The sequence below is a fragment of the Streptomyces sp. Edi2 genome (genome assembly GCF_040253635.1).
GTDB lineage: Bacteria > Actinomycetota > Actinomycetes > Streptomycetales > Streptomycetaceae > Streptomyces.
The window spans coordinates 7103149-7160819 of record NZ_JBEJGX010000003.1; the positions used below are offsets into that span (position 1 = coordinate 7103149).

Annotated in this window: 44 protein-coding genes and 1 pseudogene (2 of these 45 only partly in view); 22 read left to right on the forward strand and 23 right to left on the reverse strand. The window is 70.9% G+C overall.

The genetic code is table 11. The features are described from left to right. Together ABR737_RS34630 and ABR737_RS34635 are read right to left on the reverse strand one after the other, a co-directional pair. On the reverse strand, nt 1–123 hold the start of the coding sequence (locus ABR737_RS34630) for a ScbA/BarX family gamma-butyrolactone biosynthesis protein (RefSeq protein ID WP_350254938.1). It extends 852 nt beyond the left edge of the window; the window shows 123 of its 975 coding nt (coding positions 1–123); it begins with the start codon at nt 121–123; its stop codon lies off the left edge, out of view. A 146-nt stretch (nt 124–269) separates the two neighbouring features. Then, on the reverse strand, nt 270–887 hold the full coding sequence (locus ABR737_RS34635; RefSeq protein WP_350254940.1) for a ScbR family autoregulator-binding transcription factor: 618 nt from the start codon (nt 885–887) through the stop codon (nt 270–272). A gap of 204 nt (nt 888–1091) precedes the next feature. Between ABR737_RS34635 and ABR737_RS34640 the strand changes: the two genes are divergently transcribed. Further along, nucleotides 1092–2120: an MDR family NADP-dependent oxidoreductase gene (locus tag ABR737_RS34640; protein WP_350254941.1), complete on the forward strand. Its 1029-nt coding sequence runs from the start codon at nt 1092–1094 to the stop codon at nt 2118–2120. A 44-nt stretch (nt 2121–2164) separates the two neighbouring features. Here the strand turns inward: ABR737_RS34640 and ABR737_RS34645 are convergent, their stop codons facing one another. Next, nucleotides 2165–2800 (reverse strand): TetR family transcriptional regulator, encoded by a 636-nt coding sequence (locus ABR737_RS34645; RefSeq protein ID WP_350254942.1) that lies wholly within the window; start codon nt 2798–2800, stop codon nt 2165–2167. Between the two features lie 482 nt (nt 2801–3282). Between ABR737_RS34645 and ABR737_RS34650 the strand changes: the two genes are divergently transcribed. Continuing rightward, nucleotides 3283–4014, forward strand: coding sequence for an HAD family hydrolase (locus ABR737_RS34650; RefSeq protein ID WP_350254943.1), 732 nt, complete (start codon nt 3283–3285; stop codon nt 4012–4014). A gap of 25 nt (nt 4015–4039) precedes the next feature. Here ABR737_RS34650 and ABR737_RS34655 read toward each other — a convergent pair whose 3' ends face one another. Both ABR737_RS34655 and ABR737_RS34660 read right to left on the reverse strand, forming a co-directional pair. Then, a complete protein-coding gene (locus ABR737_RS34655) occupies nt 4040–4891 on the reverse strand; it encodes a PaaX family transcriptional regulator (RefSeq protein ID WP_350254944.1) in 852 nt (283 codons plus the stop codon). Nucleotides 4892–4900: 9 nt separating this feature from the next. Then, nucleotides 4901–6502, reverse strand: a complete 1602-nt coding sequence (locus ABR737_RS34660; protein ID WP_350254946.1) for an AMP-binding protein — start codon at nt 6500–6502, stop codon at nt 4901–4903. A gap of 261 nt (nt 6503–6763) precedes the next feature. Between ABR737_RS34660 and ABR737_RS34665 the strand changes: the two genes are divergently transcribed. Beyond that, on the forward strand, nt 6764–7897 hold the full coding sequence (locus tag ABR737_RS34665) for an acyl-CoA dehydrogenase family protein (protein ID WP_350254947.1): 1134 nt from the start codon (nt 6764–6766) through the stop codon (nt 7895–7897). 120 nt (nt 7898–8017) lie between these two features. Further along, a complete protein-coding gene (locus ABR737_RS34670; protein ID WP_350254948.1) occupies nt 8018–8818 on the forward strand; it encodes a VOC family protein in 801 nt (266 codons plus the stop codon). Nucleotides 8819–8980: 162 nt separating this feature from the next. On the opposite strand, the gene ABR737_RS34675 is transcribed toward ABR737_RS34670, so the two are convergent. Beyond that, on the reverse strand, nt 8981–9163 hold the full coding sequence (locus ABR737_RS34675; protein WP_350254949.1) for a hypothetical protein: 183 nt from the start codon (nt 9161–9163) through the stop codon (nt 8981–8983). 390 nt (nt 9164–9553) lie between these two features. On the opposite strand from ABR737_RS34675, the gene ABR737_RS34680 reads away from it, so the two are divergent. After that, on the forward strand, nt 9554–10735 hold the full coding sequence (locus ABR737_RS34680; protein ID WP_502964428.1) for a serine hydrolase domain-containing protein: 1182 nt from the start codon (nt 9554–9556) through the stop codon (nt 10733–10735). A gap of 283 nt (nt 10736–11018) precedes the next feature. Here ABR737_RS34680 and ABR737_RS34685 read toward each other — a convergent pair whose 3' ends face one another. Further along, a complete protein-coding gene (locus tag ABR737_RS34685) occupies nt 11019–12548 on the reverse strand; it encodes a helix-turn-helix domain-containing protein (protein WP_350254951.1) in 1530 nt (509 codons plus the stop codon). Between the two features lie 97 nt (nt 12549–12645). On the opposite strand from ABR737_RS34685, the gene ABR737_RS34690 reads away from it, so the two are divergent. Both ABR737_RS34690 and ABR737_RS34695 read left to right on the forward strand, forming a co-directional pair. Further along, complete coding sequence (locus tag ABR737_RS34690) at nt 12646–13656, forward strand: DUF1648 domain-containing protein (protein WP_350254953.1); 1011 nt, start codon at nt 12646–12648, stop codon at nt 13654–13656. Between the two features lies 1 nt (nt 13657). Further along, nucleotides 13658–14017, forward strand: coding sequence for a GntR family transcriptional regulator (locus ABR737_RS34695; RefSeq protein ID WP_350254954.1), 360 nt, complete (start codon nt 13658–13660; stop codon nt 14015–14017). 186 nt (nt 14018–14203) lie between these two features. Here ABR737_RS34695 and sigJ read toward each other — a convergent pair whose 3' ends face one another. Next, the gene (gene sigJ / locus ABR737_RS34700) at nt 14204–15088 is read right to left on the reverse strand and encodes an RNA polymerase sigma factor SigJ (protein ID WP_350254956.1); all 885 of its coding nucleotides are present in this window, start codon (nt 15086–15088) and stop codon (nt 14204–14206) included. A 290-nt stretch (nt 15089–15378) separates the two neighbouring features. Beyond that, complete coding sequence (locus tag ABR737_RS34705; RefSeq protein ID WP_350254958.1) at nt 15379–15921, reverse strand: DUF4232 domain-containing protein; 543 nt, start codon at nt 15919–15921, stop codon at nt 15379–15381. A gap of 533 nt (nt 15922–16454) precedes the next feature. Here ABR737_RS34705 and ABR737_RS34710 point away from each other — a divergent pair. Together ABR737_RS34710 and acnA are read left to right on the forward strand one after the other, a co-directional pair. Beyond that, nucleotides 16455–17177, forward strand: a complete 723-nt coding sequence (locus tag ABR737_RS34710) for a dienelactone hydrolase family protein (RefSeq protein ID WP_350254960.1) — start codon at nt 16455–16457, stop codon at nt 17175–17177. Between the two features lie 434 nt (nt 17178–17611). Next, a complete protein-coding gene (gene acnA, locus ABR737_RS34715; RefSeq protein WP_350254961.1) occupies nt 17612–20326 on the forward strand; it encodes an aconitate hydratase AcnA in 2715 nt (904 codons plus the stop codon). A gap of 114 nt (nt 20327–20440) precedes the next feature. Here acnA and ABR737_RS34720 read toward each other — a convergent pair whose 3' ends face one another. Further along, entirely contained in the window at nt 20441–23884 is a 3444-nt protein-coding gene (locus ABR737_RS34720; protein ID WP_350254962.1) for a GH92 family glycosyl hydrolase, read from the reverse strand. Nucleotides 23885–24318: 434 nt separating this feature from the next. On the opposite strand from ABR737_RS34720, the gene ngcE reads away from it, so the two are divergent. The 9 genes from ngcE to ABR737_RS34765 all read left to right on the forward strand — a co-directional run bounded on the left by ngcE (nt 24319) and on the right by ABR737_RS34765 (nt 36989). Then, entirely contained in the window at nt 24319–25758 is a 1440-nt protein-coding gene (ngcE, locus tag ABR737_RS34725; protein ID WP_350254964.1) for an N-acetylglucosamine/diacetylchitobiose ABC transporter substrate-binding protein, read from the forward strand. Nucleotides 25759–25846: 88 nt separating this feature from the next. Beyond that, complete coding sequence (locus ABR737_RS34730; protein WP_350254966.1) at nt 25847–26770, forward strand: carbohydrate ABC transporter permease; 924 nt, start codon at nt 25847–25849, stop codon at nt 26768–26770. Continuing rightward, nucleotides 26770–27735, forward strand: a complete 966-nt coding sequence (locus ABR737_RS34735) for a carbohydrate ABC transporter permease (RefSeq protein ID WP_350254967.1) — start codon at nt 26770–26772, stop codon at nt 27733–27735. The genes ABR737_RS34730 and ABR737_RS34735 overlap by 1 nt, the downstream gene beginning before the upstream one ends. A gap of 403 nt (nt 27736–28138) precedes the next feature. Then, a complete protein-coding gene (locus ABR737_RS34740; RefSeq protein WP_350254968.1) occupies nt 28139–29338 on the forward strand; it encodes an ROK family transcriptional regulator in 1200 nt (399 codons plus the stop codon). A 140-nt stretch (nt 29339–29478) separates the two neighbouring features. After that, complete coding sequence (locus ABR737_RS34745; protein ID WP_350254970.1) at nt 29479–30573, forward strand: sugar ABC transporter substrate-binding protein; 1095 nt, start codon at nt 29479–29481, stop codon at nt 30571–30573. A gap of 394 nt (nt 30574–30967) precedes the next feature. Beyond that, nucleotides 30968–31768, forward strand: a complete 801-nt coding sequence (locus tag ABR737_RS34750; protein WP_350254971.1) for an ATP-binding cassette domain-containing protein — start codon at nt 30968–30970, stop codon at nt 31766–31768. After that, on the forward strand, nt 31765–33090 hold the full coding sequence (locus tag ABR737_RS34755) for a sugar ABC transporter permease (protein WP_350254972.1): 1326 nt from the start codon (nt 31765–31767) through the stop codon (nt 33088–33090). The genes ABR737_RS34750 and ABR737_RS34755 overlap by 4 nt, the downstream gene beginning before the upstream one ends. Nucleotides 33091–33305: 215 nt before the next feature. Next, nucleotides 33306–35267: a 1-deoxy-D-xylulose-5-phosphate synthase gene (gene dxs, locus ABR737_RS34760; RefSeq protein WP_350254974.1), complete on the forward strand. Its 1962-nt coding sequence runs from the start codon at nt 33306–33308 to the stop codon at nt 35265–35267. A 243-nt stretch (nt 35268–35510) separates the two neighbouring features. Further along, on the forward strand, nt 35511–36989 hold the full coding sequence (locus ABR737_RS34765; RefSeq protein WP_502964429.1) for an amino acid permease: 1479 nt from the start codon (nt 35511–35513) through the stop codon (nt 36987–36989). 204 nt (nt 36990–37193) lie between these two features. Here ABR737_RS34765 and ABR737_RS34770 read toward each other — a convergent pair whose 3' ends face one another. The 3 genes from ABR737_RS34770 to ABR737_RS34780 all read right to left on the reverse strand — a co-directional run bounded on the left by ABR737_RS34770 (nt 37194) and on the right by ABR737_RS34780 (nt 41084). Further along, complete coding sequence (locus ABR737_RS34770; RefSeq protein ID WP_350254976.1) at nt 37194–37586, reverse strand: NYN domain-containing protein; 393 nt, start codon at nt 37584–37586, stop codon at nt 37194–37196. A 139-nt stretch (nt 37587–37725) separates the two neighbouring features. Next, nucleotides 37726–39861: a 3-hydroxyacyl-CoA dehydrogenase NAD-binding domain-containing protein gene (locus ABR737_RS34775; RefSeq protein WP_350254978.1), complete on the reverse strand. Its 2136-nt coding sequence runs from the start codon at nt 39859–39861 to the stop codon at nt 37726–37728. Next, on the reverse strand, nt 39858–41084 hold the full coding sequence (locus ABR737_RS34780; RefSeq protein WP_350254979.1) for a thiolase family protein: 1227 nt from the start codon (nt 41082–41084) through the stop codon (nt 39858–39860). The genes ABR737_RS34775 and ABR737_RS34780 overlap by 4 nt, the downstream gene beginning before the upstream one ends. A gap of 247 nt (nt 41085–41331) precedes the next feature. Here ABR737_RS34780 and ABR737_RS34785 point away from each other — a divergent pair, with 247 nt between their 5' ends. Next, nucleotides 41332–42015, forward strand: a complete 684-nt coding sequence (locus ABR737_RS34785) for a PepSY domain-containing protein (RefSeq protein WP_350254980.1) — start codon at nt 41332–41334, stop codon at nt 42013–42015. A gap of 80 nt (nt 42016–42095) precedes the next feature. On the opposite strand, the gene ABR737_RS34790 is transcribed toward ABR737_RS34785, so the two are convergent. From ABR737_RS34790 to ABR737_RS34800, 3 genes are all read right to left on the reverse strand, one after another. Next, nucleotides 42096–43370 carry a ribonuclease D gene (locus ABR737_RS34790; RefSeq protein WP_350254981.1) on the reverse strand — a complete coding sequence of 425 codons (1275 nt, stop codon included), beginning with the start codon at nt 43368–43370 and terminating at the stop codon, nt 42096–42098. Nucleotides 43371–43447: 77 nt separating this feature from the next. Then, nucleotides 43448–44110: a response regulator transcription factor gene (locus ABR737_RS34795; RefSeq protein WP_088800537.1), complete on the reverse strand. Its 663-nt coding sequence runs from the start codon at nt 44108–44110 to the stop codon at nt 43448–43450. A 338-nt stretch (nt 44111–44448) separates the two neighbouring features. Next, entirely contained in the window at nt 44449–45105 is a 657-nt protein-coding gene (locus ABR737_RS34800) for a DUF3000 domain-containing protein (RefSeq protein WP_350254983.1), read from the reverse strand. 147 nt (nt 45106–45252) lie between these two features. Between ABR737_RS34800 and hemE the strand changes: the two genes are divergently transcribed. Further along, a complete protein-coding gene (gene hemE / locus ABR737_RS34805; RefSeq protein WP_350254984.1) occupies nt 45253–46320 on the forward strand; it encodes a uroporphyrinogen decarboxylase in 1068 nt (355 codons plus the stop codon). Between the two features lie 56 nt (nt 46321–46376). Here hemE and ABR737_RS34810 read toward each other — a convergent pair whose 3' ends face one another. Both ABR737_RS34810 and ABR737_RS34815 read right to left on the reverse strand, forming a co-directional pair. Beyond that, the gene (locus ABR737_RS34810) at nt 46377–47774 is read right to left on the reverse strand and encodes an FAD-dependent oxidoreductase (protein ID WP_350254985.1); all 1398 of its coding nucleotides are present in this window, start codon (nt 47772–47774) and stop codon (nt 46377–46379) included. Nucleotides 47775–47875: 101 nt separating this feature from the next. Then, the gene (locus tag ABR737_RS34815; RefSeq protein ID WP_350254987.1) at nt 47876–49072 is read right to left on the reverse strand and encodes a thiolase family protein; all 1197 of its coding nucleotides are present in this window, start codon (nt 49070–49072) and stop codon (nt 47876–47878) included. A 193-nt stretch (nt 49073–49265) separates the two neighbouring features. On the opposite strand from ABR737_RS34815, the gene hemG reads away from it, so the two are divergent. Both hemG and hemQ read left to right on the forward strand, forming a co-directional pair. Then, nucleotides 49266–50729, forward strand: a complete 1464-nt coding sequence (gene hemG / locus ABR737_RS34820; protein WP_350254988.1) for a protoporphyrinogen oxidase — start codon at nt 49266–49268, stop codon at nt 50727–50729. A gap of 11 nt (nt 50730–50740) precedes the next feature. Next, nucleotides 50741–51493, forward strand: a complete 753-nt coding sequence (gene hemQ, locus ABR737_RS34825; protein ID WP_350254990.1) for a hydrogen peroxide-dependent heme synthase — start codon at nt 50741–50743, stop codon at nt 51491–51493. A 105-nt stretch (nt 51494–51598) separates the two neighbouring features. Here hemQ and ABR737_RS34830 read toward each other — a convergent pair whose 3' ends face one another. The 5 genes and pseudogenes from ABR737_RS34830 to ABR737_RS34850 all read right to left on the reverse strand — a co-directional run. Then, nucleotides 51599–53287, reverse strand: coding sequence for an alpha/beta hydrolase (locus ABR737_RS34830; protein ID WP_350254992.1), 1689 nt, complete (start codon nt 53285–53287; stop codon nt 51599–51601). An 84-nt stretch (nt 53288–53371) separates the two neighbouring features. Further along, a complete protein-coding gene (locus tag ABR737_RS34835) occupies nt 53372–54148 on the reverse strand; it encodes a TIGR04222 domain-containing membrane protein (protein ID WP_350254994.1) in 777 nt (258 codons plus the stop codon). A 167-nt stretch (nt 54149–54315) separates the two neighbouring features. Continuing rightward, nucleotides 54316–55338 (reverse strand): TIGR04222 domain-containing membrane protein, encoded by a 1023-nt coding sequence (locus ABR737_RS34840; RefSeq protein WP_350254996.1) that lies wholly within the window; start codon nt 55336–55338, stop codon nt 54316–54318. Then, a pseudogene (locus tag ABR737_RS34845) lies at nt 55335–56688 on the reverse strand (MbnB/TglH/ChrH family RiPP precursor modification enzyme). Before ABR737_RS34845 ends, ABR737_RS34840 begins: the two are co-directional and overlap by 4 nt. Before the next feature lie 385 nt (nt 56689–57073). After that, nucleotides 57074–57671: the 3' portion of a LysR family transcriptional regulator gene (locus ABR737_RS34850; RefSeq protein WP_502964430.1), read on the reverse strand. Its footprint extends 350 nt past the window's final position; 598 of the gene's 948 nt are visible here — the last part of the coding sequence; its start codon lies beyond the right edge, outside the window; its stop codon occupies nt 57074–57076.

A 57671-nucleotide genomic window follows, 5' to 3' on the forward strand; every position in this document is an offset into this window, starting at 1 on the left:
GCGGTGGACGTACTCGCGCGGCACGGTCATGGTGAGGCCGGACGGTCGGGTTCCGTCGGCGAGCCGGCCTCCGAGGTCGTGGGGCTGATCGCGCAAGTTCGGCGTGAGCGTGGCGCCGGCCATAGGTCTTCTTCCTTTCTGCGTACGGCTCTCAACGCCCTGATGCGCCGAGCCTCGGTGCTGACAGCCCGACCATAAGATACGGACCATGTGGTTTGTTTTACGGGCCTGGACGAGCCCTGCTCCGCCGGTGAGACGGGGCAGGGGTGTCAGGCCGAGATCTTCACGCTGCGCCCGTGCGGGTCCAGGTGGCCCAGTGCGCCCGGCGACGCGAGGCCCGGCAGCGTGTGCTTCCACAGGGCCGTGACGCGCTCCGGGAGGTCTGCGCGGTTGGACGCGGCCCGCGAGAACAACTGCACCCCCATGTACGCCGAGACGAAGAACTCGGCCGCCCGGTCCGGTGCCACACCCGGCAGCAGCTCGCCGTTGTCCCGGGCCTCGGTGAACATCGTGGTGATGATGTCGGTCCAGGCCTGGTACGGCACGAGCGGGTCCTCGCTGAACGTCGTCTCGACCGCGATACGGGTGCCGGCCTGCAGCAAGGGGTCACTGCGCAGGGCCAGCGCCACCTGATGGGTGAAGTCGATGGCGTCCTGCAGCCGGGACTCGCTGACTTGCGGAAGGAACGGATCGGTCTGCTCCGATATCACCGCGCGGGCCAGTGCGTCCTTGGACGTGAAGTGGAAGTACACCGCTCCCTTGGTGACCCCGGCGCGCTGGATGATCTCGGCCATCGTGGCGGCCTGGTACCCGCGGCTGCCGATGACATGAGCCGCTGCTTCGAGGACGGCACGCCGGGTGCGCACTGCGCGTTCCTGCTTGACCACCGATCATCCTCCGTATGCTCTCTTGGAGTTGTTGTGCCTGAGTGCGACCCGCTGCCCGTGGCCGCGCAGTCTATTTCCGCATCATAAAGAAGCCAACCATGCGGTATTGAATTGCGCGGAACGAGTGGGAAGTCCGAAGGGTGCGGTCCGGCGTCGCGAACCGCTGCGATGCCGTTGAGTACTACGAGCGCGAGGAGCTGTCCGATGCCCCCCACCGTCGTCCCCGCCATACCCGCCGTGCACCGCGAGGTCCGGCTCGCCGACCGGCCCGACGGCGAACTGACCACAGGTCACTTCACCCTCACCGAGGTCCCGGTGCCCGAGCCCGCGCCGGGGCAGGTGCTGGTGCGTACCCGTCTGATGGCGGTGACCGCGGCGATGGCGACGCAGATGGCCGGAATGCGGCTGCCCATGGCCTCATTTGTGCCGGGTGAGGCGCTGTGGGGCTCCGCGGTCGGTGAGGTGGTGGCGGCTCCGGACGGCGGCTTCACGCCCGGCGAACTGGTCCATCATCCGTACGGCTGGCGGGAGTTCGCGGCAGTCGAGGAGTCGCGCGTCCGGCGGCTGGCGGCGGACGAGCTGCCGACCCTCGCCGCGCATCTGTCGCAGGGCGCGACGGCCTGGGGAGCGCTGCGCCGTGCCGCGGAGGTGCGGCCGGGGGACACCGTCTTCGTCACCGGGGCGGCGGGCGGTGTGGGCAGTCTGGCCGGGCAGCTGGCGCGGCGGCTGGGCGCGGGACGGGTCGTCGGCAGCACCGGATCGGAGCGCAAGGCGGCCCGGCTGCGCGCCGAGCTGGGGTACGACGACACGATCGTGCGCGGCGCCGCGCCGATCGAACGCCAGCTGCGCCGGGCCGCGCCGGGCGGCATCGATGTGCTGCTGGACACCGTGGGCGGCGAACAGCTCACGGCGGCGCTCGCCATGGCGCGCCCCGATGCGCGGTTCGCGCTGGTCGGGGCGCTCTCCAGCCAGCTTGACGGGGGCGTCGGCGGCGGCGCCCCGGTGGAGCTGGACGCGGGGCTGATCATCACGCGGCGGGTGCTGCTGCGCGGCTTCGGCCTGCACGCGCATCCGGATCTGCCGCAGGAGTGGACCAAGGAGTTCGGCCAGGGCCTGCGGGAGGGCTCGTTGGTCTTCCCGCATGCCCTGCTGAAGGGGATCGAGCAGGCGCCGCAGGCGCTGTGCGAGCTCACGCAAGGGCGTCATATCGGGGCCGTGCTGGTCGAGTTGTGAGGCCGGGGGGCGAGGGCCGGGGCGGGCCGGGCGGCCGGTCCGGGTCAGCCGGCCGCGCTGATCTGTGTCGGTGCCGGGATGCCGACGGCGGGCACCTGTCCGGGCGCGGCCGGCAGCAGCGCCCACAGGCCGACCACGGCCTCGCGCGCCCACCACGTCCGGTCCTCGCTGCCCAGGTGGAGCAGGCCCACCACGAGTGAGGTCAACAGCTGGGCGGTGCGCCGCGGTTCGGTGTCCGACGCATGCGGTCCGACCGGCCCGCCGGTCCCGCAGGTCACCGCCTTGTCGAGGAAGAGCGCGTACCAGCGCTGCTCCAGGGCGTAGATGCCGAGCCCCGGCGCGGTCTCCGGACGCAGTCGCAGCCCGGCGCGCAGCACGGCGTCCGACTCCACCCGCCCGAACAGCTCGACGGTGAAGTCCTTTACGGCGACGGCGAGTGGTTCCGGGGAGCGGGTGAAGTCGTCCTCGATCTCCTGGAGGGTCGCGAGCGCCGCGTCCCGCACCGCGAGCGTGAGGTCGTCCTTCGAGGTGAAGTGGAAGTAGAGCGCTCCTTTGCTCAGCCGGGCCCGCCGGCTGATCTCGACCATGCCCGCGGCGGGTACCCCCTTCTCCAGGAAGGTCTCTGCGGCCGAGCGGATGAGTGCCTGGCGGCTCTGGATGGCGCGATGCTGGGTGGGCACGGTGTCCGTCCCGTCTCTAGTACGGCTGCGAGCTCAATGCAGTCTACATAGAAAACCAACCATGCGGTTCTGTATGCTTCGGGTGATTGGCCAGAACTGGCGGGCCCTGACGCGAAGTCGGCGATCGCCCGCTCGGTCGGAGACCCGGCGGCCATTTCGGCGCCACGCCCCCCAGTCTGGCCCCCGGTCAGGGTGTTGTCGACCCGTCAGGGGCAGCGGGGGTCCATTGACAAACAGCGCAGACGGTTTTTAAATCTCCGAAGGCGGTAAGCGGGAAGGTCCCTTCCGTTGCAGCCGCCTTGACGGTCGCGTACCGCCGTTGGACAGCGGTGCGCCATGGCGAGACCGCCTCTGCCTTCACCGGTCCTCGACCGCAGGCCGCCCCACCAGCCGAGCCAGCAACGTCACCCGAGCCCCTGCACCCCCATCGGAATCCGGAAAGGTCTCCAGCCATGCGCGTAGCAACGGAAGTCGAACGTCCCGTGAGAGGTGCACGGGGCGCCGGCGGCGAGACGATCAGGGCCGCCGTCTTCGACCTGGACGGCACCCTCGCCAACACCCTGCCCCCGATCAGCAAGCTGCTGGTCAAGGTGGCCTCGGAACAAGGGTGTTCGGTGACCGCGCGGCAGGCGGCCGCCGCCATCGGCAAACCGCCCGGCCCCGCCTTCGGCCGGCTGCTGGGCAAGCCCGAGGACGACGGCCGGGTGCAGGCGGCCATCTCCCGCTACCGCGAACTGTTCGCCTATGAAGTGCTGTGCCAGGGACCGCAGCTGCTCTTCCCCGGTGTGACCGCGGGGCTGTCCGCGCTGCGCGCCCACGGCGTGGAGCTGGCCGTCGCCACGTCCAAGACCACCCGCAGTGCCGAGGCGCTCCTCGACGTCATGGGCATCCGCGATCTGGTCGGCCCGGTCATCGGCCAGGACATGGTCCGGCGTGGCAAACCGCATCCGGAGATGGTGCTGCGGGCGGCCGGCCGGCTCGGTGTCGCGGCCTGGCAGAGCGCGTATGTGGGGGACACCGTGGGGGATATGAGGATGGCGGTCACCGCGCGGATGGAGCCGGTGGCGGTGACCTACGGGGTCGGCACGTTCGGCGAGCTCGCCGCGGTCGCCGGCACCCGGATGTGCGGCTCGTTCAAGGACGTGGTCTCCGTGATCGCTGCTGCCCGGCCACGGCCGGCCGTCGGGGTGGGGGCCCAGCAGCGCCGCCGCTGAGGCGGCGGGTGGCGGAGCGAGAACGCTAGGCCCCGGTCGTCACCTCGTGCGCGTAACGGGCCCCGGCGGTCTGCAGTGCGGCGTGCAGCCGGCTGAAGACTTCCGCCGCGCGGCCCCCCGGCCAGTCCTCCGGCAGGAGGGGAGAGGGCAGTCCGGGATCCGCGTAGGGCAACTGACGCCAGGCGTCCAGCGCCAGCAGATAGTCGCGGTAGGCCGCTTCGGGGGGCACCGAGCGGCGCCGCGACCACCGCCGGAGGACGGGTTCCTGCTCGTCGAGGAAGGCGCGGTGCCGCGCGGCGAGGGCGTCCAGGTCCCACCAGCGGGCCACCGCGTCGGCCGTGGGGGCGAAACCGGCGTGCTCGCCGGTGAACAGGTCGACGTACGGGGACAGCTGCAGCCGCTCCAGGGTGTGCCGGGTCTCCTCGTAGAGCTGGGCGGGGGCGATCCACACACCCGGTGCCGCGGTGCCGAAACCGAGCCGCGACAGCCGCGAGCGCAGCAGATGCCGCTTGTGGCGCTCCTCCTCGGGGATGGAGAAGACGGCCAGCACCCAGCCGTCGGAGAGCTGGGCGGCCGGGCGGCCGAAGATCCGCCGGTCGCCGTCCTCCAGCAGCTGGCGGGCCGCGTCGGACAGCCCGTACGCGGCCGCCCCGGTGGCCGTGCGCGCGGGGACCAGCAACCCGCGCCGCTTGAGCCGGGAGACCGCGGAGCGCACCGACGGCGGATCCACGCCGAGCGCGCCGAGGAGCCGGATCAGGGCGGCGACCGGCACCGGAGCGGCCGTACCGCCCGCCGACCCGGCGCCGCCGCGTCCGTAGGCGCCGTAGAACGTGACGATCAGGGACCGTGGGGTGCGCTGTGTTTGCTGGTCGTTCACCGGGTCACTCTAAAGGGGGTCCCGCAACCGGAAGCGCTGGAGCTTGCCGGTCTGGGTGCGCGGCAGAGAGGTGTGGAAGACGATCTCGCGCGGGCATTTGTAGGGCGCGATGCGGGTCTTGGTGAAGGCGCGGAGCGCGGCGACGGTGTCCTCTCCCGGGGAGACGCCGGGGCGCAGCACGACATGGGCGACGACCACCTGCCCGCGGTCCTCGTCGGCCCGTCCCACCACCGCCGCCTCGGTCACATCGGGGTGCCGCAGCAGCGCGTCCTCCACCTCGGGGCCCGCGATGTTGTAGCCGGCCGAAATGATCATGTCGTCCGCGCGGGCCACATAGCGGAAGTAGCCGTCCGGTTCGCGGACATAGGTGTCGCCGGTGAGGTTCCAGCCGTCCCGTACGTAGTCGGTCTGCCGGGTGTCCGCGAGATAGCGGCAGCCGGTGGGCCCCTGTACGGCGAGCAGCCCCGGTTCGCCGTCCGGCAGCGGTGTGCCGTCCGCGCCCACCACCCGCGCCCGGAAGCCGGGGACCGGCACTCCCGTCGTCCCCGGGCGGGCCGCGCCGTCGGCGGCCGAGAGGAAGATGTGCAGCAGCTCCGTGGCGCCGATGCCGTTGATGATCCGCAGACCGGTCGCCTCGTGCCAGGCCTGCCAGGTCGCGGCGGGCAGGTTCTCACCGGCCGATACGCACCGGCGCAGCGAGGAGACGTCGTGCCCGGAGAGCTTGGGCAGCATGGCGCGGTAGGCGGTCGGCGCGGTGAACAGCACCGAGATACGGTGCGCCGCGATATCGCCGAGCAGACGCTCCGGTCCGCCCCAGTCGGCGAGAAACGCCGAGGCGCCGGCCCGCAGCGGGAAGATCACCAGCCCGCCCAGACCGAAGGTGAAGCCGAGCGGCGGGCTGCCGGCGAACACGTCGTCCGGTTCCGGACGCAGTACCTGCGCCGAGAAGGTGTCCGCGATGGCGAGCACATCGCGGTGGAAGTGCATACAGCCCTTGGGGCGGCCGGTGGTGCCGGAGGTGAAGGCGATCAGCGCCACATCGTCGGCGGAGGTCTCCACGGCCCTGTACGGCGCGCCGCCCGGCCGGGCCAGCTGCCGCAGATCGTCCGGCCCGTCCCCGCCGAACGTGGTGATCCGCAGCCCCGGGATCTCGGCCTTGACCAGGTCGTCGACCGAGCGGACATCGCACAGCGCATGGCGCACCTGCGCGATCCCCGCGATCGTGGCCAGCTCCTTCGGACGCTGCGCGGCCAGCACGGTCACCGCGACCGCCCCCGCCTTCATCACGGCGAGCCAGCAGGCCGCCAGCCAGGGTGTGGTGGGCCCGCGCAGCAGGACGCGGTTGCCCGGCAGCACCCCCAGCCGGCCGGTGAGTGCATGGGCGATCGCGTCGACCTGCGCACGCAGCTGCCCGTACGTCCAGACCGGCCCGCTCGCGTCACGGACCGCGGGCCGCTCGGCGCCGAGCCGCGCGATGGTGCCGTCCAGCAGCTCGGCGCCGCAGTTCAGCCGGTCGGGATAGCCCAGGTCGGTGAGGTGCGGCCACTGGTCGTGGGGCGGCAGCCGGTCGCGCGCGAAGGTGTCGGTGTGGGCCGAGGACCGTAGCTCCATGGCGTATGCCCCCTAGGGCGTGTCTTACGGATCATGGCGGACTCGCGAGAAGGGGGCCGACGAGCGGCCGGGGGACGGCGGGGCGAGGGCGGGTGACGGTGCGGCAACCGGTCGGGGCGGTGCGGTGACCGACCGGGACGGCGCGGTTGCCTGCTCGTTCCGCGGGTCGGGTACTGCCGTTCGGATCCGTCGTCAGCGTAACGTGTTCGTGACGGCAGTCAACAGACCGCGATAGAGGACCAGCTACCAGGGAGCCGCCTCGTGACCGTATTCGCGCTGGGACCGGATGAGCAGGAATGGTGCGCCGAACTGCGCGCGCTGACAGCCGAACGGCTGAGTCCGCTGGCGGAGAAGGGCGAGGAGGGCCGGGTCAACCGCCCGCTGGTCGCGGCCCTGGGCGAACTGGGCCTGCTGCGGCGCCTGTTCCCCGACGGCGGCGCCCTGCGCGCCCTGGACCTGTGCCTGCTGCGGGAATCCCTCGCCCAGGAGTGCACGGAGGCGGAGACCGCACTGGCGCTCCAGGGGCTGGGGGCCTATCCGATCGTGCAGTCCGGGACCGGGGCCCAGCGCGCGCGCTGGCTGCCGGAGGTCGCCGCGGGGCGCGCGGTCGCGTCGTTCGCGCTGAGCGAGCCGGGCGCGGGCTCGGACGCCGCCGCGCTGTCCCTGGCCGCCGAGCCGGACGGCCCCGACGGCTGGCGGCTCACCGGCGAGAAGTGCTGGATCTCCAACGCCCCCGAGGCGGACTTCGCCACCGTCTTCGCCCGTACCGGAGGCGGGGCGGGCGCACGCGGTGTCACGGCCTTCCTGGTGCCCGCCGGCCGGCCGGGTCTGACCGGCGCGCACCTGGACATGCTCAGCCCGCACCCGATCGGCACGCTTCAGTTCGACGGCACGCCCGTGACCAGGGCGGATGTCCTGGGGGAGGTGGACGGCGGCTTTGCCGTCGCGATGGCCACCCTGAACCTCTTCCGGCCGAGCGTCGGCGCCTTCGCGGTCGGCATGGCGCAGGCCGCGCTGGACGCGGCGCTGACGCACGCGGGCGCGCGCACCGCGTTCGGCGGCCCGCTCAAGGATCTGCAGTCCGTCGGCCACCAGCTCGCCGAGATGGCCACCCGGGTCGAGTCCGCCCGCCTCCTGGTGTACGCGGCCGCCTCCGCGTACGACACCGGGGCCCCGGACATCGCCCGCCGCTCGGCCATGGCCAAGCTGCTGGCGACCGAGACCGCCCAGTACGTCGTCGACGCCGCCGTACAGATCCACGGCGCCCGCGCGCTGCGCCGCGGCCACCTGCTGGAACACCTCTACCGCGAGGTCCGTGCACCCCGCATCTACGAGGGCGCCACGGAGGTGCAGCGCTCGATCATCGCCAAGGAGCTGTACCGGGGGCGGCCCTGAACTCCCGTGCAGAGCGGGGTAAGCGGGCAAGCGGGCGCACGGATGCCGCCGCCCGGCCGACGGGCGGTTGTCAGTGCCGGATGGCAGGCTGAATTCAGAGGATCCGCGAAGGGAATCGTCATGATCACTACTGACTTCGTCCCGGGCTCCCCGTGCTGGCTCGATCTCGGAGCCCCCGATGTCGAGGTCGCAACGGCCTTCTACCGGGCCGTGTTCGGCTGGCGGTCCGAACCCTACGGTGACCAGGACGCGGGCGGATATACGCTCTTCCGGCTCGACGGCACGGCTGTCGGCGCGGTCGGCCCGCTCCCCGGGGAGGGCGCCCGCTCCGCCTGGACGCTCTACTTCCACACCCCCGACGCGGACGCCACGGCCGAGGCGGTGGAGCAGGCCGGCGGCTCGGTGCGCTCGGCGCCCGCCCTGGTCGGTGCGGACGACGGCAGGTTCGCCCGGTGCGCCGACCCGCAGGGCGCGGAGTTCGCCGTCTGGCAGCCGGTGCGCTACCCGGGCGTCGAAGCCGCGGACGGTGCCGGAAGCCTGTGCTGGACGGAGCTGTACACCACCGATCCGGCCGCCGCGCAGACCTTCTACTCCACGGTCTTCGGCTGGAGCACCCAGGACGTGCCGCTCCCCGGCGGGGGCGGCATCTACACCCTTCTCACCCCCGCCGGATGCGGCGAGGACCGGACGCACGGCGGCCTCATGGGCGTCCCCGCCGATCTGCTCGGACCCGGCGGAAAGCCGTACTGGCACCCGGTGTTCGGCTCCAAGGACTGCGACGCCACCGTCGGCCTGGTGACGGGCAACGGCGGCACGCTGTCCATGGGCCCGGAAACCGCCGCGGGCGTCGGCCGGCTCGCCGTCTGCAACGACTCCTCGGGCGCGGAGTTCGTGGTGCTCACGCCTGAGGGGGCCGGGTGACGGCGCTTGCCCTGACTTCCTTCCGGACCACAGGCGGCTCCGTAGGACGTCTTACGCGGCGCCGCCCGGCTACCGCAGAGGCGCGGGCGGGGGGCGGCCCGCGTGAGCCGGGGGAGTGCCGTAGCTGCCGTCGTGCGCCCGCCGGAGGCTACGGGACAGCCCTCAGCGCCGGAACCGACGCGCCGCACCGATCGCCACTCCCAGCGCGACACCGACTCCGATGCCGATGCCGAGGTTGCCGAAGACCAGCAGTCCGAGTCCGACTCCGGCCAGCAGGCCGAAGGAGATGCTGAGAGCGAGAACCGCGTCGGGAGACGGGGTGCGCTGTTCCTGGTTATTTGTCATGCGGCCTTTCTGCGGCAGGTGGCAGAACATGATCACTCAAGGTTGCCGCAGATCACGACCGGCCAACGGTGCCCTCAGCCGCGGTTCTCCCGATGCCGGGCCACCGGCCACCGTTTCCTCCGGCCCCCGTCGCATGCACGACTACGACCTCGGTGCCAAGTGCGCCTCCTGCCGGGCAACTTGGCCGACCGGGTAGTCCCCTCCTCTTCCTGATCCCCGGCCTTCAGGCAATCCTCGACCCGTCCCCCCACCGCCCGGGCGCCCTCGGACCGGCGGGGGAGAGCCCTACCTGGAGCCGGGGGCCGGCAGGATCGTCCCGGGCAGTTGCTCCGGAGATGCTGGGACCAGCGCAAACCGCTGATTTCCCCACGTATCCCTAGGAGTTGGCTCGTGCGTGTACAGGCATGGCAGAGGTCTCGTTCTTCCGGGCGGCTGCGGGGAGGTGGCCGACGCCGAGCCGTGCCTGCCGTGGCCGCGGCCACGGTGGCCGTCGGCGTCATGATGACGGGCGCCCTGGTGCCGCCCGCGGCGTCCGCCGCCGCCCGGGCCCGGCCGGACACCGTCCAGCAGGGCCTGAGCGCACTGGTGCACACCGATGGTTTGCCCGCTGCGCTGGCGAGCGTCAAGGACCGCACGGGACGCAGCCGTACCTACACCGCAGGGGTGGGCGACCTGGCGACCGGCTCGCAGGTGCCCAAGGACGGTCAGGTGCGGATCGGCAGCAATACCAAGGTGTTCACCGCGGTGGTCATGCTGCAGCTGGTCGGGGAAGGGAAGGTCGGCCTCGACGCCGCCGTCGACACCTACCTGCCGGGCCTCGTACGCGGACACGGCATCGACGGACGTCACATCACCGTCCGTCAGCTCCTGCAGCACACCAGCGGACTGCCCGACTACACGCCCTACCTCGGCGACGACGTCCGGTACTTCGAACCCCGCGACCTCCTGGATATCGCTCTCCGGCACAAGGCCGACTTCGCCCCCGGGACGCAATGGAAGTACAGCAACACGAACTATGTGCTGGCCGGCCTGATCATCCAGCGGGTCACCGGCCGGCCCCTCGCCGAGGAGATGGACCAGCGCATCATCAAGCGCATCGGACTGCGCCACACCTCCTTCCCCGCCCCCGGCGACAGGACCATCCGAGAACCCCACCCCCAGGGCTACTACAGGGATTCCGCGGGCGCGCCGCTGCGCGACGTCACGGACATGGACCCCTCCTGGGGCTGGGCGGCGGGTCAGATGATCTCCACCAACTCCGACCTCAACCGGTTCTTCACCGAGCTCCTGGCCGGCCGCCTCCTCCCGGCGGCCCAACTCGCCCAGATGCGCACCACCGTCCCCGCCGCATACTTCGGCTCCGGCGCCCGCTACGGACTGGGGCTCGTGAGCAGGCGCCTGTCGTGCGGCGGTGTCTACTGGGGCCACGGCGGCAGCCTCCCGGGGTACGAGACCCGGGGCGGCGCCACCGACGACGGCCGCGCCACCCACCTCGCGGTCACCATGCAGCCGGCCGACAAGGCAGTCATGAAGCGTGCCGAGCGAGTCGTGGACACGGCTCTCTGCCGGTGAACTGCGGCCTCCTGGAACCGCGTTGGGCTGCTTGGCTGCCCGGGCGTCCGCTGCCCGGAGAGTCAGGAGGGTCAGCAGCGGAGCCGGAGACCTGCGACAGCAACGATCAGCAGCAATGATCAACGATCGCGGCCGTGGTCGGAGGCCGCATCGGGGTGATGCCGCCCCCCGCTTGCCGATCCGCGTCTTTGCACGTCAAACCGCCAGACGCATCCGACAGGTCACGCGCATCAGACACGTCAAGCACGTCGGAGGGGGCGCGGCGGCACCCCCTCCGAAGGGGTTAGATGTCCCGGAAGATCTCGATCTGTGCCCCGATCGAGTTGAGGCGTTCGGCCAGGTCTTCGTAACCCCGGTTGATGACATAGACGTTGCGCAGAACGGAGGTGCCCTCGGCGGCCATCATGGCCAGGAGGACGACGACGGCGGGGCGCAGGGCCGGGGGGCACATCATTTCCGAGGAGCGCCAGCGGGTGGGGCCGTCCACCAGGACCCGGTGCGGGTCGAGCAGTTTGACCTGGGCGCCGAGGCGGTTGAGGTCCGTGAGGTAGATGGCGCGGTTGTCGTAGACCCAGTCGTGGATGAGGGTCTGCCCCTGGGCGCTGGCCGCGATCGCCGCGAAGAAGGGGACGTTGTCGATGTTGAGGCCCGGGAAGGGCATCGGGTGGATCTTGTCCAGCGGGGCCTGGAGCTTGGAGGGGCGGACCGTCAGATCGATCAGCCGGGTACGGCCGTTGTCGGCCGCGTACTCCGCGCTGCGCTCGTGGTCCAGGCCCATCTCCTCCAGGACCGCCAGTTCGATCTCCAGGAACTCGACCGGGACCCGGCGGATGGTCAGTTCCGACTCGGTGACCACGGCAGCCGCCAGCAGGCTCATTGCCTCGACCGGGTCCTCGGACGGCGCGAAGTCCACATCGCGCTCGATGTGCGCGACGCCGTGGACGGTGAGCGTGGTGGTGCCGATGCCGTCGACCCGGACGCCCAGCTCCTCCAGGAAGAAGCAGAGGTCCTGGACCATGTAGTTGGACGAGGCGTTGCGGATGACGGTGACGCCGTCGTGCCGGGCGGCGGCGAGCAGTGCGTTCTCGGTGACGGTGTCGCCGCGTTCGGTCAGCACGATCGCGCGCTTGGGGGAGACGGTGCGGTCCACCTCGGCGAGGTAGGTGCCGTCGGTCGCGGTGATCTCCAGGCCGAAGTGGCGCAGCGCCGTCATGTGCGGGGTCACGGTCCGGGTGCCGAGGTCGCAGCCGCCCGCGTAGGGCAGCTTGAAGCGGTCCATGCGGTGCAGCAGCGGGCCGAGGAACATGATGACGCTGCGGGTGCGGCGGGCCGCCTCGGTGTCCATCGAGTCGAGGTCGAGCTCCGCGGGCGGGACGATCTCCAGGTCGTTGCCGTCGTTGATCCACCGGGTCCGTACGCCGATGCTGCCCAGCACTTCGAGGATGCGGTAGACCTCCTCGATACGGGCCACCCGGCGCAGAGTGGTGCGGCCGGCGTTCAGCAGCGTGGCGCACAGCAGCGCCACACAGGCGTTCTTGCTCGTCTTCACATCGATGCTGCCGGACAGCCGGCGGCCGCCGACCACCCGCAGATGCATCGGCCCGGCATAGCCGAGCGAGACGATTTCACTGTCGAGTGCTTCGCCGATACGGGCGATCATCTCAAGGCTGATGTTCTGATTCCCGCGCTCGATGCGGTTGACCGCGCTCTGGCTGGTGCCGAGAGCTTCGGCGAGCTGCGCCTGTGTCCAGCCACGGTGCTGCCGGGCGTCACGGATGAGCCTGCCGATACGTACGAGGTAGTCGTCTGCCATGGAGTGACCGTATCTCAGATATGAGATGGGTATGCAATTGTCGATGGTCGAGTTGTTCTACTACTATGCGAACAACTGAGAGGTGGTCGTCACGCCCATGAAGAGTGCCCCGCGTTCTTCCCCGACCTCAAAGGCCCGTCCGTGGGCCCTGATTACCGTCCTGCCGTTCGTCGCTGCCGCCACCGCCGTCGTCATCGTCTACTTCTCGATCTCCGCCCGTTTGCCCGAACCGCTTGCCACCCATTTCGGTGATGGTGGCGCCCGGGTCAACGGCTTCACCTCCGCCCGCGGCTTCCTGACGCTCACGCTCACACTGCTGCTCGTCTTCGGTGCCGTCCTCGGCCTCCTCGCGCGGCTGCCGGAGCCTTCGGAGGGGACACCCTGGCTGATCGCCGGCGGCTATGCCCTCGCGGCCGGCATCGGCTATTTCACCTGTCTGACCCTGTTCGGCAACGCCGGCGCGACGGACACCTCGGCGGTCCGGCTGCCGCTGTGGGAGCTGGCCGCCGGACTTGCCTTTGCTCTGCTCGCCGGAGCGCTGGGACGCCTGCTGGCCGGCCCCGCGCCCCGGCCGTCCGACCGGGCAGCGGGCCGGACGGCAGGTGAGGCGCCCCGGCTCGACCTCCCGGCGGGTATGTCGGCGGGCTGGTCACGCACCATCAGCTCGCCACCGATCGTCGTGCTCGGCGTCCTGCTGCTCGGCGCGGGGCTCTTCGTGCTCGTTCTCGCCGACTGGCCGGCGAGCATCGGCCTGTTCATCGGCGCCATCGCGGTCCTGCCCTGTGCCGCCGCGCGGGTCACCGTCGACCGCCGTGGTCTGACCGTCTCGTCGACCGTGCTGCCGCCGCCCTTCCGCATCCGGCACCTCCCCCTCGACCGCATCACGGAGGCCACCAGCCGCCCGATAGGCGCCTTCCGGGAGTTCGGCGGCTGGGGCTATCGCATCCGGGCAGGCGGCAGCGGCCTCGTACTGCGCTCGGGGGAGGGCATCGTGGTACGCCTGACCAATGGCAAGGAGTTCGTGGTGACGGTCGATGATGCCGCGACCGCCGTTGCCCTGCTCAATACGTACCTGGACCGCGCGCGCTCGCGGAAGGAAGGAGCCTGACGTGCTCTTCCGGGTGGACCCCGGCTCGTCCGTCCCGCTCGGCGACCAGATCGCGGCCTCGGTCCGCGGAGCCATCGCCGACGGCACGGTGGACGCCGGGGAGCGGCTGCCGGCCGCCCGTGCCCTCGCCGTGTCGCTCGGCGTGAACGTCCATACCGTGCTGCGCGGCTATCAGCGCCTCAAGGAAGAGGGCCTGATCGAACTCCGGCGCGGCCGCGGTGCCGTGGTCACCGGCGCGGCATCGCCGGCCCGTGCCCGCCTCGGCGAAACCGCCCAGCGGCTGATCGCCGAGGCCCGCAACCTGGGGCTCTCCGATGAGGAGATCGTGACGGTGGTCCGTACGGGGTTGTCGGGATCCTGAGGCGGCCCGGGGAAGGCCGGGGGCAGGCGGGGAGGCGAGCAGGACGGGCAGAGGCCGGGGGCCGGGCAGAGGCCGGGGCCAAGGCCGGGCTCAAGCGCGATGACATGGCCGTGTCGCAGCCGCCAGCCGCCAGCCGCTAGCCGCCAGCCGTGAGCCGCCAAGCCACCAGCCGTGACCCGTCAGCCATCAGTCGTCGAGGACCGTCAGATCCAGCCGGCTCAGCCGGGCGACGTCGGCCAGGATGTTGATCTCGACGATCTTCCCGTGCGCGACCGTGAAGCCCATGACCGAGAACGGCCGCCCGCCCTGTGTCGTGACGAGCCCCGGCGCGCCGTTGACCAGCGCCGGCCGGGCGAAAGCGGCGACCCGGGAGAAGGTGAGCGCACGCTCGACCACCGCGCGCGCTCCGCGGACCAGCGTCGATACGCCCTCGGATGCGGCACCGGCGTCGGCGCGCAGTACGACGTCGGGATCGAGCACCGCGAGCAGCGCCTCGAAGTCGCCGCCGCGCGAGGCGGCGAGGAAGGCGTCGACCACCTCCCGCTGGCGGGCGAGATCGGTGTCGGGGGCCGGGGCGGTGCCCTGGACGCGGCGCCGGGCGCGGCTGGCGAGCTGCCGGGCGGCCGCGGGGGTGCGGTCGACGAGTGGCGCGATCTCGTCGAAGGGCACCGCGAACATGTCATGCAGGACGAAGGCCAGCCGCTCGGCGGGGGCGAGGGCTTCCAGCACGACGAGCAGCGCCAGCCCGACCGAGTCGGCCAGCAGCGCCTCGTGTTCCGGGTCGACGGTGTCCAGGCGGTCCACGACCGGCTCGGGGACATGGATCTCCAGCGGGTCCTCCCGCCGCGCCCTGCGCGCCCGCAGCTGGTCCAGGCACACCCGCCCGACGACCGTCGTCAGCCAGCCGCCCAGGTTCTCCACACCGTCCGCACCGGACCGGCTCAGCCGCAGCCAGGCTTCCTGGACGGCGTCGTCGGCCTCGCTCACCGAGCCGAGCATGCGGTAGGCCACGGCCCGCAGATGACTCCGGTTCTCCTCGAACCGCGCCGCCAGCCACTCGTGGTCGTTCATGGGTCTTCTTCCTCCCCCGTCGAGTTCCGTCACAGTAATGACGGATGCCACGGGCCGGATGTGACACGCGCCAGTGGGAGGACGGAGGGAAGCCCCCTGCGCCCTGCCTGCCCCCGCGGCAGGGCCCTGCCCCCGTGGCCCCCCGGCAACTGGGCAGGCCCCGGCGAGCAGGCCGGTCGTGCCGCGTGCCAGACGTGGCCACCGCACCACCCGGAGGCTTCACCTCATTCCGGGAGTCCTGCGGTGGCCACCAGCGGCGCTGCAGGGGAGCTCAGCGGCTGTCCGGTGGGTTACCGCCCGACCGGGTTGAGGTAGGTGGCCGGGTGGGTGGCGCCGTCCTGCTTGAGGATCTGGCCGCCGAACGGCCACTTCAGGGTGAAGTGCTCCGTCTCGTTCGGCGGGGTGACCAGGAACTTCGCCGGAACGAACTTCTCCTTCTGCGGCGAGGACCCGGCCACCGGGAGCAGGGTGATGCTGAAGTCCACCGTGTCCCCCTGCTCCAGGACCATCTTTTCGGGCTTCGTGGCGGAGCGCGCCAGGGACCAGGTGCCGTCGGTCTGCTGAGCGCCGATCATGTCGACACCGGCGAAGCCGGACAGGGTGCAGGTGCGCTTGCTCCGGTTGGTGAACCAGATGTACGCCTGGGTCTGCTTCTGGGTCTGCTCCATCTCCGGCCTCGCGTCTTCCCCCGTGGCGAAGCCGGCCTTCAAGTCGGCGGTGTGGCAGCGGGCCGGCTCGGCTTTGGCGGGGGCGGCCGAGGCCGGGGTGGCGGCAGCGGCAGTGCCGGCGACGACGACGGCCGCCAGGGCCACGGCGGTCAGCTTGCTCTTCATGGCGGGTTCCCCTCGAAGGCGAATCGGCGCGCGAGGTCAGCGCGCGCCTACTGCACCTGAAGATGTGCAACGCCCGGGGGAGGTTCGGTGTGCCGGGGAGACATTTCCGGACAGTTCAGGGTGCGGGCCGGTTGCGGCGTCGTGGGGAGGACACCGCAACCGGCCCGCAACCTCGGTCGGCGTCCGGTCCGGCACAGCGGGTCCGAAACAGAGGGTCCGAAACAGCGGGTCGAAAAGGAGCCCAGTACGCGGCCGGCCCCTCACAGACGCCTATGGCGGCGGCATCGTCGCCGCCGTACCCGGCCCGGGCCGGCCTGCAGGCGAGTGGCCGCGTGGCAACCGGCCACGGAGCCTCCGCAAAAACCCGTTGGCGGACCACGACGGCCCTTGCTACCTTCCCGGAGGCCGTGCGAAGGAACGAGGAGGTGGTACCCGTGAACGCAGTATCGACATGGGTGCTCCCCTCCGGGGTCACGGTCGGGCGATAGGTCGTCCGGGAGCGCCGTTCAAGAGCACTCCCGAAAGGCACGACCATGCACGTCACTTCTGAACGGCGCCTCGACGACGGCGTCCTCGAACGCGAATTCACCCTCGGCGATACCCCTGGCACCCTGTGGACGCCGGAATCCGCCGCACCGGCCCCGCTGATCCTCATGGCCCACAACAACGGCCTGCCCAAGAGGGAACCCCGGCTGGTGGCCCGGGCCCGGCACTCCGCGGCGTACGGCTATGCGGTGGCCACCATCGACGCCCCCGGGTGCGGTGACCGGCCCCGCTCCGCCGCCGACGAGCAGGCCCGCGCCGACCTCCGCCGGGCGATGCAGGCCGGCGAGCCGGTCGATGAGATCTTCGAGTCCTTCATCGGCCCGCTGGTCGAAAAGGCGGTCCCGGCATGGCGGACCACCCTGGATGCCCTCCTTGCGCTGCCCGAGATCGGCGGCCCGGTCGGGTACTCGGGGTGGACCGCCGTCGGCATTCGGCTGGCGGTGGTCGAGCCGCGCATCGCGGCCGCCGGCTTCTTCGCCGGGGGGTATGTGCCCCGCGCCCAGCGCAAGGAGGCCCGGCAGGTCACCATCCCGCTGCTGTTCCTGCTGCAGTGGGACGACGAGGGGAACCCCCGCCGGCGGGCCCTGGACCTCTTCGACGCCTTCGGCACCAAGGAGAAAACACTGCACGCCAATCTGGGCGGGCACACCGGCACCCCGTGGTTCGAGGTGGAGGACGGGAACCGGTTCTTCGGCCGGCACCTGAAGTGAGGCCGGGCCGCCGGGCCGGCGGCGGCCGGTAGGCGCTGTCGGCCAGGGTGCCGCTCATCGAGGGAGGGTCATCGGCCCTCCTCGATGAGCGGGGCCGGCGGCTGCACCACCGCCCCGATCGCGCCGGTACCGGCCATCGGCGGTACCGGCCGGCCGGGGCGGCGCGAGGGCGTGGACGCCTGGGTTCGGTGTCGAACGCCTCGGTGGAATGACAGGGCGACCGGCAGCACTGTCCGAGGACGACACCGGTCAGGGCATGACCAGGCCGCGACGATGTATTAGAGTTATCTCGACATCGAGATATCTACCGAGAGGCGTACCGCTGCCGCGCCAGTAAGGCGTGCCTAACTTAGGCATACCTTAGCGGATGGTCAAGGAGCTGTGACGGCAGCATTGCGGTGGTACGCGCGAATTCATGCATGAAGGAGACTGTCGTGTCGGCGAACAGCTTCGACGCCCGCAGCACGCTGCAGGTGGGCGACGAGTCGTACGAGATCTTCCGGCTGGACAAGGTCGAAGGCGCCGCGCGTCTTCCCTACAGCCTGAAGGTGCTGCTGGAGAACCTGCTCCGTACCGAGGACGGCGCGAACATCACCGCCGACCACATCCGAGCGCTCAGCGGCTGGGACTCGCAGGCCCAGCCCAGCCAGGAGATCCAGTTCACGCCGGCCCGCGTGATCATGCAGGACTTCACCGGCGTGCCCTGTGTCGTGGACCTCGCGACCATGCGTGAGGCCGTGAAGGAGCTGGGCGGCGACCCGGCGAAGATCAACCCGCTGGCGCCCGCCGAGCTGGTCATCGACCACTCCGTCATCGCCGACAAGTTCGGCACGAGCGACGCCTTCGGCCAGAACGTCGAGCTGGAGTACGGCCGCAACAAGGAGCGCTACCAGTTCCTGCGCTGGGGCCAGACCGCCTTCGACGAGTTCAAGGTCGTCCCGCCCGGCACCGGCATCGTCCACCAGGTGAACATCGAGCACCTGGCCCGTACGGTCATGGTCCGCGGCGGCCAGGCCTACCCCGACACCCTCGTCGGTACCGACTCGCACACCACCATGGTCAACGGCCTCGGCGTGCTGGGCTGGGGCGTCGGCGGCATCGAGGCCGAGGCCGCGATGCTCGGCCAGCCGGTCTCCATGCTCATCCCGCGCGTCGTCGGCTTCAAGCTGACCGGTGAGCTCAAGCCCGGCACCACCGCCACCGACCTCGTGCTGACCATCACCGAGATGCTGCGCAAGCACGGTGTCGTCGGCAAGTTCGTCGAGTTCTACGGCGAGGGCGTCGCCGCCACCTCGCTGGCCAACCGCGCCACCATCGGCAACATGTCGCCGGAGTTCGGCTCCACCGCCGCGATCTTCCCGATCGACGACGAGACCCTGAACTACCTCCGTCTGACCGGCCGCGACGCCCAGCAGGTCGCGCTCGTCGAGGCGTACGCCAAGGAGCAGGGCCTCTGGCTCGACCCGGCCGCCGAGCCCGACTTCTCCGAGAAGCTGGAGCTGGACCTCTCCACGGTCGTCCCGTCGATCGCCGGTCCGAAGCGCCCGCAGGACCGCATCGTCCTCGCGAACGCCGCGCAGCAGTTCGCCGTCGACGTGCGCAACTACGTCGACGACGACGAGGAGGCGGGCAAGGAGTCCTTCCCCGCGTCCGACGCGCCGGCCTCCGCCAACGGCATCCCGACGAACCCGGTCCCCGTGACCGCCCCCGACGGCTCGACCTACGAGATCGACCACGGTGCGGTGACGGTCGCGGCCATCACCTCCTGCACCAACACCTCGAACCCGTACGTCATGGTCGCCGCCGCGCTGGTCGCGAAGAAGGCCGTGGAGAAGGGCCTGACCCGCAAGCCGTGGGTCAAGACCACCCTCGCCCCGGGCTCGAAGGTCGTCACCGACTACTTCGACAAGGCCGGGCTCACCCCGTACCTCGACAAGGTCGGCTTCAACCTCGTCGGCTACGGCTGCACCACCTGCATCGGCAACTCCGGCCCGCTGCCGGAGGAGGTCTCCAAGGCCGTCAACGACCACGACCTGGCCGTGACCTCGGTGCTCTCCGGCAACCGCAACTTCGAGGGCCGGATCAACCCCGACGTCAAGATGAACTACCTGGCGTCCCCGCCGCTGGTCGTCGCGTACGCGCTGGCGGGCTCCATGAAGGTGGACATCACCAAGGACGCGCTCGGCGTGGACCAGGACGGCAAGCCGGTCCACCTGGCCGACATCTGGCCGACCGAGGCCGAGGTCAACGACGTCGTGGCCAACGCCATCGGCGAGGACATGTTCAACAAGTCCTACCAGGACGTCTTCGCGGGTGACGCCCAGTGGCAGGCGCTGCCGATCCCGACCGGCAACACCTTCGAGTGGGACGCCGAGTCGACCTACGTCCGCAAGCCCCCGTACTTCGAGGGCATGACGATGGAGACCACCCCGGTCTCGGACATCTCCGGCGCCCGCGTGCTGGCGAAGCTGGGCGACTCGGTCACCACCGACCACATCTCCCCGGCCGGTGCGATCAAGGCCGACACCCCCGCCGGCCAGTACCTCACCGAGCACGGCGTCGAGCGTCGTGACTTCAACTCCTACGGCTCGCGCCGGGGTAACCACGAGGTCATGATCCGCGGCACCTTCGCCAACATCCGCCTGCGCAACCAGATCGCGCCGGGCACCGAGGGCGGCTTCACCCGCGACTTCACCCAGGACGGCGCCCCGGTGTCGTTCATCTACGACGCCTCGCAGAACTACCAGGCTGCCGGCACCCCGCTGGTCATCCTGGCCGGCAAGGAGTACGGCTCCGGCTCGTCCCGCGACTGGGCCGCCAAGGGCACCGCGCTGCTCGGCGTCAAGGCCGTCATCGCCGAGTCCTACGAGCGCATCCACCGCTCGAACCTCATCGGCATGGGCGTCCTGCCGCTGCAGTTCCCGGAGGGCGCGTCCGCCGAGGCGCTGGGCCTGACCGGCGAGGAGACCTTCTCCTTCTCCGGCGTGACCGAGCTGAACGAGGGCACCACGCCGCGCACGGTCAAGGTGACCACCGACAGCGGCGTCGAGTTCGACGCGGTCGTCCGCATCGACACCCCCGGCGAGGCGGACTACTACCGCAACGGCGGCATCATGCAGTACGTGCTGCGCTCGCTGATCCGCAAGTGAGCAAGGCCGCCGGCAGCTGACCGGCGGCACAGGACGGGCCGCACTTCCTCGGCGAGGGAGTGCGGCCCGTCCGCGTATCCGGGGAGCAGCCGACCGGCCCGCCGGTGCCGGTGCTCAGCTCAGTAGTTCCATCTCCGCCAGGGTGGTTTCACCGCCGGTGCGGAGTCGGTAGTGGCGGAAGTCGCCGGGCCGTTCGATGGCGAACACCCGTGTCTGGCGGTCCCAGGTGAAGTGTTCGCCGGCGCGGTGGTCGACCATCTGCCAGTGTTGGCCGTCGGTGGAGCCCTCCAGCTGCCAGTCCGACGGTGCCGCGGCGTGCTCCGCGGAGGTCAGGGTGTAGGACGTGATCCGGGCGGGCGCGGTCAGCGTGGCCGAGGCGGTGCTGAAGGTGGCAGAGGTTCCCGAGGTGTTGTCGAACAGCGGGCCGGCCGTGGGGTCCGACCGGTCGGCGGGCGGGCAGGGCACCTTGTCGTCCTGGGTGATCGACGTGGGGGCGGAGTCCGCCGCGGTGCCCCAGGCGGAGGGGCGGTCGCCCATGGTGAAGTCCAGGGTGCCGCCGTGGGCCAGGAGCCGGTGCGGCAGAGCGGTGGAATTCCAGGGCTTGCCGTTCACCCGGAGGCCTTGGACATAGATGTTGCGCGCGTTGTTGCGCGGGGCCTTGATGGTGAGGTCGCGGCCGTTTTCCAGGTGGACCGTGGCCCGGGTGAACAGCGGGGAGCCCACCGCGTATTCGCCCTGGCCCATCACCAGCGGATAGAAGCCGAGTGAGCTGAAGATGTACCAGGCGGACATCTCGCCGTTGTCCTCGTCGCCCGGATATCCCTGGCCGATCTCACTGCCGAGGTAGAGCCGGGACATCGCCTCGCGGACCTTTTCCTGGGTCTTCCAGGGTTGGCCGGCCGCGTCATACAAGTAGCCGATGTGGTGCGAGGGCTGATTGCTGTGTCCGTACATGCCCATACGGGTGTCGCGGGCCTCGGTCATTTCATGGATCACCTGGCCGTAGGAGCCGGCGAATTCCTTGGACGCGGTCTCCGGGGTGGAGAAATAGGCGTCCAGTTTTCCGGCCAGGCCGGCGCGGCCGCCGTAGAGGTTGGCCAGGCCCCTGGTGTCCTGCGGTGCGGTGAAGGCGAAGGTCCAGGCGTTGGTCTCGGTGTAGTCGTTGCCCCAGACCCGGGGGTCGAAGGTGTCCGGGGGCAGCCGCCAGCGGCCCTGGGCATCCTTGCCCTGGAAGAAGCCGACCTTGTCGTCGAAGAGCTTGACGTAGTTCTGGGCACGGCCCAGGAAATAGGCGGATTCTTCCTTGTAGCGGGGTTTTTTGGTCTTCTCGTACAGGGCCTTGCCCATACGGGCGATGCCGAAGTCGTTGAGATAGCCCTCCAGCGCCCAGGACATGCCCTCCCGGGTATCGGTGCTCGTATAGCCGAGGAAGGGCGCGGTGTTCATGCCCTTACGGCCGACGCCGGGGTTCGGCGGGGCGACGGTGGCGTTCTTGACGGCCGCGGCGTAGGCCGCCTCGGCGTCGAACTTCACCCCCTTGGCGTAGGCATCGGCGAAGGCCACATCGGAACTCGTCCCGGTCATCAGGTCCGCATAGCCGGGCGAGGACCAGCGGGACATCCAGCCGCCGTCCTTGAATTGCTGGACGAAGCCGTCGACCATTTTCCCGGCCCGCTTCGGGGTGAGCAGGGAGTAGGCGGGCCAGGTGGTCCGGTAGGTGTCCCAGAAGCCGTTGTTGACGTACACCTCGCCGTCGACGATCTTCGAGCCGGTGTGGGTCGGGGTGTCCTGGCCGGTCTGCGGCGAGAAGGGGGACGCGTAGCGGCTGCGTGAACCGACCTTCTCAAAACCGGAGTTGGGGTAGAGGTAGAGGCGGTAGAGGTTGGAGTAGAGGGTGGTGAGCTGATCGCGGCTCGCCCCTTGGACCTCGATCCGGCCCAGGAGGTCGTCCCACTGCGATTGCGCCCGGGCCCGGACACCCGCGAAGGTCGCGCCGGCCGGGATCTCCCGGGTCAGATTGGCTCTGGCCTGGTCCACGCTGATCAGGGAGGTGGCGATCCGCATGGTCACCGTGCGGTCCGAACCGGGCTTGAAGCGGAGATATCCGGTGACGTCCTTGCCGCCGGTGCAAGCACCGGCTCCACTGGAGCGGCTGACGCCGCACCCCCCGTTTGCGAGTTTCCCGCCGCCGGTGACCGGGGCGTCGAAGACGCCGTAGACGAAGAGCCGGGTGGCGCCGACGGAGAGTCCGCTCCGGACGTCCGAGAAGCCGGTGACGATGCCGCGCTCGGTGTCCAGGCTCAGCCCGCCCTTGTTGTTGACGTTGTCGAAGATCAAGCTTGCCTGGTCGCCGGGGAAGGTGAAGCGCATCAGCGCGGCGTGGTCGGTCGGGGTGATCTCCGTCTTGAGGCCGTTGTCGAAGGTCACGCCGTAGTAGTGCGGCTTCGCGGTCTCGTTGGCGTGGTGGAACGGCAGCGCACGGCCGGTGCGGGAAGCGTCCGGGGTGCCGGCCACGGCGGACGGCATGACCTGGAAGGTCTGCCGGTCGCCCATCCACGGGCTCGGCTCATGGCTGGCGCTGAAGGCCTGGAGGGTGGGGAGGTTGTCGGCGTTGTTCTTCCGCGCGTACTCGTAGAGCCAGTCGGCGGAGCCCGCGTTGGTCACCGGGGTCCAGAAGTTGAACCCGTTGGGGACGGCGGTGGCGGGGAAGGTGTTGCCGCGCGAGAAGCTGCCGCTGGAGAGCGTGCCGCGGGTGGTGACGGCGTAGTCGGAGAGGTGCGCGAGCGGCCTCTCCGGCGCCTTGGGGCCGAGGGCGATGTCGTCGACCCAGCCGCGGAAGGCCGGTGCGGTCCGCGGCGCCCGGGGCGCGTCGTAGCCGACCAGGATCCGGTCGACGGTCTTGCCGGCGGCGACCGCGCCGATCCGCGACTCCCGGCTGTTCCACTGGTTGGCGTAGAGCGTCTTGGAGGCGGCCTGGCCCTGCGGGGTCAGCGGCGCGCCGTGCTGGTCGACGGCGGACAGCTCGCTGAGGTAGGTGCCGTCGGTGAAGGCGAGGTCCACGGCGGTGTGGGTCGCCGGATAGTCCGGATCGCTCTTCGTCATCTCGGGGAAGATCTTGTACGAGAGCGAAGTGACCGACGTGACGGGGACATTGACGTCGAAGATCTTGTTGTACGAGTAGCCGTGGCCGTCGGCGGTATGGGTGCCGGAGTAGCGCAGCGCATGGGTGCCGCTGAAGCCGGCGTGCGCCTTGGCGGTGGGGGAGTCGGCCGGGCCGGTGTCGGCCCGGGTGGTCATGCCGGGCGCGGCGGGGGCCGTCTGCGGGCTGACGCCCGAGGCCCGCGGTGTGCCGTCGGGGCCGGTGTCGACGCTGTCGGTCCAGTCCGGCTGCGGTTCGCCGGATTCGAAGGAGGAGTGGAACTCCGTGGCCCCCCGGTGCTTTCGGGGCGGCGCGGCCTGTGCCGGGCCGGGCACGGTGACGACGAGTAGCGCGGCCGCCGCGAGGGCGGCGGGGCGGGTGATCCCCCGCAGTGGACGGTGCCGGTATCCGATCCGCACGCAAGCCCTCTCAACAGGATTGACATCGTTGTCAGTTACATGACGCCAAGATAAACAGAGATAAGTAAGGTGCGTGGGGTCTTTGGTGTCAAGGGTGTCGCTGAGATCAGTGGGCCGCGGTGTCGCCGGGCGGTCCGGAAGGGTGACGTCCGGGCAATCCGATGCATGCCGGGGAGGTCTCAACTAGGGAAAGACTGCCGCCCAAACCTGCATTCGATCTTGCCCCTGAGGCCGGAAGTGGACTATACCTGTCGGCGTCCGACCGGCCGTACGACCACGGCGGCGGAGCCGGGGGGAAGGCGGGAACGGATGACTGCCCCGCATTTCTCTAGCGTGCCCGGTGCACATCCCGTACAACTCAGCTTCATCTGACCCGCGGTGCCGGGGTGGCTCCGGTACACCGCCTGAGTCCTGAAGAAGGCGAGGACTTGCGCATGGGATCCACCTCTGAATTCAACCGTCGCGATCTGGTCAAGCGAGCCGCGGCCCTGGGGATCATCGCCGTACCGTCCATGGGGGTGTTGTCGGCGTGCGCCGGCGGCGGTGGCGGGGAAGATAACAAGGTGGAGAAAGGCAAGAAATCAGCCAAGAATCCGCTTGCGGTCAATGAGTCGGCCGGCCTCGATGTGGTCATCTTCGACGGCGGATTCGGCGACAAATACGCCAAGGACGCGCAGGGCGAGTACCTCAAGGCCTTCCCGAAGGCCGACGGCAAGGTCAAGCTCTCGTCGACCCAGAAGATCCAGTCGACGCTGCAGCCGCGCTTCAACGGCGGGAACCCGCCCGACCTCGTCGACAACTCCGGTGCGGAGCAGATGGATTTTGGCACGCTGGTGGCCAAGGACCAGCTGACCGACCTGACCGCGCTCCTCGATGCCCCCTCCGTCGACGATCCGCACAAGAAGGTGCGCGAGACCCTGCGCCCCGGTGTGGTCGAGATGGGGCAGTTCGGCGGCAAGGAAACCTGGATCCTCTACTACGCCTACACGGTCTACGGCGTCTGGTATTCCAAGAGCAATCTGCAGAAGCTGGATGCGGAATACCCGGAGACTTGGGACGACATGCTGGCCCTGTGCGCGAAGGCCAAGAAGAAGGGCGTCGCCGGCTGGACCTACCCGGGCAAGTACCCCTACTACCTGCCCTTCAGCCTGTACTCGTTCATCGCCAAGATCGGCGGTGAAGAGGTCCTGCGGAAGATCGACAATCTGGAGCCGAACGCCTGGAAGGACCCGGCGGTCAAGGCGGCCTTCGACGCCTATTACGAGCTCTACAAGAAGGGCTACGTCCTCAAGGGCTCGCCCGGCCTGGACCACCTGCAGTCGCAGAAGGCCTGGGCCGAGGGCAAGGCGCTGTTCATCCCCAACGGCTCCTGGGTGGAGAACGAGTCGGCCAAGCAGATCGCGAAGAACCCGCAGTTCGATCTCTCGGTCGGCGCCCCGTCCAGCCTGTCCGCCTCCGACAAGATGCCGTTCGGCACCCTCTGGGCCTCGGGCGGCGAGCCGTACATCGTGCCGCGGAAGGCCCACAACGCCGAGGGCGGTATGGAACTGCTGCGCATCATGCTCAGCAAGAAGTCCTCGCAGAACTTCATCAAGCAGGTCTCCTCCCTCACCTCGCTCAACGGCGGAACCGAGGGACTGAAGCTTCCGCCCGGTCTGGCATCCGCGCAGGTGGCGCTGCAGAAGGCCGGCCAGAACATCGTCAATCCGCGGTTGCAGGACTGGTATGTGGCGCTCCAGAAGGAGCGGATCGGTGTCGGTGCGCTGGGCGAGATGATGGCCGGCCGGATGACGCCCGACGAGGCCATCAACAAGATCCAGAAGTACGCGGACGACACCCGCGACGACTCCAGCGTCAAGAAGTACAAGCGCTGACCGACGAGTTCGGCAGGCGCCTCCCGGCGTGGGCCGGGGCGCGTCACCGGCTGTGGCACACGCAGGGAGAGAACGGGATTCGGTAGTCATGAAACACGGTAAGTACCGTTTCATCGCGGGGTTCTTGGTCCTCCCGCTGGCGATTTACGCGATCTTCGTGATCTCGCCGTTCGTGCAGGCCATTTACTACTCCTTCACGGACTGGACCGGACTGAGTCCGGACATGAAGATGGTCGGCTTCGACAACTATGCGCGCCTCTTCACGGACGATGTGTTCTGGTCCGCCGTGGGCAACAGTGTGACGCTGCTGCTGCTCCTGCCGGTGGTGACGCTCTCGCTCGGGCTCTTCTTCGCCTTTATGCTCAACGTCGGTGGCCGCCGCAGGAAGAAGGCGGTCATCGGCGGGGTGCGCGGCTCGGGCACCTACAAAATCCTCTACTTCTTCCCGCAGGTGCTGTCGGTCCCGATCGTCGCGCTGCTTTTCCAGTTCGCCTACAACCCGGAGAGCGGTGCGCTCAACGCCTTCTTCAAGGCGATCGGGCTCGGCAATGTGCAGCCGGACTGGCTGGGCGATCCGCAGATCGCGCTGTGGTGCGTCATGGCCGCGATGGTGTGGGCCAATGTCGGCTTCTACGTCGTGCTCTTCTCCGCGGGAATGAGCTCCATTCCCAAGGACTTCTACGAAGCCGCGCTGCTGGACGGCGCGAACCGCCTCAACACGTTCTTCCGGATCACCCTGCCGCTCTTGTGGGACACCGTCCAGACCGGCTGGATCTATATGGGCATCCTCGCCCTGGACGTGTCGGCCTTCGCGTTCGTGCAGATCATGAGTGTCGGTCCGGGCGGTCCCGACTATTCGACCGAGGTCCTTCCGCTGTACGTGTACCAGAAGACCTTCCGCGACGGTCAGGCCGGATACGCGACGGCCATCGGCGTTTCCCTGCTGATCGTGACCCTCATCTTCTCGGCCATCGTGATGCGGCTGGGACGACGCGAGCGACTGGAGTTCTGATGAGTGCGCAGACGGATCCCGCGGACCTCCCGGGTGTGACGAAGGAGCAGGGGCCCGCCGCCGCGGCCCCGGGAGTGCCCGGACCGCGGCGCGGACAGGTCGGCAAGGACGGCGCCCGCGCCGACGGCAACAGCAGCGAGGGCAAGGTCCTCAACGTCTTCTCGCACGGAGTCCTGGTGATCTGGGGCCTCTTGGTCACCATGCCGCTGCTGTGGGCGGTGGTGAGCTCCTTCAAGGACGACTCCGAGATCTTCGGCTCGCCCTGGGGGCTGCCCTCGGTCCTGCACTTCGACAACTGGTCACGCGCCTGGGACAAGGCGAACATGGGCCAGTACTTCCTCAACTCGCTGATCGTCGTGGGCGGTTCACTGATCGGCACGATGCTGCTGGGCGCGATGGCGGCGTATGTGCTGGCCCGCTTCGACTTCCCGGGCAACCGCTTCCTGTACTTCCTGTTCGTGGGCGGGATGGGCTTCCCGGTCATCCTGGCGCTGGTCCCGCTGTTCTTCGTCATGAAGAACATGGCGCTGCTGGACACCTACCACGGCCTGATCCTGGTCTATATCGCGTACTCGCTGCCGTTCACGGTCTTCTTCCTCAGCGGGTTCTTCAAGACGCTGCCCACCTCGGTGGCCGAGGCGGCGCTCATCGACGGTGCCTCGCACACCCGCACCTTCTTCCAGGTGATGCTGCCGATGGCCAAGCCCGGCCTGATCAGCGTCGGGATCTTCAACTTCCTCGGGCAGTGGAACCAGTACCTGCTGCCGACGGTGCTCAATGTCGGGGACCCGGACAAGAAGATGCTGACCCAGGGGCTGGTGGCGCTGGCGGTGAGTCAGGGCTACAAGGGGGACTGGTCCGGTCTGTTCGCGGGGCTGACGATCGCGATGCTGCCGGTGCTCGCCGCGTACATCATCTTCCAGCGGCAGGTGGTGGCCGGTCTGACCGCGGGCGCCCTCAAATAGGGGAGCGGGACCGGGCACCGTACAGGCGCCGTATACGGGGCACGTACCGACGCCATACAGGGGAGTGGACCGCGGCGCCGTACAGGCGAGAGGGACGGGGCGCCGTATACCGGCCGTCCGCGGGCGACGAGTTTGCGCCGACTTCGGGCGGCGCCCGGTGCGTGCCAGGGGGCGGCTCCGCTGTGGCGGGGCCGCCCCCGCGGGCGTCCCGGCGGGACCTTTCCTGATCATGTGTGGGCTCAACGCCTTGACGAGACTTCCCGGCCGGAGGTCTGCTTAGAGTTCACATGTTGAATCGAGGGCCGTCCTACAAGGGTGTGGGTGCGGCCGGCGGGCGGTCGTTGTACCTCCCCCAGTCACCACTGGGAGGTACCCCCGGCCCCAGACGGGAGTGGATGAGTCGATGGAGACTCCGGGGTCGCAGTCCTCGCTGCACCGGGCCAATCTGGAGCGGGTCGTACGTGCGGTGCGTATGGCGGGCTCCCTCACGCAGGCGGAGATCGCCCGGAGCACGGGGCTGTCCGCGGCCACCGTTTCCAACATCGTTCGTGAGTTGAAGGACGGCGGGACCGTCGAGGTGACCCCGACCTCGGCGGGCGGGCGGCGGGCGCGCAGCGTCTCCCTCTCCGGCGACGCGGGCATCGTCGTCGGGGTCGATTTCGGGCATTCCCATCTGCGGGTGGCGGTCGGCAACCTCGCCCACCAGGTGCTCGCCGAGGAATCCGAGCCGATCGATGTGGACGCCTCCGCCGCCGAAGGCTTCGACCGGGCGGAAGAGCTGGTCAACCGGCTGATCGCGGCCACCGGGCTCGACGCGGGCAAGGTCATCGGCGTCGGTCTGGGCGTACCGGGACCCATCGACGTCGAGTCCGGGACGCTGGGCTCGACGGCGATCCTGCCGGGCTGGTCAGGGACGAACCCCAGCCAGGAGCTGTCCGGGCGCCTCGGGGTGCCGGTCTACGTCGACAACGACGCCAACCTCGGCGCGCTGGGCGAGCTGGTGTGGGGCGGGGGCCGCGGGGCCGCCGATCTGGCGTACATCAAGGTCGCCAGCGGTGTCGGCGCGGGCCTGGTGATCAGCGGGCAGATCTACCGGGGGCCGGGCGGCACGGCGGGCGAGATCGGGCACATCACCCTGGACGAGTCCGGCCCGGTGTGCCGCTGCGGCAACCGCGGCTGCCTGGAGACCTTCACCGCGGCCCGCTATGTGCTCCCGCTGCTGCAGCCGAGCCACGGGCCCGACCTGACCATGGCGCGGGTGGTGCAGCTGGCCCGCGAGGGCGACCCGGGCTGCCGGCGGGTGATTGCGGACGTGGGCCGTCATGTCGGCAGTGGTGTGGCGAACCTGTGCAATCTGCTCAATCCCAGCAGGGTGGTGCTCGGCGGTGATCTCGCCGAGGCCGGTGAGCTGGTCCTGGCGCCGATCCGGGAATCGGTGTCGCGGTATGCGATCCCCAGTGCGGCACGGCAGTTGGGGGTCGTCCCCGGCACGCTCGGGGGCCGTGCGGAGGTGCTGGGCGCGCTGGCGCTGGTACTGAGCGAGATGGGCGATTCGACCCTGCTTGACGGGGCGCAATCCCCGGACGCTCCGGCCCTGGCGTGAAAGCACTGAGTTCACGCAGCTAACGCATGGCACCGTTGTCATCTCGTTAAGGATTTACTCCTTGACGGTCGGGCGGCGGCCGAGTTGACTTCCAGCCACCTCGGCCGCAACGACGCGGCCTCGTCAGGGAGGCAACCCCAATGAACGTTTGGACGCGTCGCGTCGTCATAGGCACCGCCGCCGTCTCGATGGCGCTCTCTGTGGCCGCGTGTGGCAAGGCCGGTGACAACGCCAAGGGCGGCGGTGGCGACAACAAGACCATCGGTCTGCTCCTGCCGGAGAACAAGACCACGCGTTACGAGACCTTCGACCGTCCTCTGATGGAGGCGAAGATCAAGGAACTGTGCAGCGACTGCACGGTCAAGTACAACAACGCGGCGCAGGAGACCGAGACCCAGAAGAAGCAGTTCGACGCGCTGATCACCCAGGGCGTGAAGGTGATCATTCTGGACTCCGTCGACTACAAGGCGACCAAGTCCTGGGTGAACCAGGCCGCCAAGAAGGGCGTCAAGGTCGTCGCCTACGACCGGCTGGCCGAGGGCAAGCTCTCCGCCTACGTGTCCTACGACAACGAGAAGATCGGCCGCCTGCAGGGCCAGGCCCTGGTCAAGGCACTCGGCGACAAGGCCAAGGACAGCAATGTCGTCATGATCAACGGTTCGCCGACCGACCCGAACATGCCGTTCTTCAAGAAGGGCGCCCACAGCGTCCTCGACAAGCAGGTCAAGAAGATCGCCTACGAGCAGGACATCCCGGACTGGTCCTCGGACGAGGCGAACAAGAAGATGAGTGCGGCCCTCGACTCGCTCGGCAAGGACGGCATCCAGGGCGTCTACTCCGGCAACGACGGCATGGCCGGCGGCATCATCACCGCGCTCAAGCAGAAGGGCGTCAAGGTCCCGGTCGGCGGCCAGGACGCCGAGCTCGCGGGTCTGCAGCGGGTCCTCAAGGGCGAGCAGGCCTTCACGATCTACAAGCAGATCAAGCCGCAGGCCGACTCCACCGCCGAGATCGCCGTCAAGCTGCTCAAGGGCGAGAAGATCGACTCCCTGACGGACCGCAAGGTCGACAGCCTCAGCGGCGAGGTCAAGGGCATCCCCGCCAAGCTCTACGACGCGCAGATCGTGACCAAGGACAACATCGCCTCCACGATCATCAAGGACAAGGTCTACAAGGCGAGCCAGATCTGCACCGGCGACGTCAAGAAGGCCTGCGCGGCGGCCGGCATCAAGTAGGACCCCGGCTACCGGATACCGGCTACCGGCTACCTGCCCGGCCGCCGGCCCCGGGCCGTAGGCCACGCCTCCCGGCCACGGCCCACCCGGCTCACCGGCACACCTCTCCACCCCGGTCCCCCGCCGGGCAGGGGCCGCCCGGCACCGCCCGCGACCCCTGCCCCGGCCGTATCCCGGCCTCCGGCCCTACCCCGGGCCGCGGCCCCGGCCGTACCCGGCCCTACCCCTACCTCGAAACCGCGGCCCGGCCGTACCCCGCCCGGCCTCGTCCCGGTCCGTACCTCCTCCCGGCCCCGCTCCGCACCTCCTCCCGGAGCCCGGAGCCGGCCCCGTTCCTCGCAAGCCCCCCGCTCCACGCACCACCATCCCCGCCGTAGTGACGGCGGCGAAGGAGATGATTCACGTGTCCGCTACGCCTGTGCTGGCGTTGCGCGGAGTCTCCAAGCGGTTCGGCGCCGTCCAAGCACTCACGGACGTCACCCTGGAGATCCACCCCGGTGAGGTGGTCGCCCTCGTCGGCGACAACGGCGCCGGCAAGTCCACCCTCGTCAAGACCATCTCGGGCGTCCACCCGGTCGACGACGGCGCCATCGAATGGCAGGGCAAGGCGGTACGCATCACCAAGCCGCACGACGCCCAGGAACTCGGCGTCGCCACCGTGTACCAGGACCTCGCGCTCTGCGACAACCTCGATGTCGTCGCCAACCTCTACCTCGGCAACGAGATCCGCACCGCGGGTGTCCTCGACGAGATCGCGATGGAGAAGCGCGCCAAGGAGCTGCTGGACACCCTGTCCATCCGCATCCCGAGTGTCCGTATCCCCGTCGCCGCGCTCTCCGGCGGTCAGCGGCAGGTCGTCGCCATCGCCCGCGCACTGATCGGCGACCCCAAGGTCGTCATCCTCGACGAGCCCACCGCCGCCCTCGGTGTCGAGCAGACCGCCCAGGTCCTCGACCTCGTCGAGCGGCTGCGCGAGCGCGAGCTCGGCGTCATCCTCATCAGCCACAACATGGCCGATGTGCAGGCCGTCGCGGACCGGGTCGCGGTGCTGCGGCTGGGCCGCAACAACGGTGTCTTCGACGTCGAGGGCACCTCCCACGAAGAGATCATCGCCGCCATCACCGGCGCCTCGGACAACGCCGTGACCCGCCGCAAGGCGCGTACGGACCAGGTGAAGAAGGAGGCCGGCGCATGAGTGACCTCACCAAGCAGCCCGCCGCGGGCGAGGACGAGGCGGTCGCGACGCCGGGCCAGGAGACCCCCGCCCCGGCCGCCGACACCGCCCAGCCGGCCGCCGTCGACCCCCGTCTGCTCGTCCGGGAACAGGGCTTCGCCGGCTACCTCAACGACTTCAGGCGCCGGGTGCGCGGTGGTGAGCTGGGCTCGCTGCCGGTCGTCATCGGCTTGATCGTCATCGCGGTCGTCTTCCAGCTCAAGAACAGCAGCTTCCTGTCCGCCGACAGCCTCGCGAACATCGGTGTCTACACCTCCGGCCTCGGCATCATGGCCGTCGGCATCGTCTTCGTGCTGCTGCTCGGCGAGATCGATCTGTCGGTCGGCTCGGTGGCGGGCGTCGGCGCGGCCGTGTGGGCCGTGCTCAGCGTCACCCATGGCGTCAACGACTGGCTCGCGGTTCTGATCGCCATCGTGGCCGGCGTGGTCATCGGCGCTCTGCACGGGTTCTTCTTCGCCAAGATCGGTGTGCCGGCCTTCGTCGTCACCCTGGCCGGTTTCCTCGGCTGGAGCGGTCTGCAGATCTGGATGATGGGCAACGAAGGCTCCATCAACACGCCGAGCGGCAGCGTGGTGGAGAACCTGACCGGTTACTACTTCGAGGACAAGGCCGCGGCCTACGGTCTCGCGCTGATCGCGGTCCTCGCCTACGCCGGGTCGCTGCTGCTGGACAGCAAGCGCCGCAGGGCCGCCGCACTGCCCTCCCGGCCGCTCAGCGAGATCCTGCTGCGCACCGGCGTGGTCGCGGTGATCGCCTTCGTCGTCGCCTATGTCCTGAACGAGCCGGCCGGCGCCCGCGGTCTGCCGCTGGCCCTGGTGCTGTTCCTCGCGGTCCTGGTCCTCGCCGACTTCGTGGTGCGCCGCACCCCCTACGGACGGCAGATCTTCGCGGTCGGCGGCAACGCCGAGGCGGCGCGCCGGGCCGGCATCAATGTGAACAAGATCCGGATCAGCGTGTTCGCCATCTCCGGCATGCTCGCGGCGTTCGGCGGCCTGTTCATCGCCAGCCTCTCCGGCGGCGCCACCAAGAACCTGGGCTCCGGCAACACCCTGATGAACGTGATTGCGGCCGCCGTCATCGGCGGTACCAGCCTCTTCGGCGGCCGGGGCAAGATCTGGTCCGCGCTGCTGGGCATGCTGGTCATCCAGTCGATCCAGCAGGGCCTGAACCTGCTCGGCATGGCGAGCGAGATCCAGTACATGATCACCGGCGCGGTGCTGCTCGCCGCCGTGGTGATCGACTCGGTCTCCCGCCGGACGCAGAAGACGGCCGGACGCACCTGATCGCGCCTGTCGCCCGACGTCGCCGGCCCCTACCGGGCATGATCCGGTGGGGGCCGGCGCATGTGCGGCGGGCCCCCGCGGGCGGCGCGCCGGAGCCCGTTTCACCCGAGTGACATACATCGCAAGGCCCGGGCGTCGGCGCGGCGGGCGCGACATTAGACTCATCTGATCGGCAAGCTCGAACCACGGCAGCAAGCAGCAGCAAGGAGGCAGGGGTGGCGTTGCTTTCCCGTATCAGGGGACCGCGCGATCTGGACCGACTGGGCCCGGAGCAGCTCGAGCAGCTGGCGGGGGAGATCCGTACCTTCCTTGTCGACGCGGTGTCCAAGACCGGGGGACACCTCGGGCCGAACCTCGGCGTGGTCGAGCTGACCATCGCCCTGCACCGTGTCTTCGACTCCCCGAAGGACAAGGTGCTCTTCGACACCGGGCACCAGTCCTACGTCCACAAGCTGCTCACCGGCCGTCAGGACTTCTCCCGGCTCAAGGCGAAGGGCGGCCTGTCCGGCTACCCCTCCCGCGCCGAGTCCGAGCACGACGTCATCGAGAACAGCCACGCCTCCACGGTCCTGGGCTGGGCCGAGGGCATCGCCAAGGCCAACGAGGTGCTGGGGTCGGACGACCGGGTCGCCGCGGTCATCGGCGACGGCGCGCTGACCGGCGGCATGGCCTGGGAGGCACTGAACAACATCGCCGCCGCCAAGGACCGCCCGCTCGTCATCGTCGTCAACGACAACGAGCGCTCCTACGCCCCGACCATCGGCGGCCTCGCCAACCACCTGGCCACGCTGCGCACCACGGACGGCTACGAGCGCTTCCTGGCCCGCGGCAAGGACCTGCTGGAGCGCACGCCCGTCGTCGGCAAGCCGCTCTACGAGACCCTGCACGGCGCCAAGAAGGGCCTGAAGGACTTCATCGCCCCCCAGGGCATGTTCGAGGACCTGGGCCTGAAGTACGTCGGCCCGATCGACGGCCATGACCTCGAGGCGCTGGAATCCGCCCTCACGCGCGCCAAGCGCTTCGGCGGCCCGGTCATCGTCCACTGCCTCACCGAGAAGGGCCGCGGCTACCAGCCCGCCCTCCAGGACGAGGCGGACCGCTTCCACGCCGTCGGCAAGATCCACCCCGACACCGGCCTGCCCATCTCCTCGGGCGGCAAGGACTGGACGTCCGTCTTCGGCGACGAGATGGTCGAGCTCGGCAAGGAGCGCAAGGACATCGTCGCCATCACGGCGGCCATGCTCCAGCCCGTCGGACTCGACAAGTTCGCCAAGGCCTTCCCCGACCGCGTCTACGACGTCGGCATCGCCGAGCAGCACGGTGCGGTCTCCGCGGCGGGCATGGCCACCGGCGGGCTGCACCCGGTCTTCGCCGTCTACGCCACCTTCCTCAACCGCGCCTTCGACCAGGTGCTGATGGATGTGGCGCTGCACAAGTGCGGCGTCACCTTCGTGCTGGACCGGGCCGGTGTCACCGGCACCGACGGCGCCTCGCACAACGGCATGTGGGACATGTCGATCCTGCAGGTCGTCCCCGGTCTGCGGATCGCCGCGCCGCGCGACGCCGACCAGGTCCGCGCCCAGCTGCGCGAGGCCGTCGAGGTCGATGACGCACCCACCGTGGTGCGGTACTCCAAGGGCGCGGTCGGCCCGGCCGTCGAGGCGATCGGCCGGGTGGGCGGCATGGACGTGCTGCGCGAGCCCGCCGAGGCCGTCAAGCGCCCGGACGTCCTGCTGGTCTCCGTGGGCGCACTCGCCCCGATGTGCCTGGAGATCGCCGACCTGCTCGACAAGCAGGGCATCTCCACCACCGTCGTCGACCCGCGCTGGGTCAAGCCGGTCGACGAGGCGCTGCCGGGCCTCGCCGCCAAGCACCGGGTCGTGGTCACCGTCGAGGACAACGTCCGTTCCGGCGGCGTCGGTTCGGCTGTCGCGCAGGCCCTGCGGGACGCCGGGGTGGACCTGCCGCTGCGCGACTTCGGCATCCCCGAGCGGTTCCTCGACCACGCCTCCCGCAAGGAGGTCATGGCGGAGATCGGTCTCACCGCACCGGACATCGCCCGCCAGGTGACCGGTCTGGTCTCCAAGATCGACGGTCGCTACGACACCGAGTCCGCCGGCCCCGACTCCGCCCGTGCCAAGGGCGCGGCCGAGCCGGCCGAGGTCGCCCGCGACTGATCGCTCAGACGGCACCGATGGGCCGGCCGGTCATCCGTACGGATGTTCCGCCCGGCCCATCGGCATGCACGCGGCCACACTCCATCGGGTGAATCACCGCCGTCCGGAGGCCCGCCGAAGCTGACTGTTTCCGGACATTGCGGAGACTCGGTCAGTTCAGGAGAGTTGCCGGGTCGTCCAGGCGGAGGTTCGCCCATGAGCGCACAGCACGACACACCACATGATTCACGCCGCAATCACGGCATGTTCCGGACGAAGACTGTGGAGCAGTCGATCCTGGACACCGAGGAGCCGGAGCACACACTCAAAAAGTCCCTGTCGGCACTCGATCTGACCGTCTTCGGCGTCGGTGTCGTCATCGGCACCGGCATCTTCGTCCTCACCGGCAAGATCGCCAAGGAGCAGGCCGGGCCTGCCGTGGCCGTGTCCTTCGTCGTCGCGGGCGTGGTCTGTGCGCTGGCGGCGCTGTGTTACGCGGAGTTCGCCTCCACCGTGCCGGTCGCCGGCTCGGCCTACACCTTCTCGTACGCCTCGCTCGGCGAGCTGCCGGCCTGGATCATCGGCTGGGACCTGATCCTGGAACTCGCCCTGGGCTGTGCGGTGGTCGCCGTCGGCTGGTCCGGCTATGTGCGCTCACTGCTGGATTCCGCCGGGCTGCATCTGCCCGCCGGGCTCTCCGGCACCCACGAGGGGCACTTCGGCTTCGACCTGCTCGCCACCATCCTCGTGCTGCTGCTGACCGGGATCCTGGTGCTGGGGATGAAGCTGTCCTCACGGGTGACGGCAGTGGTCGTCGGGATCAAGGTCACCGTGGTCCTGCTGGTCATCATCGCCGGATCCTTCCTCATCAACGGTGACCACTACGAGCCGTTCATCCCGCCGAGCAAGACCAGCGAGGCCGGCGGCGGACTGGCCGCACCGCTGGCAGAGCTGATCTTCGGCTTCACCCCGTCCAACTTCGGGGTCATGGGCATCTTCGCCGCGGCGGCCGTGGTCTTCTTCGCCTTCATCGGCTTCGACATCGTGGCCACCGCCGCCGAGGAGACCCGCAATCCGCAGCGCGACGTACCGCGCGGCATCCTCGGCTCACTGGCCATCTGCACGGTCCTCTACGTCGCCGTGTCGGTCGTCGTGACCGGCATGGAGAAGTACAGCAAGCTGTCCACCGACGCCCCGCTCGCGGACGCCTTCAAGGACCTCGGGCACCCCTTCTTCGCCGACCTGATCAGTTTCGGCGCCGCCGTCGGCCTGACCTCGGTCTGCATGATCCTGCTGCTCGGCCAGAGCCGGGTGTTCTTCGCGATGAGCCGGGACGGGCTGCTGCCGCGGGTCTTCTCCCGGTCCCACCCCCGCTACGGGACGCCCTACCGGTCCACCGTCGTGCTGGGCGCCATCGTCGCCCTCGTCTCCGGCTTCACCTCGATCGACGAACTCGCCGAACTGGTCAACATCGGCACCCTCTTCGCGTTCGTGGTGGTCGCCATCGGCGTCGTCCTGCTCCGCCGTTCCCGGCCCGATCTGCCCCGCTCCTTCCGCACCCCGTGGGTGCCGGTGGTGCCGGTGCTGTCGGTGCTCGCCTCCCTGTGGCTGATGCTCAATCTCCCCGCGGAGACCTGGGTCCGGTTCGCGCTCTGGATGGTCGCCGGCTTCGGCGTCTACTTCCTGTACGGGCGCGCACACAGCCGCCTCGGCATCCGCACGCGGCAGCGGGGCAAGGGCTGACACCCGGCCAAGGTCCAAGGCCCGGCACCCGGCCCGCATCAAGGGCTGAGGCCCGACCACAGACCAAGGGCTGACACCCGGCCGCAGATCCGCCCCGGCAGCCCCGTATGCCGCTCGTCGCGGTGTACGGGGCCTCTCCTCGTCCGCGAGGCAGACGGGACGTTGAAGACAGGCCCCCCAAGGGAGACGAGGTCAAACGACCAGCTAAGCCTCGCCGCGCCCCCCCGGCCGAACCGCCCGCGGGCCCGTTACCCGGGCGCCCAGTGCCTGGACGCGTGTGCGCAGCTCGCGGTCCGCGGTGACCACGAGACAGTCACGGTCGCCGCACTCCTCCGCCACCAGTTGCACGATCCGGTCGTCGCCGCTGCCGCTCGCCGCCACCACCCGTACGTCCCCGGCGGACTCGACGCCGCGCGCCGCGCCCTCGACCACCAGGACCAGCTCCACGGGGGGCGCAATCAGGCCCGGCAGCCCCGTGTCGGCGTACGCGGACAGCGCGTCGCGCAGCCGCTCCGCCGCGCCGTGCCGGTCCCGCCACCAGCCGTCCGGCACCGAGCCGACGACATTTGCGGCATCGACGATGAGCATGGAATCCATGCCGCCACCCTCCCATGCCACGGTGGTGTCCTCCGGAACGTCCGGAGGATCGTGCCGGAAGGGTCCCCGCACACGAAAGCGCGGGCCGGCTCCGCCGAGCCGGCCCGCGCCTTGGTGATCAGTGGTGATCAGTGCGTCCCTACGCGGGAACGCTCGCGATGCCCGGGGCCAGGAACTTCTTGCCCCGCACCCGCTCGGAGACGCCCGCGCGGTCCAGGTACGGCGTGATGCCGCCCAGGTGGAAGGGCCAGCCGGCGCCGGTGATCAGGCACAGGTCGATGTCCTGCGCCTCGGCGACCACGCCCTCGTCCAGCATCAGGCCGATCTCCTGTGCCACCGCGTCCAGGACGCGGTCGCGGACCTGCTCCTCCGTCAGCACCGAGTCGCCCTGCTTGAGGAGGGCTGCGACCTCGGGGTCCAGCTCCGGCTTGCCGGAGTCGTAGACGTAGAAGCCGCGCTTGCCGGCCTCGACGACGGCCTTGAGGTTCGGGGAGACCTTGAAGCGGTCCGGGAAGGCGCGGTTGAGCGTCTCGGAGACGTGCAGACCGATCGCCGGGCCGACCAGCTCCAGCAGCACCAGCGGCGACATCGGCAGACCGAGCGGCTCGATGGCCTTCTCCGCGGTCTCGACCGGGGTGCCCTCGTCGATGACGTTCTGGATCTCGCCCATGAAGCGGGTCAGGATGCGGTTGACGACGAACGCCGGGGCGTCCTTGGTGAGCACCGCGGTCTTCTTCAGCTTCTTGGCGACACCGAAGGCGGTGGCCAGCGAGGCGTCATCGGTCTTCTCGCCGCGGACGATCTCCAGCAGCGGGAGGATCGCGACCGGGTTGAAGAAGTGGAAGCCGACGACCCGCTCGGGGTGCTTCAGCTTCGAGGCCATCTCGCTGACCGACAGCGAGGAGGTGTTGGTGGCGAGGATGGCGTGCGCCGGGGCGACGGCCTCCACCTCCGCGAACACCTGCTGCTTGACGCCGATCTCCTCGAAGACGGCCTCGATGATGAAGTCGGCGTCCGAGAAGCCCTCGGCCTTGTCGAGGACACCGGAGACCAGGGCCTTGAGGCGGTTGGCCTTGTCCTGGTTGATCCGGCCCTTGCCGAGCAGCTTGTCGATCTCGGCGTGGACGTAGCCCACACCCTTGTCGACGCGCTCCTGGTCGATGTCGGTCAGCACGACCGGCACCTCCAGGCGGCGCAGGAACAGCAGGGCCAGCTGCGAGGCCATCAGACCGGCGCCGACGACACCGACCTTGCTGACCGGACGCGCCAGGTTCTTGTCCGGCGCACCCGCGGGCCGCTTGGCACGCTTCTGCACCAGGTTGAACGAGTAGATGCCGGCGCGGAGTTCGCCGCCCATGATCAGGTCCGCCAGGGCCTGGTCCTCGGCGTCGAAACCGGCCTGCAGGTCGCCGCTCTTGGCCGCGGCGATGATGTCCAGCGCCCGGTAGGCGGCCGGGGCGGCGCCGTGCACCTTGCCGTCGGCGATGAACTTGCCCTTGGCGACGGCCTGGTCCCAGGCCTCACCGCGGTCGATCTCGGCGCGCTCGACGGCCACGTCGCCCTTGAGGACGTTCGCGGTCCAGATCAGCGACTGCTCCAGGAAGTCCGCGCCCTCGAAGATCGCGTCCGCGATGCCGAGGTCGAAGACCTGCTGGCCCTTGAGCTGCTTGTTCTGGTTGAGCGAGTTCTCGATGATGACCGAGACGGCCTTGTCCGCGCCGATGAGGTTCGGCAGCAGCGCACAGCCGCCCCAGCCCGGGACGAGACCGAGGAAGACCTCGGGCAGCGAGAAGGCCGGAAGGGCCTTCGAGACGGTGCGGTAGGAGCAGTGCAGACCGACCTCGACGCCACCGCCCATCGCGGCACCGTTGTAGTACGCGAAGGTCGGTACGGCGAGCGCGGACAGCCGCTTGAAGACATCGTGGCCGCCCTTGCCGATGGCCAGCGCGTCCTCGTGCCGCTTCAGCAGCTCGACGCCCTTGAGGTCGGCGCCGACGGCGAAGATGAACGGCTTGCCGGTGACGCCGACGCCGACGATGTCGCCGTCCGCGGCCTCCTTCTCGACCTGGTCGATGGCGGCGTTGAGGTTCGCCAGCGAGCCGGGGCCGAAGGTGGTCGGCTTGGTGTGGTCGAAGCCGTTGTCCAGCGTGATCAGCGCGAACCTGCCCGCGCCGTACGGCAGGTCGAGGTGGCGGACGTGCGCCGAGGTGACGACCTCGTCCGGGAACAGCTCGGCCGCACCCTTCAGGAGTTCGGCGGTGGTGGTGGTGCTCACTTGTCGCCTCCGGCGTCCTTGTGGTTCGGGTTCTCCCAGATGACCGTCGCGCCCATGCCGAAGCCGACGCACATGGTGGTCAGGCCGTAGCGGACCTCCGGCTGCTCCTCGAACTGCCGGGCCAGCTGGGTCATCAGCCGGACGCCGGAGGAGGCCAGCGGGTGACCGAAGGCGATGGCGCCGCCGTACTGGTTGACGCGCGTGTCGTCGTCGGCGATGCCGTAGTGGTCGAGGAAGGCGAGGACCTGCACGGCGAACGCCTCGTTGACCTCGAACAGGCCGATGTCACCGATGCCCAGGCCCGCCTTGGCGAGGGCCTTCTCGGTGGCCGGGATCGGGCCGTAGCCCATGACCTCGGGCTCGACGCCCGCGAAGGCGTAGGAGACCAGGCGCATCTTGACCGGGAGGTCGTGCTCCTGGGCGAAGTCCTCGGAGGCGAGGATCGAGGCGGTGGCGCCGTCGTTGAGACCCGCGGCGTTACCGGCCGTGACGCGGCCGTGCGTACGGAACGGCGTCTTCAGGCCGGCAAGGTTCTCCAGGGTCGTCCCCGGACGCATCGGCTCGTCGGCGGTCACCAGGCCCCAGCCGGTCTCGCCGACCTCCGCGTTGGTGTTGCGCACCGAGATCGGCACCAGGTCCTGCTGGATCTTGCCGTTCGCGTACGCCTTCGCCGCCTTCTCCTGCGAGCGCACGGCGTACTCGTCGGCGCGCTGCTTGGTGATGTGCGGGTAGCGGTCGTGAAGGTTCTCCGCGGTCATGCCCATGAACAGGGCGGACTGGTCGACGAGCTTTTCGCTCACGAACCGCGGGTTGGGGTCGACGGCCTCGCCCATGGGGTGGCGCCCCATGTGCTCGACACCACCGGCGATGACGGCGTCGTACGCACCGAAGGCGATGGAGCCCGCGGTGGCGGTCACGGCGGTCAGCGCACCGGCACACATGCGGTCGATGGAGTAACCGGGCACGGACTGCGGCAGCCCGGCCAGGATGCCGGCGGTCCGGCCGAGGGTCAGACCCTGGTCACCGATCTGGGTGGTGGCGGCGATGGCGACCTCGTCGATCTTCGCGGGGTCCAGGGCCGGGTTGCGGCGCAGCAGCTCCCGGATGGCCTTCACGACGAGATCGTCGGCGCGGGTCTCGTGGTAGATGCCCTTCGGGCCCGCCTTGCCGAACGGGGTGCGGACGCCGTCGACGAAGACGACGTCCCTAGCGGTACGAGGCACGTTGGCTCTCCTCCAGGTGCGGGATGGCACTGCTGCGGGGCGCCCCGGGGGACGCTTCACACCGACATGCTACTTACGGGTAACCAGACTGCACACCCCCACCGCCCGGAGCGGTGAACGTCACACCGGGCGGAGGGGGTGCTCGCCGGGTGGCGGCATGGCAAGTGGCGGAACGAGGCGACCGAAAACGGCCGAACGCGGTCGAGTCTTGGCGCAATTCATCCCATCACACATCTAAAGTGCCCATATGGAGACGAATATGAGTGGTGTCGTGACCCGGCGCGCACGCCCGGCGGGGCCGCGCGCGATCGGTCTGGTCTGCGCCGTCGCCGCCGCGGGCGCGCTGCTGTCGGGCTGCGGCAGCGACAAGGCCCCCCAGAAGGACGCCGGCCCCCCGCGGGCCGTGCCCGCCTCCGCCCCCGCCTCCCCGAGCAGTTCGCTCAACTCGGACCAGGCGCAGCGGAAGGCTCTGATCCCCAAGGCCAAGGTGGGCTACCAGCAGGCCCTGAAGGCGGCCGTGGCGGCCGTCCCCTCCTCGAAGCCGATCGCCGCGGAGCTCAAGGGCACACCCACCAGCCCCTACTGGAGCACCGCGGTCGCGTCGTCCGACGGGACGGTGCATGACGGCCGCGTCGATGCGATCACCGGAAAGCTGACGCAGTCGCGCACCGAGTCGGACGACTCCAACGACAAAAAGCATCTCGCCGCCCAGCTGTCCAAGGCCAAGGTCACGGCCCAGCAGGCCGCGGAGACGGCCACCGAAAAGACGAAGGGCACCGTCACCACCATCGAACTCGGCAACGCCGAGAACGGGAGCGACGCGGTGGCCTGGACCGTGGGCGTGGTGACCCCCGCCGACTGGAACCAGACGACCTACGGGATCGACGCGACCAACCGCAAGGTCCTGTGGACGCACACCAACAACGACTAGTCACGACCAGCGGGACCCGAAAGAGCGGCGGCACCCCCTGGGGATGCCGCCGCTCTCCCGTCGGCGTCGTGCCGCCCGCGTCAGCCGGCGTCGGTCAGCAGTGCCTCGGTGAGGATCGGTGCGACCTGCTCGATCTGCCAGGGGCGGGCGCCATGGCCCTGCAGCACCTCGGCGACCGACTCCTGGCTCGGCTCGGCCGGCGGCTCCCAGCACAGCCGGCGCACCGTGTCCGGAGTGATCAGGTTCTCCTGCGGCAGATTCAGGTCCTCGGCGAGCGCGGTGACCGCAGCCCGGGCGGCCGACAGCCGGGCCGCGGCGGCCGGGTCCTTGTCGGCCCAGGAGCGGGGCGGCGGCGGCCCGTTGAGTGGCTGGCCGGGCTGCGGCAGCTCGTTCTCGGCCAGTGCGCGGGCGCGGTCGACGGCGGCCTGCCACTGCTCCAGCTGCCGGCGGCCCATACGGTGGCCGAAGCCGGGCAGCGCGGCCAGGGCGTGGCTGTTCGGCGGCAGATTCAGTGCCGCCTCCACGATCGCGGCGTCCCCGAGCACCTTGCCGGGTGAGACGTCGCGCCGCTGGGCCACCTGGTCACGGGCCGTCCACAGCTCCCGTACGACCGCCATCTGGCGGCGCCGTCTGACCTTGTGCATACCGGAGGTGCGGCGCCAGGGGTCCTTGCGGGGCGGTGGCGGGGGAGCGGCGGCGATGGCCGCGAATTCCTGCCGGGCCCACTCCAGCTTCCCCTGCTGCTCCAGCTCCTCCTCCAGCGCGTCGCGCAGATCCACCAGCAGCTCGACATCGAGCGCGGCGTAGCGCAGCCAGGGTTCGGGCAGCGGGCGGGTGGACCAGTCGACGGCGGAGTGGCCCTTCTCCAGAGCGAAGCCGAGGACGTTCTCGACCATGGCGCCCAGGCCGACCCGGGCGAAGCCGGCCAGCCGTCCGGCCAGCTCGGTGTCGAACAGCCGGGTGGGGACCATCCCTATGTCACGCAGACACGGCAGGTCCTGGGTGGCTGCGTGCAGCACCCACTCGGCGTCGCCGATCGCCTCCCCCAGCGCCGACAGGTCGGGGCAGCCGACCGGGTCGATCAGTGCGCTGCCGGCGCCTTCGCGGCGCAGCTGTACGAGGTAGGCGCGCTGGCCGTAGCGGTACCCCGAGGCCCGCTCGGCGTCGACGGCCACGGGGCCCGTGCCGGCCGCGAAGGCGGCCACGATCCCGGCGAGCGCTTCGTCGGTGGCGGTCACCGGGGGGATGCCCTCGCGGGGCTCCAGGAGAGGAACCGGCGCCGGTCGGGAATCCGGAGGCGAGTCTCCGGGTGCTCGCAGTGTCATGTCTGCTGCGGTCTTTTGGGCGTCGGTCACCAGTCAAGGGTATCTGTGTATGCACGTCGCCCGTCGAGGGAACGTTCCCTCGACGGGCGAGCCGGTCGGATGAACGGTCAGTGGATGATGCCGGTGCGCAGTGCCACCGCCACCATTCCGGCCCGGTCACCGGTACCGAGCTTGCGGGCGATGCGGGCCAGATGGCTCTTCACGGTTAGGGCCGACAGCCCCATCGAGACGCCGATGGCCTTGTTGGACTGGCCCTCCGCCACCAGCCGCAACACCTCGACCTCGCGGCCCGACAGCTCGCGGTAGCCGCCGGGGTGGCCGGGGGCGCCCGGCGGGCGGCGCTGCATACGGGCCGCGGTGGCGCCGATGGGCGAGGTGCCCGGACGGCCCGGAAGGCCCAGGTTGGTGCGGGTGCCGGTGACGACGTAGCCCTTGACGCCGCCGGCCAGGGCGTTGCGCACGGCGCCGATGTCGTCGGCCGCGGACAGCGCCAGGCCGTTGGGCCAGCCCGCCGCCCGGGTCTCGGACAGGAGGGTGAGGCCGGAGCCGTCGGGAAGGTGGACGTCGGCAACGCAAATGTCGCGCGGGTTGCCGACGCGGGGACGGGCCTCCGCGATGGACGACGCCTCGATCACGTCACGCACTCCGAGGGCCCACAGGTGGCGGGTGACGGTGGAGCGGACGCGAGGGTCGGCCACGACGACCATGGCCGTCGGCTTGTTCGGGCGGTAGGCGACCAGGCTCGAAGGTTGCTCGAGGAGAACAGACACCGGGCCTCCTGGGGGGAGTGGCGAGGGACGGAAGCCGACTGGGGGAAGCCGGAATAATCCGTGTTTGAAGGGTCACTGACCTCTTCGGCAGCAATCCGGCGGGACTTTAGACTTTGATCACGATTTAGTTAGGGGCAATTCGGGCAAATCGGATGGGTGATCGATCAGAGGTGGGCACCGGGTGCGCACCAAGATGATCAAAGCCGTACGCAATACCGCCCGGATTCCCGCAAGAGGTGACGGCTCGGTGATCACGGCGCAGGGCGGACGCGGACGCACCACGGGACCGGTTCTGCGCGAACGTGATCACCGAGCCGGGAAACAGTGGAAAGCGCAGCTCAGCGGGGCTGCGCGCCGCGGCGCTGCGGCAGCGGGACGATCCCGCCGCGCGGCGTCATATCGGGCGTGGCCGGCGGCAGGCCCGCCACCTGGCAGAGCAGATCGCACCACGCCGACAGATGCACCGCCAGCTCCGGCACCCCGCCGGAGCCCTCGGCCGGTGTCCACGACGCCCGGATCTCGATCTGCGTGGCGGGCTCACGCGCCGCGAGCCCGCCGAAGTAGTGCGAGCCGGCGCGGGTCACCGTCCCGCTCGGCGCGCCGTAGCGCACCCCGCGCGCGTCCAGCGCACCGGTGAGCCAGGACCACGACACCTCCGGCAGCAGCGGATCGGCGCCCATCTCCGGCTCCAGCTCCGCGCGCGCCAGCGTCACCACCCGGAAGGTGCCCTGCCAGGTGTCGTCCCCGGCCGGGTTGTGCAGCACCACCAGCCGGCCGTCCGCCAGGTCCTTGTCCTCGCCGTCCGGACCCGCTCCGCGCTCGACGACCGCCGCCTCCAGCGCATACGCGTACGGGGCGAGCCGTTTCGGAGCGGGTGTCGGGTCGATCTCGATCTCCGGCCGCAGTCGTGCCGCGCGGAGCGCATCGACCGCCTGACGGAAGGGGATCGGGGCGTCGTCCGCGCTGTCCGCGAGGTGTTCATGAGCCGCAGCCATGCCCGGAAGATTAGGCGGAACCGAGGCCGCATACGGGGAGGACACCCGGTGCGCGCGTCGCCCATTCGGAGGCGCCCCCGGGCGCATGCGGAGATATCGGCCACCTGGCCCCTTCGGCGGGTGGTGCGGCGTGCGAAGATTTGGGGCGTGAGCGCCAACGATTGCCCCACGGGCCAGCAGCAGACCGGTACACACGACTCGGCCTTCCTCAAGGCGTGCCGGCGTGAGCCGGTGCCGCATACCCCTGTGTGGTTCATGCGCCAGGCCGGGCGCTCACTGCCCGAGTACCGCAAGGTCCGCGAGGGCATCGCGATGCTCGACTCCTGCATGCGGCCCGATCTCGTCACCGAGATCACGCTGCAGCCCGTGCGCCGTCACAACGTCGACGCCGCCATCTACTTCAGCGACATCGTGGTCCCCCTCAAGGCCCTCGGCATCGACCTCGACATCAAGCCCGGCGTCGGCCCGGTCGTCGAGAACCCGATCCGCACCCGCGCCGACCTGGCGCAGCTGCGCGCCCTGGAGCCCGGCGACGTCTCGTACGTCACCGAGGCCATCGGCATGCTCGTCCGCGAGCTGGGCGGCACGCCGCTGATCGGCTTCGCCGGTGCGCCCTTCACGCTCGCCAGCTACCTCGTCGAGGGCGGCCCGTCCCGTAACCACGAGCGCACCAAGGCCCTCATGTACGGCGACCCGCAGCTGTGGGCCGACCTGCTGGACCGGCTCGCCGACATCACCGCCGCCTTCCTCAAGGTCCAGATCGCGGCCGGCGCGAGCGCCGTCCAGCTCTTCGACTCCTGGGTCGGTGCGCTCTCGCCGGCCGACTACCGCCGCTCGGTGATGCCCGCCTCCGCCAAGGTCTTCCGGGCGGTCGAGGGCCTGGGCGTGCCGCGTATCCACTTCGGCGTCGGCACCGGCGAACTCCTCGGCCTGATGGGCGAGGCGGGCGCGGATGTCGTCGGCGTCGACTGGCGGGTCCCGATGGACGAGGCGGCCCGCCGGGTCGGTGCCGGCAAGGCGCTGCAGGGCAATATCGACCCGGCCGTGCTCTTCGCGCCCCGCGAGGCCGTCGAGACCAAGGCCCGCGAGGTGCTGGACGCGGCCGCCGGACTGGACGGCCACATCTTCAATCTCGGCCACGGTGTCCTGCCCACCACCGACCCGGAGGCGCTGACCCGCCTCGTCGAGTACGTCCACACGCAGACGGCGCGCTGAGCGGGGCGGCCGGCGCCGGATCCGGGGCCTGACACCGCGGGCCGGTGCCCGCGGTGTCAGGCCCCGGCGTCCCGTACGGCACCGACGGCTTTGCGGGCCGCCACCAGGACGGGGTCCCAGACCGGGGAGAACGGCGGGGCGTAGCCGAGGTCGAGCGCGGTCATCTGCTCCACCGTCATGCCGGCCGTCAGCGCGACCGCCGCGACGTCCACCCGCTTGCCGGCGCCCTCCCGGCCGACGATCTGCACCCCCAGCAGCCGGCCCGTACGGCGCTCGGCGAGCATCTTGACGTGCATCGGGCGGGCGCCGGGGTAGTAGCCGGCGCGGTTGGCGGCCTCGACGGTCACCGTGACGAAGCGCAGACCGGCGGCGCGCGCCTCGCGCTCCAGCAGCCCCGTCCGGGCGATCTCCAGATCGCAGACCTTGCTGACGGCCGTGCCGACGACACCGGGGAAGGTCGCATAGCCGCCGCCCGCATTGGTGCCGATGACCTGCCCGTGCTTGTTGGCGTGGGTGCCCAGCGGGATATGCCGCAGCTGCCCGGAGACCAGGTCCAGGACCTCGACGCAGTCGCCGCCCGCCCAGATGTGATCGTGGCCCCGCACCCGCATGGCGAGGTCGGTGAGCAGTCCGCCGGACGTGCCCAGCGGCAGGCCGGCCGCTGCGGCGAGCGTGGTCTCGGGGCGTACGCCCAGGCCCAGCACGACCACATCCGCCGGGTACTCGGCGTCCTCGGTGGTGACCGCGCGGGCCCGGCCGCCCCCGGGGGTGCTCCCCTCGTCGGTCAGCACACCGGTGACGGTTGCCCCGCGCACCGTCTCGATGCCCATCGCGCACATCGCCTCATGGACGAGCGCGCCCATGTCCGGGTCGAGGGTCGACATCGGCTGTGCGCTCTGCTCCAGGACGGTGACCTCGTAGCCCCGGCGGATCAGGGCCTCGGCCATCTCCACGCCGATGTAGCCGGCGCCGACGACGACCGCCCGCCGGCCCGGGGAGGCGTCGAGGGTGTCCAGCAGGGCCCGGCCGTCGTCCAGCGTCTGCACGCCGTGCACGCCGGGCGCGTCGATCCCCGGCAGATCGGGCCTGCGCGGGCGCGCGCCGGTCGCCAGCACCAGCTTGTCGAAGCCGGTCCATGACTCCCGGCCGCCGTCCTCCAGCTCCCGGAAGCGCACCCGGCCCCGGTCCAGGTCGAGTTCGGTGACCTCGCAGCGCATCCGCAGATCGATGTCCCTGGCCCGGTGTTCCCCGGCCGTACGGGCGATCAGCGCGTCCGGGCCGTCGACCTCGCCGCCCACCCAGTACGGGATACCGCAGGCGGAGTACGAGGTGTAGTGGCTGCGCTCGAACGCGGTGACCGCCAGCTCGGCCGGCTTCCGCAGCCGGCGTGCCTGCGATGCGGCGGCCATCCCCGCCGCATCGCCCCCGACAATGACCAGGTGCTCCGCCGCCATGCCGTGTGCCCCTTCGCCGAGGGCCGGCACCGCCGCGCCGCTTGCGCGCGGTGCCGCCCGCTTTTGCCGCCTACGTTACGGGCCGGGCCGCGCCGTGGGCCTCAGCGCTCCAGGACCAGCGCGAGCCCCTGCCCCACGCCGATGCACAGCGCGGCGAGCCCGGTGCCCGAGCCCACAGCGGCAAGTTGGTGGGCCACCGCTCCCGCGAGACGGGCACCGGAGGCACCCAGCGGGTGGCCGATGGCGATGGCGCCACCGCGCGGATTGACCACGGCGGGGTCCAGGTCCGGCCACTGCCCGATGCAGCCCAAGGCCTGAGCCGCGAACGCCTCGTTGAGCTCGAACGTCGCCACCTCGGCGAAGCCGCGCCCGGACCGCTCCAGGGCCCGCCGTACCGCTTCCACCGGCCCCAGGCCGAACAGCTGCGGCTCGATACCGGTCACCGCGCTCGCACGGATACGGGCCAGCGGTTCGCGCCCGGTGGCCCGCAGGCCCTCCTCGTCCACCAGCAGCAGGGCCGCCGCGCCGTCGTTGAGCGGCGAGGAGTTCCCGGCGGTGACCGTGCCCCCGGCCGTACGGAACACCGGCTTCAGCTTGGACAGCGACTCCAGGGAGGACGCCTCCCGGATCGTCTCGTCCCGCAGCAGGTCCACCTCGGGCAGCGGCACCACCTCGTCGTCGTAGGCGCCCTCCCGCCAGGCGCGGACCGCCTTCTGATGGCTGGCCAGCGCGAAGACGTCCTGCTGCTCGCGGGTGATGCCGTGCCGGTCGGCGATCAGCTCGGCGCCCTCGCCCAGCGCCACCGTCCACTCCGGGGCCATCCGCGGATTGACCATCCGCCAGCCCAGCGTCGAGGAGAACATCTCCTGATGGCCCGCGGGAAAGGCGCGTTCGGGTTTGCGCAGCACATAGGGCGCACGGCTCATCGACTCCACACCGCCCGCCACCGCGATATGCGCATCGCCGTGCGCGATGGCGCGCGCCGCCTGGATGACCGCCTCCAGACCGGACCCGCACAGCCGGTTCACGGTCACGCCGGGGACGGTCACCGGCAGCCCCGCCAGCAGCACCGCCATCCGCGCCACATTGCGGTTGTCCTCGCCCGCGCCGTTCGCGTCGCCGAAACAGACATCGTCGATCCGCGCCGGATCGAGGTCCGGTGTGCGGTCCACCAGGGCCTTGACCACATGGGCGGCGAGATCGTCCGGCCGGACCGCGGCCAGCGCGCCGCCGTACTTGCCGACGGGGGTCCGTACGGCATCGACGATGTAGACATCCCGCAGGCGTGGGTCGGTCATCAGGCCCTGTCCTCGCTGTCCCGGCTCGACGGTCGGCGGACGGTACGAAGATCGCCACCCGCCGACCACGAGTCTTTGCCCGCCGCAGCCCCCTGTCAACGGGGCTCCCGGACACCTTGCCCGCCCGCCGCGGACGGTGCCCGGCTCGTCGTCCGGCCCCGGCCCCGCCGGTGTGCTCTGAGAGAGTGGGGGCATGAGCGCAGCGCACACCCCCACGGGCCGGGGGCCCGGCAGCACCGGTCATGTGGTCGTCATCGGCGGAGGCATCTCCGGGCTGGCGGCGGCGCACCGGCTGCTCGAAGGCGGCGCCCGGGTGACCGTCCTGGAAGCGACGGACCGGCTCGGCGGCAAGCTGCGGGCAGGTGAGATCGCGGGGGTCCCGGTCGATCTGGGCGCCGAATCGATGCTGGCCAGGCGGCCGGAGGCGGTGGATCTCGCGCGCGCCGTCGGCATCGGGGACCGGCTGCAGCCGCCCGCCACGGCAGGTGCCTCCCTGTGGACGCGCGGCGCGCTGCGGCCGATGCCCACCGGCCATGTCATGGGCGTCCCCGGGGACCTCGGCCCGCTCACCGCCTCCGGTGTGCTCTCCCCTGAGGGGATCGCCCGTATCGACGAGGACGCCAGGCTCCCGCGCACCGAGGTCGGCGAGGACGTCGCCGTCGGCACCTATGTCGCCCGGCGGCTCGGCCGCGAGGTCGTCGACCGGCTCGTGGAACCCCTCCTCGGCGGGGTGTACGCGGGCGACGCGTACCGGATCTCGATGCGTGCCGCCGTCCCCCCGCTCTTCGAGGCCGCGCGGACGCACCGTTCCCTGCTCGACGGCGTACGGGGCATCCAGGCGCGGACCGCCGCGACCGTCCACCAGACCGGGGCCGCCGCGACCGGACCCGTCTTCATGGGCATCGAGGGCGGCATCGGGACGCTGCCGGGCGCGGTGGCCGACGCCGTACGGGCGAAGGGCGGCGAGATCCGCACGGGCACACCGGTCACCGCGGTGCGGCGGACCCCCGACGGCTGGCAGCTCGACCTCGACGGCGCCGCGCTCACCGCCGACGCCGTCGTCCTCGCCACCCCCGCGCCGGCCGCGGCCCGCCTCCTCACTCCCGTCTGCCGGCCGGCCGCCGCCGAGCTGGACTCCGTCGAGTACGCCTCCATGGCCCTGGTGACCCTGGCCTTCCGCCGCGCCGACGTCGAAGGGCGGCTGACCGGCAGCGGCTTCCTCGTCCCGCCCGTGGACGGCCGCAAGATCAAGGCGTCCACCTTCTCCGGCAACAAGTGGGGCTGGTCCGGCCGCTTTGACCCGGACCTCTTCGTGCTGCGCACCTCGATCGGCCGCTATGGCGACGAGGAGGATCTGACGCGCGAGGACTCCGAACTTGTCGGCTTCTCGCGCGCCGACCTGCGCGAGGCGGTCGGGCTGGACGCGGCGCCGGTCGCCTCGAGGGTCACCCGCTGGGACGGCGGACTGCCCCAGTACCCGGTCGGCCACCTGGAGCGGGTGGCCCGCATCCAGGACGCCATGGCGCAGCTGCCGGGCCTGCGGGTGTGCGGCGCGCTCTACGGGGGCGTCGGCATCCCGGCCTGTATCGCCTCGGGCCGCACGGCCGCCGACGACATCCTCACCACCCTGCGCCCGGACTCCGTCCCCGCCGAGTGAGAATGGACGGTATGACAGACGCTTCCACTCCCGCTTCCGCGCCGCAGGCACCCGCGGCGCCCGAGAAGGTTCCGCACGCCGGCAAGAAGGCCAAGGACCTCAACGAGATCATCCGCTACACCCTCTGGTCGGTGTTCAAGCTGCGCGAGGTCCTTCCGGAGGACCGCAGCGGCTACGCCGAGGAGGTCGAGGAGCTGTTCGCGCAGCTCGCGGCCAAGGACGTGGTGGTGCGCGGCACCTACGACGTGTCCGGCCTGCGTGCCGACGCCGACGTCATGATCTGGTGGCACTCGGAGAGCTCGGACGCCCTCCAGGAGGCGTACAACCTCTTCCGCCGCACGCGGCTGGGCCGGGTGCTGGAGCCGGTGTGGTCGAACATGGCGCTGCACCGCCCCGCCGAGTTCAACAAGTCGCACATCCCGGCCTTCCTGGCCGACGAGGAGCCGCGCGCCTATGTGAGCGTCTACCCCTTCGTGCGCTCCTACGAGTGGTACCTCCTGCCCGACGAGGACCGCCGCCGGATGCTGGCCGACCACGGCAAGATGGCCCGGGGCTTCCCGGACGTGCGCGCCAACACCGTGCCGTCGTTCTCGCTCGGCGACTACGAGTGGGTGCTCGCGTTCGAGGCCGATGAGCTCTACCGCATCGTCGACCTGATGCGTCATCTGCGCGGCTCCGAGGCGCGGATGCACGTCCGCGAGGAGATCCCCTTCTACACCGGGCGCCGCAAGCCGGTCTCCGAGCTGGTCGCGGGCCTGGCGTAACCGGCCGGGAGGTGCGTCCGTCCCGGGGCTCCGGGACGGCGCGGGCCGCGCACACAGCACCACGGGCCGCCCCCTCGGGGACGGCCCGTCGGCGTGTGCGCTCCGTTACTTGCCCGGCATTGCGTGCTGCGCCCGCATCACGTGCCGGCCCGGCGCCGGCTCCGCGCGCGGTGCGCAGTACACCTTGCGCGCCGGGATCTTCCCGTGCAGCAGATAGGCCTCGACGTACCTGTTCACACAGGCGTTCTCGCCGAACGCGATGCCGTGGGTGCCCGCCCCGTTCTCGGTGACCAGCGAGGATCCTGGCAGCCGCCGCTGCAGCTCCAGCGCACCCTTGTACGGCGTCGCCGCGTCCCGCTCGGCCGCCAGCAGCAGCACCGGCGGCAGCGCGCCGGGCTCCGTGTGGACGTCGAGCGGACCGCGCTGCCCGCGGAGCACCTCGTCGAACGCGGTCGAGGTCGCACGGCGGGCGGCGCCGGCCAGGTCCCGCCCGCTGGCGTGGTGCCCGGCCTGCTCCGCGGCGGCGTTGAGCTCGGCGGTGGCGGACCGCCACCGGTCGGGCCAGAAGGCGCAGGGCAGGTTCATCCAGGCGTTGTCCCAGGTCTCGAACGGCGCGGTCCGGGCGACCTCGGTGTTGTCCCGGTCCCAGGTATGCCAGTCGTGCGGCCAGCGCGCGTCATTGCACTCGACGGCGGTGTAGACGGCGTTGCCGTTCTCCTCGGCCTCGGCGCCGCCGGACCGCGGCATGGCCTGGGCGATCAGCGGCTTGGGGTCTTTGTGCAGATACCCCGACAGCGCCTCGGCGCTCCGCGGCCAGAAGGCGTCGTTGTAGCCGGTCTTGAGGAACGCCGCCTGCAACTGGCCGGCGCCGATCTTCCCGCCCAGCGGATGCCGGCGCAGCTTGTGCGCGGCCGAGTCGTAGGCGTGCTGCACCGCCCTCTTGGTCGTGCCGAGGTGGTAGCGGCCGTGGTGCTTGGCGGTCCAGCGCAGCCAGTCGCTCCAGCGGCGCTGGAAGGCGATGTCCTGGTCGAGGTTGTTGCGGTACCAGATCTGGTGGGGTGCGGGATTGACGACGCTGTCGAAGAGCATCCGCCGGACGTGGCCGGGGAAGAGCGTCGCGTAGACGGCCGCGAAGTACGTCCCGTACGAGGCGCCCATGAAGTTCAGCTTCTTCTCGCCGAGCGCGGCCCGCAGCATGTCCAGGTCGCGGGCGTTGTTGACGGAGTTGTAGTACGGCAGGTCGGCGCCGATCCGGCGGACGCAGCCCCGGGCGTACGCTCTGGCCTGGGCGATTTTCCGGCGCTTGAAGGCCGCGTCGGGGTGCGGACGGCTGTCGGTGGGCGCCTTGCCGAACTTCTTGGGGTCCTGGCACGACAGCGGCGCCGAGCGGCCCACGCCCCGTGGCGCATAGCCCACGAAGTCGTAGACGCGGGCCAGCTTGTCCCACTTGGGGAGCCCGCCGTAGAGCGGGAACTCCATGCTGGACGCGCCCGGGCCGCCGGGGTTGAAGACCATGGCGCCCTGCCGTTCGCGGTGTGCGGTGGCCCGGATCCGGCTGACGGTCAGGTGGATCTTCTTGCCGTCGGGGCGCGCATAGTCGAGGGGGACGGTGAGTGTGCCGCACTCGACGGTCGACGGCAGATGCTCCACCGGTGCGCAGCGGCCGAAGCCGATGCGGTGGGCAACGGGTGCGGGTGGCGTGGCGGCGGCCCCCGTGGCGCCGCCTGCCGGGGCAGTGGCGAGGGCGGTCACCAGCAGCGACCCGATGGTGCCGTACAACGCAAGTGCTCTCACTGGCCGTCCCTTCGTGTGTGCATACAAAAGGGATAGTTGGGGCGGCGATTGTCGATGTAAAGCACCTGGCACCGGTGTCGGAGGCTATGCCCCGGAAGAGTGGAGCGCGGCGCGCAAGGTGGGGTCGGTGAGGGCGGTGGGGCCTCGGAGGGCGAACGAGGTGAGAGGGGGAAGGGGGGCGGGGGAGTCGGAAGTGCGGGGCAGTTTCTGTTCCCCCGCGTCGGTGGCCCAGTCGCTGTACGGGTGGAGCTCGAAGCGGGCCACGGCCCAGGTGCCGAGGGTGAGGATCAGCGGGAGCGCGAACCAGCCCAGCAGCAGCCCGTGGTCCGCGCCGGCCGGCGCCATCCAGGCGGCAGCGGCGGCGGACAGCGGCACCAGGAGAGCGGCGCCCTGCACCAGGCGGACGGCGGTGGCGACGCCCGGGCGGACCGCGGCGGGCAGCGCCAGCCCGTCGGTCACCAGCCGGTCGGCCACCTCCCGCACCGCGGCATCCCCGACGAGGGTGTGCCGTATCTGCGGTATGCGGCACTGCCCTTCCGGGCCTATGGCGGTCAGGGTGGCGCGCTCGAAGGCGTCCTTGCCGACCGGGTCGACGACGGTCGCCCACCCGGTGTCGGTGAGCAGCAGCCGCCGCTGCTGGGCCATCAGCACCAGGACGAGGTCGGCGAGCCGGTGCGGGCCGCCGGAGAGGTAGGCCATCTCGTAGAGGGACAGCCCGGCGCGGTCGCCCTCTGCGGACGGCGCCGGGACGGTCCCGGGCGACGGCCGGGTGGTACGCGCGGCGGTGACCGCGGCACGGCACAGCAGTGCACAGGACAGCGCAGCCACGGCCGAGGCGAGAAGGAAGAAGAAGAGCCACATGGCCGAAGGTTCTACGCGATGAGTACAAATACCGCCACAAAATTTCTCACCATGCGGGCGGCGGCAGCGGGTCCCTGGGCCCTCAACAGCGGGTCCAGGGGCGTTCGACAGCGCGTTACGGCCCTCAACAGCGCGTTCGGGGGCGCTCGACGCGGGTTCCGGGCCCCTCAACCACCGCCGCCGCAGCCGCCGCCCCCGCAGCTGGATCCGCTGCCGCAGCTCGAGCCGCCGCCCCCGCACGACGAGCCGCCCCCGCAGGACGAACTGCCGCAGGACGAACCGCTGCTGCCGCAGCCCGACCCGGAGCCGCCGTCGGAGGAGCCGCACCAGGAGCCGCCGTCGCTCCCCGAGCCTCCTCCGCCATCACCGCACGAGGAACCGCCGGACGACCCGGATCCGCTGCCCGCCGCGACGGCCGTGGCACGGTGCGCCTCCTCGAACTGCCGCCGCAGCAGCTCGTCCGCGATCAGCGCCGTACCGCCGAGTGCCACCGCCGGGGCGGCGGGCACCCAGGCCCCGCCCGCGCCGTCCCCTCCGGGGTGGGCCGCCGTCGCGGAGCGCAGCGCGAAGGTCCCCGCTTTGGTGATCCGGCGGGTGAACGCCTTCTTGCACAGCGACGCCACGACCAGGCCCACGACCACCGCGGGCACCGTCAGGAGCACCGGCCGCGGGTCGTACGGGCGGCCCCCGCCGCTCTCCGTGAAGGACAGCAGCACCGCGACGAAGAAGAGCACCACACAGGCCGTCATCTGGGCGCTCGCCAACCGGCGCCACCCCCGGCCGAGCGACGGACGGCGCAGCAGGCCACGGGCCGCCAGCCGGTCGCCGACCCCCTGGACCGCCGGGCTGCGCCTCGCCGTGGCGCGGAGCACCGACAGCGCACCGCCGGGCGTCCGGAAGACCGCGTCCAGTACGGCCGCCTCGACCGCGTCGCGGGCGAAGGCCTGGCGTACGGTCACCACACCCGGGCCGCCCACCGCGAGCCGGCCGTCCTCGTGCATCCCGGCGATCGCGGCGTCCACCACCCGCCCGGGGCCGCCGGCGAGGAACGCCGTCTCCCACACCTCGTGGACCACGGCGTCCCTGCGCCGGACGGACGGCGTCCGCAGCCGCACCGAGGCCGCGCCGATGAGCAGCACCAGCGACGCGGCACCGATCTCCAGGAAGACCCAAGAGGCGAACCCCGTCACGTCCCGCTCCGGCCCAGGGCACGCCGCACGGCCCGCACCAGCCGGGCCACGGGCCGGGCGGACGGCGGCTTCGGGCCCGCGCGGTCCCGCCACCAGCGCGTCAACTGCTGCCGCGCGGCCGGGTCCTGGGGGCGCCCCTGGGCCAGCAGATGCGCCGCGAAGTCCAGGGCGTCCTGGCGGTAGCCGCCGCTCATGGGGCGGTGCCGCGCATAGTCCATGAACGCGGCCCGGTAGTCCGCGCCGAGGATGTCCGGCAGCTCGGGCGCGACCTTGGCGACCACCGCGGTCCGCTTGGCCGTCAGCGCCCGGCTCTGCACCTGCAGCCGCACCCGGTCGAAGCCCTCAGGGGCCGGCGTCCCGGCGACCAGCGCGGACAGCAACGCGGTCTGCGCCAGCGCCAGCCGCTGCCGCGCCGCATCGGTGCCCGCGCCGCTGTCGCCGTCGCCGGCCCTGCTGCCGCCTGCGCCGGCCCCCGCGCCGTCGCCCGGCGCGCTCTCCGGTACCGGCTCAAGCCGCCCGGGCATGACGGGCCTCCTTCAGCACGGTGCGTATCGCATCGAGTTCACCGGCCAGCTCCGCGCCCTCGGGGAAGTCCTCGTCCCGCTCCAGCAGCACACCGGGCGGGGTGGTCCGGGCACACAGCTCGGCAAGGACGTCCAGCACGGGCCGGGTCACGGGGTGGGCATGGCTGTCGTGCCACACCCCGTCCCGCTCCACACCGCCCGCGACATGGACGTAGGCGAGGGCATCGAGCGGCAGCTCGTCCAGGGCGCGTGCCGGGTCCTCGCCCCGGTTGATGTGGTTCGTGTGGAGGTTGGCGGCATCGATCAGCAGCCGCACCCCGGTCCGCTCGACGAGCCCGGTCAGGAACTGCCCCTCGGTCAGCTCCTCGCCCGGCCAGTTGACGAGGGCGGCGATGTTCTCCAGCGCCAGCGGCACCGGCAGGGCGTCCTGGGCGATGCGTACGTTCTCGCAGAGCACGTCCAGCGCGTCACGGGTGCGCGGTACGGGCAGCAGATGCCCGGCCTCCATCCGCGGGGAGGCGGTGAGCGGACCGCCGGCCCGCACAAAGGCGATGTGCTCGGTGACCATCGGCGCGTCCAGGGCCTCGGCGCGTTCGGCGAGCGCGGTCAGCCGGCCGGCGTCCGGGCGGTCGGCGCCGCCGAGGCCGAGCGAGACACCGTGCGGGATGACGGTGGTGCCGCGCTCGCGCAACTCCTGCAGTGCGTACGGCAGATGGCCGGGGCAGAGGTTCTCCGCCACCACCTCGACCCAGTCCACCCCGGGCAGCTCCGCGATCTCCGCGGCGATTTCCGGCCGCCAGCCGATTCCCGTACCCAGGCGCTCCATGGCTCCCCCTCTTGCTCCGTGGTCTCGGTACTCATGGCCGCGGCGGGACGGAGCGAACCCTGCAGCGGACTAGTTCAGAGGTTGATTTGAGCTTCCTCCACAAGGGTGCAGGGCCGGTCGTGGCCCGGGTGCAGCGGGGTCGCGGCCCGGGTGCGGCGGGGGTGGTGGCCCTGCCGCACCGGGGGTGTGTAGGACCCGCCGGTGGCTTGTTCCGGACGGAGCCTGTCCCGGACGGAGCCTGCCCCGGACGGAGCCTGTCCCGGGCGGGCGCTCAAGCTGCGGTTTCCCCGCGGTCACCGGGACCTTCGCCCTGTCCGGTCGCCGCTGTCCGTCCGCCCCTGTCCGGTCGCCGCCGTCCCGCACCCGGCGGCCGGCCCCTGCCGCGTCACGTGGCCGGGCTCCCGGGTGCGTGAAGAGTCCGGCGGATGGCGTTGCGGAGCCAGTGGTGGCCGCCGTCGGCTGCATGGCGGGGGTGCCAGGCCATGCCGATGGTCACCGGCGGCAAGGGCAGGGGGATGTCGAGGAGGCGCAGGCCGAGGGTGGTGGCGGCGTCGGTGAGGGGGGAGGGGGCGTCGCCGCGGGGTGTGGTGGGGAGGAGGCAGACGGCATCGCTGCGGGCGGCGAGGGCCGCCGCGGCCAGATGGCTGGGGAGGACGACGGCGACCCGCCGGTGGAGGTTCCGCTCGGCCAGGGCGGTGTCCAGGGGGCCGGTGAACCGGCCGCGCCGGCTCACCACGACGTGTTCGGCGGCAGCGAGCCGTTCCGGGGTCAGAACCCCTTCGGCGAGGGGGTGACCGGGCCGGACGGCCGCCGCCATCCGGAGCGTGACCAGCTCTTCGACCTGGGTCTCGGGATCGACGTGGTCGATGGCCCCGACCTCCAGGTCGATCCGGCCCTCGCGCAGGGCCGGTCCGGCTTCCCACTCCTCGGGCCGGAACCGCAGCGAAACCCCCGGCGCCTCCTGCCGGACCAGCCGCATCAGC

Bases quoted from the DNA above. Each gene is read 5' to 3' on its own strand.
- ABR737_RS34640 (WP_350254941.1), top strand. From the start codon at position 1,092: ATGCCCCCCACCGTCGTCCCCGCCATACCCGCCGTGCACCGCGAGGTC.
- ABR737_RS34660 (WP_350254946.1), bottom strand. From the start codon at position 6,502: ATGGAGCTACGGTCCTCGGCCCACACCGACACCTTCGCGCGCGACCGG.
- ABR737_RS34670 (WP_350254948.1), top strand. From the start codon at position 8,018: ATGATCACTACTGACTTCGTCCCGGGCTCCCCGTGCTGGCTCGATCTC.
- ABR737_RS34675 (WP_350254949.1), bottom strand. From the start codon at position 9,163: ATGACAAATAACCAGGAACAGCGCACCCCGTCTCCCGACGCGGTTCTC.
- ABR737_RS34685 (WP_350254951.1), bottom strand. From the start codon at position 12,548: ATGGCAGACGACTACCTCGTACGTATCGGCAGGCTCATCCGTGACGCC.
- ABR737_RS34690 (WP_350254953.1), top strand. From the start codon at position 12,646: ATGAAGAGTGCCCCGCGTTCTTCCCCGACCTCAAAGGCCCGTCCGTGG.
- sigJ (WP_350254956.1), bottom strand. From the start codon at position 15,088: ATGAACGACCACGAGTGGCTGGCGGCGCGGTTCGAGGAGAACCGGAGT.
- ABR737_RS34705 (WP_350254958.1), bottom strand. From the start codon at position 15,921: ATGAAGAGCAAGCTGACCGCCGTGGCCCTGGCGGCCGTCGTCGTCGCC.
- ABR737_RS34710 (WP_350254960.1), top strand. From the start codon at position 16,455: ATGCACGTCACTTCTGAACGGCGCCTCGACGACGGCGTCCTCGAACGC.
- ngcE (WP_350254964.1), top strand. From the start codon at position 24,319: ATGGGATCCACCTCTGAATTCAACCGTCGCGATCTGGTCAAGCGAGCC.
- ABR737_RS34730 (WP_350254966.1), top strand. From the start codon at position 25,847: ATGAAACACGGTAAGTACCGTTTCATCGCGGGGTTCTTGGTCCTCCCG.
- ABR737_RS34735 (WP_350254967.1), top strand. From the start codon at position 26,770: ATGAGTGCGCAGACGGATCCCGCGGACCTCCCGGGTGTGACGAAGGAG.
- ABR737_RS34740 (WP_350254968.1), top strand. From the start codon at position 28,139: ATGGAGACTCCGGGGTCGCAGTCCTCGCTGCACCGGGCCAATCTGGAG.
- ABR737_RS34745 (WP_350254970.1), top strand. From the start codon at position 29,479: ATGAACGTTTGGACGCGTCGCGTCGTCATAGGCACCGCCGCCGTCTCG.
- ABR737_RS34750 (WP_350254971.1), top strand. From the start codon at position 30,968: ATGATTCACGTGTCCGCTACGCCTGTGCTGGCGTTGCGCGGAGTCTCC.
- ABR737_RS34755 (WP_350254972.1), top strand. From the start codon at position 31,765: ATGAGTGACCTCACCAAGCAGCCCGCCGCGGGCGAGGACGAGGCGGTC.
- ABR737_RS34765 (WP_502964429.1), top strand. From the start codon at position 35,511: ATGTTCCGGACGAAGACTGTGGAGCAGTCGATCCTGGACACCGAGGAG.
- ABR737_RS34770 (WP_350254976.1), bottom strand. From the start codon at position 37,586: ATGGATTCCATGCTCATCGTCGATGCCGCAAATGTCGTCGGCTCGGTG.
- ABR737_RS34785 (WP_350254980.1), top strand. From the start codon at position 41,332: ATGGAGACGAATATGAGTGGTGTCGTGACCCGGCGCGCACGCCCGGCG.
- ABR737_RS34800 (WP_350254983.1), bottom strand. From the start codon at position 45,105: ATGGCTGCGGCTCATGAACACCTCGCGGACAGCGCGGACGACGCCCCG.
- ABR737_RS34810 (WP_350254985.1), bottom strand. From the start codon at position 47,774: ATGGCGGCGGAGCACCTGGTCATTGTCGGGGGCGATGCGGCGGGGATG.
- ABR737_RS34815 (WP_350254987.1), bottom strand. From the start codon at position 49,072: ATGACCGACCCACGCCTGCGGGATGTCTACATCGTCGATGCCGTACGG.
- hemG (WP_350254988.1), top strand. From the start codon at position 49,266: ATGAGCGCAGCGCACACCCCCACGGGCCGGGGGCCCGGCAGCACCGGT.
- hemQ (WP_350254990.1), top strand. From the start codon at position 50,741: ATGACAGACGCTTCCACTCCCGCTTCCGCGCCGCAGGCACCCGCGGCG.
- ABR737_RS34835 (WP_350254994.1), bottom strand. From the start codon at position 54,148: ATGTGGCTCTTCTTCTTCCTTCTCGCCTCGGCCGTGGCTGCGCTGTCC.